Raw genomic sequence first — 55,980 nt, forward strand, 5'->3', positions numbered from 1 at the left:
CTCGCCTGGTGCGTGGCCCCCCTGGCCGCCACGGTGTACTTCGCGGTCGCGGTGGCCCGCACCGACCCCGCCACGAGGCCCCGCACCGGCCTGTCCGCGATCGGACTCGGCCCGCTGCGCCTGATGGTCCTTTCGGCGACGACGACGGCCCTGTCCTGCGTCCTTGGCTCGATGGTGGCTCTGCTGGTCTTCCTGCACCTGCGCGGCGACCTGACGGGCATGCCGTTCGACGGCGCGGCCGCCGAGTCCCTCGCGGCGGACCGGCCGCTGCCGCTGCCCGGAGCCCTGACGCTGCTCACGCTCGTGCCCGCAGCGGCGTCGGTGGCGGTGGCCCTGGCGCTGCGGCCGAGGGAGGCGGGTCCGGCCCCGTCCCGGCCGGCCGGGACGTACGGCCGTTTCGGCACGTACCGGCGCACCGCCACACCTGAGACCTTTGGGGCGTACGGCCGTTTCGGCCGGCAGATCATCCGGCCCACGCACGGTCGTGCCACCGAGCCCTTCGCGGCGGCCGGGGCCGGGCACAGCGCACAGCACGGCGGACCGCCTGGGGCGCGGACGGGCGGGTCCGTCCCGGCATCGGCCTCGGACCCGACCGCGCGGGGCGCCGGGAGCACGGCGGTCGAGGGCCCGGCCGAGCCGTCCGGGCCCCAGGCGGCGGCACAGGGCACCGTGAGAGCCGTGATCCCGGTCGGCACCGCCGCACACGCGGCCGCCGACGCCGCCCGGCGCGCGGCGGCACCCGACGGCGACGACGACGCCGCCGCTCCCACCGCCACCGCTTCCGACGCGGCCCTGCCGGAAACCGCCCTGCCCGACAGCGCCCCCACCGCCGCCCCCTCCGGCCTCCCGTGGGGGATCACCGTCCTGGCCGCGGGCCTCGCCGTGGAGACGTACACGAGCCGCACCTCCCCCACGCCCCCCGACCTCACCTTCTCCGGCGCCTCCCCCGGTGTCCTGGCGGGCTGGGCCCTGGCCGCCGTCGGCCTGGCCCTGGCCGGTCCGGGCCTGACCCATCTGTGCGGACGGCTGCTCCAGTCGGCCCGCCCCGGTGCCCTCCGGCTGCTGGCCGGCCGGATCCTCATGGCGGAGGCCGTCCGGATCGGCCGCCCCCTTGGCGTGGTCTGCGCGGTGCTGGCGGCGGCGTACGCCATGGCGCTGCTGCACGCCCCTGACGGACTGTCGCTCGGGCCGCTCACCACGCTCGGCGTGCTGCTGGTGACCGGCTGCTCCGTGGGGACGCTGCTCACGGCCGCCGTCGAGGCCCGTCAGGCCCGCGCCGACACCACCGCCGCCCTGCTGCGGCTCGGCGCCCCCGCGACGATGCTGCGCGGTGCCGCCGCCCTCCGCGCGGGCGCCCTGTTCGCCCTGTTCGGCCCGCTGACCCTGGCCGTCGCCGAGCTGGCGGCGCTGGCGCTGGCCCGCTGACGCCGGTCCGCTGACGCCGGTCCGCTGAAAATTCGTGCGAAAAAAACTCCGTACGGCGATGAGTTCCGCTCCGGCCCCCGGTCTATCCCCGCGTAACGACACACCCGATGGGAGAGACCTCGCATGTACCAGCAGATGATCTTCGTGAACCTGTGCGTCAGCGACCTGGACGCCTCGAAGAAGTTCTTCACGGAGCTCGGCTACTCGATCAACGAGCAGTTCAGCGACGACACCACCGCCTCGGTCGTGATCAGCGAGACCATCGTGGTGATGGTGCACACCAAGGAGAAGTACGCCCAGTTCACCAAGAAGGAGATCGCGGACGCGAAGAAGACCAGCGAGGTGCTGATCGCGCTCAGCTCCGAGAGCCGCGAGAAGGTCGACGAACTGGTCGAGAAGGCGGTCGCGGCGGGCGGTTCCGTCTCCGGCGAGACGCAGGACCACGGGTTCATGTACGGCCGCGCCTTCGACGACCCGGACGGCCACACCTTCGAGGTCGTGTGGATGGACCCGGCGGCCGTCGAGGGCTGAGGGGCGCTGTGCCAGCATGGGCGCGTGCAGACGATGCCCGCCCATGCGGCCCACCATGACGACCGTGAGATCGAGACGCTGGAGGAGTTCGACGCGACCGTCGCGGCACGCGGCACGCTCGCCGGTCACCGCGTCCAGGCCGTCGATCTGACGGACCGTACGCGCGAACTGCTCGGCACGGACACCGCGGGTGCCGTCTTCCTCGGCTGCGCGATGCGCGAGGAGGCCGCCGCGAAGATCCGCACGGACGGCGCCCTGGTCTTCCCGCCGGTCCCCGACCTGCCCTTCGACCCGTACCGCGGCCATGTCTACACGCCGGACGAGCTCTTCGAGTCGCTGCCGGCCGGCTACGAGGCCACGCCCGACGCCCAGTCCTACGCCTGGTTCCAGCGCACGAAGGCGGACCGGGACGTCTACGCCTCCATGCTGCGCGCGGTCCACGACGACTCCCTCTCGGACGCGCTCGACGAACTCCTGTCCGGCGCCCGGGTCGTGGGCGTGATGGGCGGCCACGCGATGGCCCGTGGCACACAGGAGTACGCGGGGGCGGCGCGGCTAGGCCGGGAGCTGACCCGTGCCGGTCTCACGGTCGCCACGGGCGGCGGTCCGGGCGCGATGGAGGCCGCGAACCTCGGCGCGTACGCCGCCCCGTTCGGCGACGAGATGCTCGCCGAGGCGCTCGAACTGCTCGCCAAGGCACCGCACTTCACGCCGTCGGTCACCCAGTGGGCGGCGGCCGCCTTCGAGATACGCGCGCGCTGGCCGCAGGGCGGGCGTTCCGTGGGGATCCCGACCTGGTTCTACGGCCACGAGCCGCCGAACGCCTTCGCGTCGCACATCGCCAAGTACTTCGCCAACGCCACCCGCGAGGACGGCCTGCTGGCCCGGTCCAACGCGGGTGTGGTGTTCCTGCCGGGGGCCGCCGGGACCGTCCAGGAGATCTTCGACAACGCGACGCCCAACTACTACGAGTCGCGCGGCGAGCCGACGCCGATGGTGCTCGTGAACCGGGCGCACTGGACGGAGAAGCTGCCGACGTGGCCACTGCTCCAGTCGCTGGCCAGGGGCCGTTCGATGGAGGCCCGCATCGCGCTCGTGGAGCGGATCGAGGAGGCACCGGAGGCGTTGAAACGTCTCGGCGGTTAATAAGCTGGCAAAGCAAGTGCTTGCAGTCTGCATATGCGTTGACACTACTTATGCGACGCTTATAGACCTGAGAGCCTCCCGGTAGTGCTGATGCTCAGTCAGCACTGCCTCCACCCCCCGCATTTGCGCATCCTGTAAAGGACAAACGTGGCAGTTCTGTCCGTATCACGCCGTACGGCTTCGCGTCGTACCGTCGCACGTTCCGTGCGGATCCTCGGTGTCGTCTCCGCCTCGGCCGCCCTCGCGCTCGGTGCCGCCGGCAACGCGCTCGCCTGCAACATCAACGAGTTCTCGGCCGAGGCGAAGTGCGATGGCGACAAGGGCGTCATCACCGTCACCGACGTGGACCCCGCCGGTGTCCCGGCGACGATCACCGTGTACCTGGAGAACAACGGCGCCGACGTGAAGAAGGTCGGCGAGCAGGTGGTCAAGGGCACGCGCGAAGGCACCACCATCACCTTCGCCGAGAACTGGAAGCCGAACGCGGAGTACCGCATCCACGTCAAGGCCACTCCGTACGTCGACGAGGACATCAAGCCGAACCTCGTCACCCCGGCCACGGCCTGCAAGAAGGAAGAGGAGAAGCCGCCGGCGACCCCGCCGGCCACGCCGACCCCGTCGGCCTCCCCGTCGAAGCCGGCCGAGGAGACCGACACCCCGGCTCCGTCGCCGTCGGAGAGCGAGAGCACCACGCCGGCGGGCAACGCGCCCGCGCCCGCGGCCGGTGAATCCAACCTCGCCGAGACCGGTGCCGACTCCAACACCGGCATCATCGCCGGCATCGCGGCGGCCCTGGTCGTCGTCGGCGGCGGCGCGGTGTTCTTCGGCATGCGCCGTCGCGGGGCGAACAGCAGCGACAGCTGACGCCTCCGCACGCCATGACGTGGCCCGTCCCGTGATCCATGGGGCGGGCCACGTCCCGTCTCACCCGAACGTCGCCCGCTCCAGCCAGAACTCCAGCAGTTCCCGCTCCCCCAGCACCTCCAACTCCGGTGCGTCCAGCGGCAGCCGACGGTAGAACGCGAGCAGGACGGGCGTGAGCGGCCCGCGCAGGGCGACGGTGGCCTTCTCGTGGCCGCGGCGCCAGGTGACGCCGGCTTCGGTGAGTTCGATGAACCACTCGGCGTTGAGGTCGGCGCCGGTGTCGGTGGCGTGCAGGTGGATGCTGCGGCCCGGGCCGCGCAGTTCCCGCGCCGCGTCGTGCGGTGCCGTCCGCTGGACGAACTCGACGATCTGGAGCCACTCGTCGATCGCGTCGGCGGCCACGTCGGGCGCGACCTCGTAGGGCAGCCCGGCGGCGAGCGTGGCGTCCGCGCGGTGCACGGTGATCTCGTGCGTCATCCGGCGGGCCCAGAAGCCGGAGTTGAGGATCCCCGCCCAGCTCCACACCTTCGTGTCCGGCCCGGCCTCCCGAAGCGCTGCGACGACCTGCTCGCCGCCCTCCGCCAGCCATGCGTCCAGTACGGCGGCGTCACCTCGGATTGCGGGTCCGGCGAAGCCCGGCACCCGCTCCTCGGGCACCTCCTCCTCGGCCCGGGTCCGCACGATGAACTCCACCCAGCGCAGGGCGCCGCCCATGTGCCGGACCAGGTCCTCCAGCGACCAGTCCGGGCAGGTCGGCACCGTGCCGGACAGGTCCGCCCCGGAGGTGACCACGGCCCTCAACAGGGCCACCTGGTGGGCGATTTCGTCGCAGTGGCGGTCGTGCGCGAGTAACGTCATGCCCCGCACCCTAGGCGGCAGCCGATCAGTCGAGCACCACGATTTCGGCCGCGTCGAACTCCACCCCGACCTCGTCCCCGGTCTCCGGCGCCGCCCGCAGCGCGCACGCCGCCTCCAGGCGCGGGGCGTCCTCCGGCTGGAGGTGGACGGCGACATGGGTGCCCTTGAAGGTGCGCGCGGTCACCGTGCAGCGCAGGCCCGTGCCGGCGGGCACCAGACGCACACCGGCGGGCCGTACGAGCAGGGTCCGCGTGCCCTGCGGGGCGCCCTCCGGCACCGGGACCTTGCCCCACGGCGTGTCCGCGGCCTCCGCCCCGACCGTCGCCTCGACGACGTTCTGGAAGCCGAGGAAGCGGGCCACGAAGGCGTCGGCCGGCCGCTGCCACACCTCAAGAGGCGTACCGGACTGGGCGATCCGCCCGTCCCGCATCACCACGACCCGGTCGGCCAGTGCGAAGGCCTCCCCCTGGTCGTGCGTCACCGCGAGCACGGTCGTGCCCAACCGGCCGAAGAGTTCCTTCAGTTCGACGACCAGCCGCTCCCTGAGCGACCGGTCGAGCTGCCCCAGTGGCTCGTCCAGCATCAGCAGCCGGGGGCTCGGCGCCAGGGCCCGGGCCAGCGCCACCCGCTGCTGCTCCCCGCCGGACAGCGCCGCGACGGCCCGGCGGGACGCGCCCGGCAGACCGACCAGGTCCAGCAACTCCTGTACCCGATCGGCCTGTTGCCGCTTCGACGCCCCGTGCATACGCAGCCCGAAGGCGACGTTGCCGCCCACGTCCCGCTGCGGGAACAGCTGGTGGTCCTGGAACATCAGCCCGACCCCGCGCCGGTGTGCGGGCACGCCCGCCTGGTCGCGCCCGTCGAGCACGACCCGCCCGGAGCCGAGGGGTTGAAGCCCCGCCACGACCCGCAACAGCGTCGACTTGCCGCTGCCACTGGGCCCGAGCACGCACACGACCTCGTGCTCGGCGACCTCCAGATCGACGGCGTCCAGCACGGCACGCCCGCCGAAACGGACCGTCGCGCCCTCCAGGGCCAGCAGCATCAGAACTCCCCGCTCCGGTCCGTGCGAAGCCTCTCCAGCACCAGCAGGGCCACGGCGCACACCACCATCAGAATCGTCGAGAGGGCCATCGCCTGGCCGTAGTTCAGCTCGCCGGGCCGCCCCAGCAGCCGCGCCACCGCCACCGGCAGCGTCGGGTTGTCGGGCCGCGCGATGAACACCGTCGCCCCGAACTCCCCGAGCGACACCGCGAAGGCGAACCCGGCCGCGATCAGCAGCGCCCGCCGCACCATCGGCAGATCCACCTCACGCCACACCCGCCAGGGCGAGGCCCCCAGCACCGAGGCGGCCTCCCGCAGCCGCACGTCCACCGCCCGCAGCACGGGCAGCATCGTCCGCACGACGAACGGCACCCCGACCAGCGCCTGCGCGAGCGGCACCAGGATCCAGGTGGACCTCAGATCCAGCGGCGGCTCGTCCAGGGAGATCAGGAACCCGAAGCCGACGGTCACCGCGGACACCCCGAGCGGCAGCATCAGCAGCGCGTCGAAGCCGCGCACGAACCGCCCGGCGTCCCGGCGGGTGAGCGCGACGGCGGCGAGACCGCCGATCACCACGGCGATGGCGGTCGCGGCAACGGCGTACTCCAGTGAGTTGCCGATCGCCTCGATCGGCGCCACCAGGAACACTCCGCCGTCGTCCCTGGTCAGCGCCCGGTAGTAGCCGAAGCCGGGCGCGTCCAGGGACCGCTGCACCAGCACGGCGAGCGGCAGCACGAGCAGCACGACGACGGTGACGAGCACTCCGCCCAGCAGCGCCCACTGCCCGGTGCCGCGCGGGCGGCGCGCGGTCACGGACGGGTCGACCAGCCGCAGCGCGGTCTCCCGCCGCCGTACGGTCCAGGCGTGCAGGGCGAGGATCGCGCCCACCGCGACGAACTGGATCGATGTCAGCACGGCCGCCGTGGACAGGTCGAAGATCTCCGACGTCTGCCGGTAGATCTCCACCTCCAGCGTCGAGAAGGTGGGCCCGCCGAGGATCTGGACGACACCGAAGGAGGTGAAGGTGAACAGGAAGACCATGAGCGCGGCGGCGGCCACGGCGGGCGCCAGCGCCGGCAGCGTGACCTGCCGCCAGGCCCGCAGTGGCGACGCCCCGAGCATCCGCGCGGCCTCCTCCTGCCGCGGGTCGAGCTGCGCCCAGAGCCCTCCGACGGTCCGTACGACGACCGCGTAGTTGAAGAAGACGTGCGCGAGCAGGATCGCCCACACGGTGGTGTCCAGCCGCACGCCCCCCATTTCGTCGAGCAGCCCACCACGCCCGACCAGCGCCAGGAACGCCGTACCGACGACGACCGTCGGCAGCACGAACGGCACGGTCACGACCGCCCGCAGGACCTGCTTGCCCGGGAAGTCGAAGCGCGCGAAGACATACGCGCCGGGCAGCGCGACCAGCAGCGTGAGCACCGTCGAGACGATCGCCTGCCAGGTGGTGAACCACAGGACGTGCCGGACGTCGGACTGCGCCAGCACCTCGCCGATCCGCCCGAACTGCCAGACCCCGTCGACCTTCAGGCCCCGCGCGACGATCGCGGCGACGGGGTAGGCGAAGAAGACCGCGAAGAACGCGACGGGCAGGGCGATGAGCCCGAGCCGCGCCGCGCTCCCGCGCCGGTCCCTGCGGACGGCCGCGTCGGTCGCACCGGTTACTTCAGTACGAGCGAGGTCCACGACTTGACCCACTGATCACGGTTGTCGGCGATCTTCGCCGGGTCCATGGTCTCCGGGTCCTTGGCCTGCGGCCCGTACTTCACGAACTCCGGCGGCACCTGGGCGCCCTCGCGCACCGGGTACACGTACATGTTGAGCGGCATGTCCTCCTGGAACCGCTCGCTGATCAGGAAGTCGAGGAGCGCCTTGCCGCCCTTGGCGTTCTTGGCGTTGCTCAGCAGCCCGGCGTACTCGACCTGCCGGAAGCAGGTGCCCTGCGCGACCCCGGTCGGTGCCGCGGCGGGCTTCGGGTCGGCGTAGACGACCTCGACGGGCGGCGAGGAGGCGTACGACACGACGAGCGGCCGGTCGCCCTTGGCCTTCTTGCCGCCGGCCGAGCCGGAGAACTCCTCGTTGTAGGCCTGCTCCCAGCCGTCGACGACCTTCACGCCGTTGGCCTTGAGCTTCTTCCAGTACCCCTCCCAGCCCCCGTCGCCGTACTTCGCGGCGGTGCCGAGCAGGAAGCCGAGCCCGGGCGAGGAGGTGGAGGCGTTCTCGGTGACCAGGAGGTTCTTGTACTCGGGCTTGACCAGGTCGCCGAAGCTGCGCGGCGGGTCGAGCTTGTGGTCGGCGAAGTACTTCTTGTCGTAGTTGACGCAGATGTCGCCGGTGTCGATCGGTGTGACCCGGTGCTTGTCCTGGTCGGCCCGGTACTCCGGCGCGATCCGGTCCGAGCCCTTCGCCTCGTACGGCTGGAACAGGCCGTTGTCGAGGGCGCGGGACAGCAGTGTGTTGTCGACGCCGAAGAAGACGTCGCCCTGCGGGTTGTCCTTGGTCAGGATGGCCTTGTTCACGGCCTGCCCGGCGTCGCCGTCCTTGAGGACGTTGACCTTGTAGCCGGACTGCTTCTCGAAGGCCGCGATGACGTCCTTCGAGGCGGCCCACGAGTCGTGGCTGACGAGCGTCACGGTCTTGGAGTCGCCGGACCCCTGGCCGCCGTCGGACGACCCGCACGCGGCGAGCGTGGCGGCCATGCCGAGCCCGACGGCCACCGCCGTCAGCCGCTTGATGGTGTTGCTCACTGGATTCCTCCTGGAGGACCAGGAGAAGACGCGGCCCTGCCCGGGACCTCTGGGAGTCCCGGGCAGGGCGCAACAGCTCGAGTGATGACCGATCTCCCTACCCAGAATGACCTGGGCCAGGTTCGGAGGGTCTGCGGCCGTGTGCCGCACTCTCAGCGCTGTGGCGCTCCCCTGTCGGAATATGAAGGTGTCGGAAAACACGGTTGTGCTTACGCCGGTCAGACTACCGTTCGGTGGCGGCGAGCTGACCACACGCCCCGTCGATCTCCTGACCACGGGTGTCCCGGATCGTCACCGGCACACCATGCGCGGCGATGGCCTCCACGAACGCCTTCTCGTCCTCCGGCCGGGAAGCCGTCCACTTCGACCCGGGCGTCGGGTTGAGCGGGATCAGGTTCACGTGCACGGGCCTGCCCTTGAGCATCCGCCCGAGCCGGTCACCGCGCCAGGCCTGGTCGTTGATGTCCCGGATCAGCGCGTACTCGATGGACAGCCGGCGCCCGGACTTGGCGCTGTACTCGAAGCCGGCGTCCAGCACCTCGCGGACCTTCCACCGCGTGTTCACGGGGACGAGGGTGTCGCGCAGCTCGTCGTCGGGGGCGTGCAGCGAGATGGCGAGCCGGCACTTGAGGCCCTCGTCGGCGAGCCGGTGGATGGCCGGGACGAGACCGACCGTCGAGACGGTGATCCCGCGCTGCGAGAGCCCCAGCCCGTCGGGCTCGGGGTCGGTGAGCCGCCGGATGGCGCCGAGGACCCGGTTGTAGTTGGCGAGCGGCTCACCCATACCCATGAACACGATGTTGCTGAGCCGCGCCGGCCCGCCCGGCACCTCCCCGTCCCTGAGCGCCCGCATACCATCCACGATCTGGTGCACGATCTCGGCGGTGGACAGATTCCGGTCGAGCCCCGCCTGCCCGGTCGCACAGAACGGGCAGTTCATCCCGCACCCGGCCTGCGAGCTGATGCACATGGTCACCCGGTCCGGGTAACGCATCAGCACGGACTCGACCAGCGTCCCGTCGAACAACCGCCACAGTGTCTTGCGCGTGGTGCCCTGGTCGGTCGACAGATGCCGTACGACGGTCATCAGCTCGGGAAGCAGCGCCTCCTGGAGCCGACCACGGGAGCCGGCCGGAATATCGGTCCACTGCTCCGGATCGTGCGCGTACCGCGCGAAGTAGTGCTGCGAGAGCTGCTTGGCACGAAACGGCTTCTCCCCGACAGCGGCAACGGCCTCCTTGCGCTCGGCAGGAGTGAGGTCGGCGAGATGCCGCGGCGGCTTCTTGGCTCCGCGCGGGGCGACGAAAGTGAGTTCTCCGGGTGCAGGCATAACCCGTCCAGTGTGGCAGATCGACTCCGGTGGCCCAGGCCGGAGCGGGGTGGGGGCGGTCACCCGTGATCGCCGTCTGTCATCGTCGATCGGCCTCGCACGTCCCAGGGACGGCCCGGAGGGCGCGCCACTGGGGGTGGGATGATCTCTCCGGAGGGGTGCGGGTGGACATGCTTGAACTGATGGAGTGGCTGGCCGAGCGCGGAGTCACGACCGTCTTCAAGGTCGACGGTGACCGCATGGCCGAGCGACGGGCGGCGTGGATGGTCATCGTCAGCGGTGGGCCGCTTGGCGAGGACTCGTTCTTCCGTGCCGACCTGGCCACGGCAGACGCATGCGTTGACTCGTTGCTCGCCCACCTCGAGGGCAAGGGTCTGTCGCCCTTCGCATGATCAGCGTTCCCGCTGGATCGCCTTCGGCTGGTGGAACCAGCTCGACCCGCCCCTACTGGCCCGTGTGCTCCAGAAGGTCCTTGAGGAGCTGCTCGTTGCGCGGCAGTTCCTTGCGGACCTGGGGGCGTACGACGAGCGGGACGAGGACCTTGCCGACGCCGTGGCCCTCGAAGTCGACCTCGATCGTCACGTGGGAGCGGCGCCCCTCGTCGAACGGCTCGACCTCGCCGTGCACGCGCGCCCGGACGGGGCCGTCGACACCCCGCATGCTCCAGCTGTGCGGCGGGTCGTACTCCGTGACCTCCATGGTCATCGGCATGACCCGGCGGCCGACGTGCCGGGTGACCCGCATCCGGGAGCCGACACCGACCGGCCCCTCATCAAGGCGCTCTGCGGACACGGCGCTCAGCTGCCACTCCGGCAGCCGCTGGGCGTCCGTGACGTAGTCGTAGACGTCCTTGGGACGCCGGTCGACATCGATGGTCTGTCGAATGCTGGACATGATGTCCCCCTTCGCGGCGTACACCTGAATCGTCCCACTTGGAGACGTCGCAGGCACCTCCGCACAACGACAGCGAGCCCCCGCCGGTCACCCGAGGGGAGCTCGCTGCACAGCCGTATCGCCTCAGCCGGACCCGACGAAGAGCACGAGCAACAGCCACACCACCGGAGCCGTGGGCAGCAGCGAGTCCAGCCGGTCCATGATGCCGCCGTGCCCCGGCAGCAGCGTGCCCATGTCCTTGATGCCGAGGTCCCGCTTGATCATGGACTCGCCGAGGTCGCCCAGCGTGGCGCTGACCGCGACCGCGAGGCCGAGCACCAGGCCCTGCCACCAGGCACCGTCGTCGATGAGGAACTGCATGCACAGCGCGCCCGCCACCATCGCGAAGGAGATCGCGCCGAGCAGACCCTCGCGGGTCTTACCTGGGCTGATGCGCGGGGCGAGCTTGTGCCGGCCGAAGCGCCAGCCGACCGCGTAGGCACCGGTGTCGCTGACCACCGTGAGCAGCAGGAACGTGAGCACCCGCTGCGCCCCGTCGTCCGCTGTCAGCATCATCGCGACGAACGTCGCCAGGAACGGCACGTAGAACGCCGCGAAGACGCCCGCCGTGACGTCCCTGAGGTAGTTCTCGGGCGGTTCCGTCATGCGCCACACCAGCACGGCCAGTGCCGTGAGCCCCATGGCGACCCAGGCGCCCTCGGCGCCCCGGACGTACCCGGTGACGACCATCGCCGCACCGCCGAGCGCGAGCGGCACGAGGGGCGCCCGGATGCCCTTGCGTTCGTCCAGCCGCTTGGTCAGCTCCCACAGGCCCACCACGACGGCGACCGCGATCACGCCGACGAACACGGCCTTGACGACGAACAGCGACGCGACGATCACCGCGCCGAGCCCGACCCCGACCCCTATCGCGGCACTCAGGTCGCGACCCGCGCTCTTCTTCTGCGGCTTGGGTGCCGGCTCTGCGGCGTCGGGCATGGGCTCCGGATTCGTCTCGTTTCGGACCGGAGAGCCGCTCAGCCGAGCAGCCCCCCGGTCGTCATCCTGGTTTCCGCCGTATGCGGCTACGTCGGGCACGATGGGCACGGGGCGGGTCTGAGGCGCTTCATGCGCATCGTATGCGGGACCCGCCGGAGCGGCTCCCTGGACGTGCCCCTGGCCAGGGGTGTGGGCATGCCCATGGCCAGGGTGGGCGCGCCCTCGGCCATGCCCTTGGTCGGTGGGCCCCCAGTACCCGGCCTGTGGCGGCGCCCCCCAGGAAGAGTCGTTCATCAGACCTCGAGCAGCTCCGCTTCCTTGTGCTTCAGGAGCTCGTCCACCTGCGCCACGTACTTGTGGGTGGTGTCGTCGAGCTCCTTCTCCGCACGGCGGCCCTCGTCCTCGCCGATCTCGCCGTCCTTGATCAGCTTGTCGATGGCGTCCTTGGCCTTGCGGCGCACGGAGCGGATGGAGACCTTGGCGTCCTCACCCTTGCTCTTGGCGACCTTGATGTACTCGCGGCGGCGCTCCTCGGTCAGCTCGGGGAACACCACTCGGATGATGTTGCCGTCGTTGCTCGGGTTGACGCCCAGGTCGGAGTCGCGGATCGCCTGCTCGATGTTGCGCAGCGCGCTCTTGTCGAACGGGGTCACCACGGCCATACGCGGCTCGGGCACCGAGAACGAGGCCAGCTGGTTGATCGGGGTCGGCGCGCCGTAGTAGTCGGCCACGATCTTGTTGAACATCGCCGGGTGCGCACGGCCGGTGCGGATCGCGGCGAAGTCCTCCTTGGCGACCACGACGGCCTTCTCCATCTTCTCCTCGGCCTCGAGGAGGGTCTCTTCGATCACCACTTGCTCCTGCGTGTCTTGAGTAGGCCCGGCTGCGGTTCCATGTGGGGCGGCGGCCGGCTGCGTCGCGTCTTCTTCCTGCACGGTTCCCGACCGGTGGACCATTGTCCATCCCCCGGCCCGGCTCCGTCCCGTCCATCCCCCGGACGGGGTTGTTCTCGGGTCTCAGTCCCGGCTGCCGGGGTCCCCCACCAGCGTGCCGATCTTCTCACCCTTGACGGCACGTCCGATGTTGCCCTCCGCCAGCAGCTCGAAGACCACGATCGGGAGCTTGTTGTCGCGGCACAGCGTCACGGCCGTGGCGTCGGCGACCTTCAGGTCACGGGTGATGACCTCGCCGTAGCCGAGGTGGTCGAACTTCACCGCGTCCGGGTTGGTCTTCGGGTCGGAGTCGTAGACCCCGTCCACGCCGTTCTTGCCCATCAGCAGCGCCTCCGCGTCGATCTCCAGGGCGCGCTGGGCGGCGGTGGTGTCGGTGGAGAAGTACGGCATGCCCATACCGGCACCGAAGATGACCACACGGCCCTTCTCCAGATGCCGCACGGCGCGCAGCGGGATGTACGGCTCGGCCACCTGGCCCATGGTGATGGCGGTCTGCACCCGGCAGTCCACTCCCACCTTCTCCAGGAAGTCCTGGAGGGCCAGGCAGTTCATGACCGTGCCGAGCATGCCCATGTAGTCGGAGCGGGCCCGGTCCATGCCGCGCTGCTGGAGCTCGGCACCGCGAAAGAAGTTGCCGCCGCCGATGACGACCGCGATCTGCGCACCGTCGCGTACGACGGCCGCGATCTCGCGGGCGATCTTGTGCACCACGTCGGGGTCGACGCCCAGGCCCCCACCGCCGGAGAAGGCCTCTCCGGACAGCTTCAGCAGAAACCGGCCGCGCACTTTGCCGTCGTCGCTCTTCTGGGCCTTGGTGGTCATGGGGGATCCCGCCTCTTTCACGTGTTGCACATACGAAGAAGGCCATTGCCGGTGGGGCGTGGTTCGCATCCCATACGGCAATGGCCTCCTCGTCAGATCTGCTGTCGTCCGCCACCCCTGTGACGGCGTACCGGGACGACTGCTGCCGACCCTATCGGGGCCGGGCGTCGATCGCGGTACGGACTCAGATGCCGACCTTGATGCGCGAGAAGCGCTTCAGGGTGACACCGGCCTCGTCCAGGACCTTCTGGACGGACTTCTTGTTGTCGAGCGCGTAGGGCTGGCCGAGCAGCGTGGCGTCCTTGAAGAAGCCGTTGAGGCGACCCTCGACGATCTTCGGCAGGGCGGCCTCGGGCTTGCCCTCGGCGCGGGTGGTCTCCTCGGCGACGCGGCGCTCGGACTCGACGACCTCGGCCGGCACGTCCTCCTTGGAGAGGTATTTCGGCGCGAAGGCGGCGATGTGCTGGGCGACGCCCTTGGCGATCTCCGCGTTCGGCTTGTCCAGCTCGACGAGGACACCGATCTGCGGGGGCAGGTCGGGCATCGTGCGGTGCATGTACGCCGTCACGTAACCGTCGGCGAACTGGGCGAAGCGGTCCAGGACGATCTTCTCGCCCAGGTTGGCGTTGGCCTCGTCCACGAACGCCTGGACGGTCTTGCCGGCCTCGATCTCGGAGGCGAGCAGGGCCTCGAGGTCGGCCGGGGAGGTCTTGGCGACGTGCTCGGCGATGGCCGTGGCCACGGCCTGGAACTTCTCGCCCTTGGCGACGAAGTCCGTCTCGCACTTCAGCTCGACGATGACACCGGAGGAGTTGTCGTCGGCGATGATCGAGACGACGGCACCGTTCTCGGCGGAACGGCCCTCGCGCTTGGCGACGCCCTTCTGGCCCTTGATGCGAAGCGCCTCGACGGCCTTCTCGACGTTGCCCTCGGCCTCGTCCAGCGCCTTCTTGCAGTCCATCATGCCGGCGCCCGTGAGCTCACGGAGCTTCTTGACGTCGGCGGCGGTGTAGTTCGCCATGAGTCTGTGAATCTCTCTCGAAGTCTGGAAGATCGAAGATCTGCGGATGCGCTCCATGGAGCCGGAGCGCACTGTCCTGCCGCTGACCTACGGGTGAACGGCGGGAGCGGACTTCACACCGCGCCGACGGCGCTGGTGATGCAGTACCGCTCCCGCCGTCACCCCGGACTGACGGGTCAGGCCTGCTCGGCCTCGGCCGGCTTCTCGGCCTCGGGGGTGGCCTCGGCGGCGGGGGCGGCCTCGGCGGCCGGAGCAGCCTCAGCGGCCGGAGCAGCCTCGGCGGCCGGGGCGGCCTCAGCGGCGGGGGCAGCCTCGTCGGCCTTCTTCTCGCCCTCGAGCAGGTCGCGCTCCCACTCGGCCAGCGGCTCGCCCGCGGCCTTCTCGCCCTTGCCCTCGGTGGCGACACCGCTGCGGGCGATGAGGCCCTCGGCGACGGCGTCGGCGATGACGCGGGTGAGCAGGGTGACGGAGCGGATCGCGTCGTCGTTGCCCGGGATCTTGTAGTCGACCTCGTCGGGGTCGCAGTTGGTGTCGAGGATCGCGACGACCGGGATGTTCAGCTTCCGGGCCTCACCAACGGCGATGTGCTCCTTCTTGGTGTCCACGATCCAGACGGCGCTGGGCACCTTCTGCATCTCGCGGATACCGCCGAGGGTCTTCTCCAGCTTGGCCTTCTCGCGCGAGAGCACGAGAAGCTCCTTCTTGGTCAGCCCGGACGCGGCGACGTCCTCGAAGTCGATCTGCTCGAGCTCCTTGAGGCGCTGCAGACGCTTGTAGACGGTCGAGAAGTTGGTGAGCATGCCGCCCAGCCAGCGCTGGTTGACGTAGGGCATGCCGACGCGGGTGGCCTGCTCGGCGATGGCCTCCTGCGCCTGCTTCTTCGTGCCGACGAACATGACCGTGCCGCCGTGGGCGACGGTCTCCTTGACGAACTCGTAGGCGCGGTCGATGTACGACAGCGACTGGAGCAGGTCGATGATGTAGATGCCGTTGCGCTCCGTGAAGATGAAGCGCTTCATCTTCGGGTTCCAACGACGGGTCTGGTGACCGAAGTGGACGCCGCTCTCCAGCAGCTCCCGCATCGTGACGACGGCCATGGCCGTATCTCCTTGTGCTTCTCGGTTGTGCCGCGGATGCCGGATGGCCTCCGCGCCTGACGCCCGCTGCGCGCCGTGCCACGAGGGACCGAGGGGCGCTGATACGGCCCGTTGCCGGGGTGCGTATCGGGGCGTGCGAAGTCGACCCGGTGACCCGGATCGCCACCAGAAGTGTACGGGACCCGCGGGGCACCGGGTGACGCCGTTGTCCACAACCGGACGGCGGTCCACAGCCGGGGCCGGTGACGGGCGGCGGTCCGGGAGGCTTTCGGCATGCGAGCGAAACGATGTGTGCGTGTGGGGACGCGGCTGATCCTGCTGCTGGTCGTGACGGTGACGGCCCTGCTGGCCCCACCGCCGCCCCTGTTCGCGGCCGGCGCCGCGCCGCCCGTCCCGGACGCCACCGTCCCGGCGGTGGGACGTGCGTGGCCCGTGGGGTTACGGCCCCGGGTCCTGCGCGGCTGGGAACCCCCGGCGTCGGCCTACGGCCCCGGCCATCGAGGCGTGGACCTGGCGGCAGCCCCCGGGACGCCGGTACGGGCGGTGGCGGCGGGCCGGGTGGCGTTCGCCGGCAGGGTGGCCGGCAAGGAAGTGGTCTCGGTGGATCTCACGGGTACGGGCGACCCGCCCCTGCGCACGACCTACGAGCCGGTGACGGCGACGGTACAGGAGGGCGAGGAGGTCGAACCGGGCGAGGTGATCGGCACGGTGGACGCGACGGGCTCCCACTGCACGACCACGTGCGTGCACTGGGGCCTGCGCAGAGGTGACACCTACGTCAACCCGCTGGCGCTGCTGCCTCCGTGGCTCCTGCACAGGGGCCCGTCGAGACTCCTGCCGGTCTCTTGAGTGAGCTGCGGGCAGTCGCGCCGCTCCGCCGGCACCGCGCGGCTCAGCCGCGCACACCCCGCACAGCCATACTCACCGCCGCGTCCGCGATGGCGCCCGGCTCCTCCGCGGCCCCCAGCTCGATCCGCCGCACCGCCGCGTCCACGACTCCCTGCACCAGCATCGCCGCCAGGCGGGGCTGCTCATGCCCCATCTCACCCAGCGCCTCGACGATCAGCGCGACGAGCCCGCCATGCGCCGCCCGGATCTTCTCCCGGGCCCCGGCGTCCAGCTCACTCGCCGAGATCGCGACCACGGCCCGGTGCCGCCGGTCCCCCACCAGCTCCAGCTGCCGCCGCACATACGCCTCGACCTTGGCCTCGGCCGTCCCCGCCCGCTCCATCGCCGCCGACACGTCCGCCGCCCAGACGGGAAAGTCGACCTCGCACAGCTCCTCGACCACGGCCGCCCGGGACCGGAAGTACTCGTAGACGGACGACCGCGCGAGCCCCGTCCGCTCGGCGAGGGCCGGGAAGGTCAGCGCCTCCGTACCGCCCTCGGACAACAAGGCGCGAGCCGCGTCCAGCAGGGCGGCTCGCTGCATCGACCGGTGCTCGGCCACGGAGGCCGCTCGAATCCTTGGCACGTCGACCACTGTACGGACGCGCCGGGCCCGACGGGAGTGGCTCCCGCCGCATCGTCGCCGTACGGCCTGGTCAGCGGCCGAAGCTCGCCAGTTTCGCTCTCAGCTGGAGCACCGACTTGGTATGGATCTGGCTGACCCGGCTCTCGGTCACGCCCAGCACGTTCCCGATCTCGGCCAGGGTGAGCCCCTCGTAGTAGTACAGCGTGACCACGGTCTTCTCACGCTCGGGCAGCGTGTTGATCGCCCGCGCGAGGAGCCTGCGGAGCTCCCGGTCCTCGGCGACCTCGACCGGGTTGTCGGCGGCGGTGTCCTCCAGGGTGTCCATGACGCTCAGGCCGTCGCCGCCCTCGGCCCCGCCGTGCAGCAGCTCCTCCAGGGCCACCACGTTGGCCAGCGACAACTGGCTGAACACCGCGTGGAGTTCCTCCACCGCGATGCCCATCTCGGCGGCCACCTCGCCCTCGGTCGGCGTGCGCCGCAGCCGTGCCTCCAGCGTGGCGTACGCGCGCTCCACGTTGCGCGCCTTCTGCCGCACCGACCGGGGGATCCAGTCCAGGGCCCGCAGTTCGTCGATCATCGCGCCCCGGATCCGGGTGATCGCGTAGGTCTCGAACTTGATCTCGCGGTCGATGTCGAACTTCTCGATGGCGTCGATCAGCCCGAACACCCCGGACGAGACGAAGTCCGCCTGCTCGACGTTGGACGGCAGGCCCACACTGACCCGGCCGGCGACGTACTTCACGAGGGGCGAGTAGTGCAGGATCAGCTGCTCCCGCAGCCGCTCGTCTCCCGTCGCCTTGTACGACCGCCACAGCTCGTCGAGCGTCGAGGGAGCGGGCGGCCGCACGCTGCCACCGTCACGGGCGGCTGGGGGGATCGCCGCCCGGTCGGACCCGGAGGTGTGCTGGGGCATTCGTCGCCTTGTGCCGTTCTGCTGCGGAGTGGTGCTGCTGGGGTGGGCTGTCTGTCGGATGTCGAGTTGCCTGTCCCTGTCGGGACCCTCGTGAGCGTAGCGTGACTGGGGTGTCGCGGTGCGCGAAGGACGGAGGTCAAGAAGGGCGCAGATACGTTCCTCAGGGCGTCCGACCGGGTCGGCGAGCTCGGTCGGTGTGATCACCGGAGAACCCCAACTGAGGGAATTTCCAAGGGATGTCGGGGTTCCCCCGGACGGCCGAACCGGCGCGGTCAGCAGGGCCCCGGACCGCCGCGGACCGACATCATCGCCTGGCGTGTCAACTTCCAGCCGTCGCCGTGTCGTTCGACGTAACCGAGTGCCCGCAGTTCGTACAGTCTCGCGACCGCGTCGTCGTGTGCGGTCTGTGCGCGGCGCGCGATCTCGTCCGGCCGGGCGGCCCGGCCGGAGGGCAGCGCGGCGAGCACCTGGCGGGTGGCCGGTGCCAGCAGGTCGCGGGGCAGGACGGGGCCGCGCCGGTCGGGGGCCAGCTGTCCGATGTCGCCGACCAGTTCGATCACGTCCGCGGCGTCGGTGACCAGGGCCGCCTCGCCGCGCAGCAGCTCGTGCACCCCTGCGGACAGTCCGCTGGTGGCCGGGCCGGGTACGCCCATGGTGTACCGGCCGAGGCGCTGTGCCGCCCGTGCCGTGACCAGGGAGCCGCTGCGGTGGGCGGCCTCGACGATCACGGTGCCGCGGGTGAGTGCCGCGATCACCCGGTTGCGCAGGATGAACCGGCTCGGAGTCGGGTGATCGCCGGGCGGCAACTCTCCGACGACCAGTCCCTGCCCGGCGATTCTGCTGATCAGCTGGGTGTGTCCGCGCGGGTAGGGGCGGTCGACGCCGCAGGCGAGGACGGCGACGGTGGCGCCGTCCGCGCCGAGGGCGCCTCGGTGGGCGGCGCCGTCGACTCCGTAGGCGCCGCCGGACACCACGACCCAGCCCTGCTCGGCGAGGCCGGCGGCGAGGGTGGCTGCCATGTGCGCCCCGTACTCGGTGCAGGCGCGGGCGCCGACGACGGCCACCGACCTCAGCGCCCACATCCGCAGACTGGCCCGCCCACGCACCCACAGCCCCAGCGGCCGGGCATCCCCGAGATCGTCGAGCTGCCCCGGCCACTCCACGTCCCCGGGGGCGACGAACCGCACCCCGGCCTCCCGGGCGACGGCGAGGTCCGCACGCGGTCGGGCCACCTCGGCCCTGGCCAGCAGCCCCTTCCACCGCTTCCCGCTCATCCCGGTCAGGGGCCGCCCGCCCTCCGCGAGCCGCCGGGCCACCTCTCGCGCCCCGGACTCCCGCACCCACCGCCCAGCGATCTCGTCACCGGGTTCGATGACGCGGGTGAGAAAGACCCGGGCGAGCAGCTCGTCGTCCGGTTCGCCGGCGACGCTCATGTCAGCGCTCCGATGGCCATGGGCACGCCCCTCGGGACACCGGTGCGCAACTGGAGCGCGAGGGCGACGTCCGTCGCGTCGGGCCGGTCGTGGCCGACGAGATCGGCGACGGTCCAGGCCACGCGCAGTACGCGGTCGAGGCCGCGGGCCGTCAGGACGCCCCGCTCCAGGCTCCGCTCGGCCTCGTCCATCGCCCCGGACACGGCGTACCAGCGGCTGCGCAGCTCACGGCCGGGGACCTCGCTGTTCGTGCGCCACGGAGTGCCGGCGAGGCGCTCCGTAGCGCGCTCCCGCGCCGCCCGTACGCGGTCGGCGACCGTCGCGGTGGACTCGCCCCGCGCGCCGGAGGACGTCAGCTCGGTGCGGGTGACGCGGTCGACCTCCACGCGCAGGTCGACCCGGTCGAGCAGCGGGCCGGAGAGCCTGGCCTGGTAGCGGCGGATCGCGGAGGGCGGGCATTCGCACAGGTCGTCCCGCTGCGAGAACCGGCCGCAGGGGCAGGGGTTGGCCGCCAGCACCATCAGGAACTTCGCCGGGAAGCGCACCACTCCCGCGCTGCGCGCGATGACGACATGCCCCGCTTCCAGCGGCTGGCGCAGCGCGTCCAGGGCGTGGCTGCTGAACTCGGGTGTCTCGTCCAGGAAGAGGACTCCCCGGTGGGACAGCGACACCGCGCCGGGCCGCGCGACGCCCGGGCCGCCGCCGACGAGCGCCTGCATGGTGGCCGAGTGGTGCGGGGCGCAGTAGGGGGCGACGTCGATCAGGGGTTTGCCCGGGGGCAGCAGGCCCGCCACCGAGTGGACTGCGGTGACCTCCAGTGACTCCTGCCGGCCGAGCCGGGGCAGGATGGCAGGCAGCCGCTCCGCGAGCATCGTCTTGCCGGCGCCGGGAGGCCCTTCCAGGAACAGGTGGTGCCCGCCCGCCGCGGCCACCTCCACCGCCGTGCGCGCCGAGATCTGCCCGACGACGTCCGCCAAGTCGTGGCCGGACTCGTGCTGGGCCGCTCCGACGCTGTGCATGCCCGTGGCGGCGCCCGTGCCCGGCATGCGCAGGCCTGCGAGGAGCGGATCCGGGCGGCCCTGCTCGTCCGGATCCTCGTCGGGCACGGGTTCGTCGGCCAGGATGGCGATCAGCTGGCGCAGGCTCCGCACGCCCAGTACGGAGATGCCGGGCACGAGGGACGCCTCGGCGGCGGCGCACTCGGGCACGACCACCTGCTCATAGCCCGCGTTCGCCGCCGCCAGCACCGCGGGCAGGACCCCCCGCACCGGCCGTACCCGCCCGTCCAGCCCCAGTTCGCCGATCATCACGATGTCGGCGAGGACCCGGGGGTCGATGCGCTCGGCCGCGCCGAGAACGGCCGCGGCGACGGCCAGGTCGAAGCCGCTGCCGGACTTGGGGACGGAGGCCGGACTGAGGCCGACCGTGAGTTTCTTCTGGGGCCAGGCCGTGCCCGAGTTGACGACCGCGGCTCGCACCCGGTCCCGGCTCTCCGTGAGGCTCTTGTCGGGCAGTCCGACCAGCGTGAACGCCGCGACACCCGGCTCGAGGTCGGCCTGGACCTCGACGACCACGCCCTCGACGCCCACCAGCGCCACCGAACACGTGCGGGCGAATGCCATCAGGCCACCCCCCGCACATGCTCGACCACGGCCGCGCCGCGGGCCGGCAGCAGCACCCCGACCACGTCGATGCGGACCCCGCCGGGCGGCGCGCCCCCGTGCGACTGGATCCACCGCTCGGCGAGGTCCCGCAGCCGCTCCGCCTTCTGCGGGGTCACGGCGGCCATCGGATGCTCGAAGGGACCCTCCCTGCGGGTCTTCACCTCGCAGACGACCAGGACGTCCCCGTCCCTGGCCACGATGTCGATCTCTCCGGCCCGGCCCGAGCGCCAGTTGCGCTCCAGGACCGTCAGTCCGCTCTCCGCCAGCCGCCGGGCCGCCAGAGTCTCTCCGTACCTGCCCATCGCACTGCGTGCGTTCATGTCGGCACCACCTCCGGCGCCAACGATCACGCACCCGCCCCCACGAAGTGGATCTTGGTGGACAGCTCAGCGGCTGTGGAAAAGTCAGTCACCCGTGTGGGTGAGCATCCCCCTCAGGGAGCGTCATCCGCTCGGCAGTTCGAGATCGCTCTTGTTCAGCTCCTCGATGTTCACGTCCTTGAACGTGAGGACACGGACCTGCTTCACGAACCGCGCCGGCCGGTACATGTCCCACACCCAGGCGTCCGCCATGGACACCTCGAAGAACACCTCGCCCTGGACCGAGTGCACCTGCATCTCGTAGTCGTTGGTCAGGTAGAAGCGCCGCTCGGTCTCGATCACGTATTTGAACAGACCGACGACATCGCGGTACTCCCGGTAGAGCTTCAGCTCCATCTCGGTCTCGTACTTCTCGAGGTCCTCGGCGCTCATGGCATGTTCCCCTTCAGCCGTGCGATCCCACCATTGTGCGCCAGTCCCGTGCGCCCCTAGACGATTTCCGGGTCAAGGATCACGGGCCTGGCCGGGGGACCTTCGTCGAGCAGCGTGCGCAGCAGCCCGGCGAGTCTGGTCGGATACACCGTCTCATGTGCCCGGGAAAGATCCGGACACGTCCACCAGCGCGCTCCGGCGACACTGCGCCGCTCCAGCTCGGTCAGCCCCGCGGCCCGGACCGCCGTACGGTCCGTTCGAGCCAGGTAGTACCACTCGTCCTGGTCCCAGCGGCGGCCCGCGAACGGGAAGGAGCACATCCGCCGCCACAGCACCGGACCCAGCTCGACCTCGGTGATGCCCGTCTCCTCGGCGAGTTCCCGCAGGGCTGCCTCCTCACGGGTCTCCTCGCCCTCCACACCGCCGCCGGGGGTGAACCACCAGTAGTCGGCCGGATCGTCCGGCTCGTGCCCGTGCAGCAGCAGGATGCGGTCCTGCGGGTCGAGCAGCACGACCCGGGCGACCTTGCGCAGCCCGCCCGCGTAGCCGTCCTGGCCCGCCCCCAGGGCCTCAGCGGACACCGGCGGGCTCCGCGCTCGCCCGCTGGGCCCGGGACGCGCCCGTGCGCTTGGCGACGGGGCCGTAGGCGCCCCCGCCCAGGACGAGCACGGCGCCGGCGATCACCAGGGCGGTGATCGTCCGCAGCGGTCCGGGCGAGGACAGGGTGCCGAGCGCCTCGAAGCCGGTGGGCCGCTCCAGCATGCCCTTCATGGGCCAGACCACGGAGTCGACGCGGGCGTCCACGGCGGAACGGGCCACCGTGCCGCTGGCGGCGTCGGTGAGGTGGGCGGTGGAGTCCACGGAATTGCCCCGCTCGTCACCGAGGAGGAAGAGACGGCCCTTGGGGACGGTCACCGTCGGAAAGTTGCTCATCTCCGCCGGTGTGCCCTTGGGCAGGTACGTCTCGTCGATCTCCTTGCCGTTGACCTTGAGCTTGCCGTCCTGGCAGCAGGCGACCGTGTCGCCGCCGACGGCGACCACGCGCTTGACCATCGGCGCGTTGGCCCAGGTGGCGTCCTTGAAGACGACGACGTCACCGCGGCGCACCTCGCCGCCGTCGACGCGCTGCGCGAGGATCCGGTCGCCGGCGTCGATCGTCGGCGTCATCGAACTGGTGGGCACCGTGTACGGCCGGTAGACCACCGCACCCCAGGCGAAACCCCCGAGGAACAGCACAAGGCCCAGTGCGACGGCCAGCCCGGACAACCGCTGTCCGGTCCGGCTGCCCACCGGGCCCGGGCCTGTGCCACCGCTGCGCGGGGCCGTGTGCGTCATGCTCTCGCCACCCATGGGTCCGCACCCTACCCGGGGGTACCGACCGGGGTCAGCCCACTGCCGGGATCACTGCTTCCTGCGGCGCCACAGCACCACCGGCACCACACCCAGCAGCGCCGCCGCCTGCGGTGCCACCGCCGGACCGACTGCGGCCGGCTGGGCGCTCAGACCGGGCTGGTCGAAGGTGTCCGGCACCGGCAGGTTGTCCCAGCGGTTGATCGGCCAGGCGACGACGATGGCCCGGCCCACGACGTCCTTCACCGGGACCATGCCGTGGTGCTTGTCCGCCTGGTTGTAGCGGGAGTCCCGGGAGTTCTGCCGGTGGTCGCCCATGACCCAGACGTAGCCCTTGGGAACCTTTACCTTGAACTGACCGCCCTGGTCGTCGACGCTGCACGGCGTGTTGCCCGCGTAGACGTACGACCGCTCGTCCAGCGCCTTGCCGTTGACCGTGAGCGGGCCGGTGGCCTTGCACTCGACCGTGTCACCGCCGACGCCGATGACCCGCTTGATGAGGTCCTTCTCCTCCGCGGACGGCATGAGGCCGATCCAGCTGAGGAACGTCTGCAAGGCGTTCGGATCCGCCGTCGGCTCGCCCGCCAGCCAGTTGTCCGGGTCGTGGAAGACGACGACCTCGCCGCGCTCGGGCTCGGAGCCGAACCAGGGGGTCAGCTTGTCGACCAGGACGCGGTCGCCCTGTTGGAGGGTGTTCTGCATCGAGTCGGAGGGGATGGAGAACGCCTGCACCAGGAACGTCTTGATCAGCAGCGCGAGCACCAGCGCGATGCCGATCAGAATGGGCAGCTCCTTCCAGAAGGAGCGCTGCTTCTTCGGTGTCCTGGCCGTGCCTCCCGGCCCCTCGCCCTCGGTTGTGCCGTACTCGTCTGTCACCCTGTCGCCCTCGGCTGCCCCGGAGTCATTCCCGGAGGTCACGGCGCTGTCCGCGGCCGGGACGGTGGATTCCGCGGGGCGTCCGCGGTGCTCCTCGCCGTCGTGTCCGGACCGTGCGCCAACCGCCACATCCCCCACGCCAACTCCTCACTCTGTGCCGCTGCCTGCCCCACACACGACGCAGGCCCACCACTCCCATAACGAGCGGGAGTTCCGCAGGGGTCGGGAGCTGGATCGTTCCGTTCGAATCGTCGGAGGCAACCCTATGCGACAGTTCGGCAGCGGCGGTCGACCCGGTGGCCGAGTCGGACACGGAGGCGTATGTGTTCGGTTCCTCCAGGGTGGTCCAGTGCCCGAAGGGCCAGGCGATGACCATGGCGCGGCCGACGACCTCTTCCTCGGAGACCGTGCCGCCGTAGTCGGTGTCCTGGTGGGCGCGGGAGTCCGCGGAGTTGTTCCGGTGGTCGCCCATCACCCACAGCCGGCCCGGGGGGACCGTGATCTCGAACGGCGTGTCGGAGGGGGCGTTGCCGGGGTACAGGTAGTCCTCGTTCAGCGGGATGCCGTTGACGGTCACGCGTCCTTGCGTGTCGCAGCACTTGACGCGGTCTCCGCCGACGCCGACGACCCGCTTGATGAGGTCCTTCTCGTTGTCGGACGGCAGCAGGCCGATGAAGGTGAGCCCTTCCTTGACCTGCTTGACGACGACGGGGTCGTCCTTCGGAAGGGTGGTCTGCTCGTCCTGGAGCCAGCCGCCGGGGTCCTTGAAGACGACGACGTCCCCGCGCTGCGGCTTGGAGCCGAACCACGGGGTGAGCTTGTCGACCAGGACGCGGTCGCCGATCTGGATCGTCTGCTCCATGGAGCCGGACGGGATGACGAAGGCCTGGACGAGGAACGTCTTCAGCACGAGCGCTATCAGGACGGCGACGCCGACGAGGAGCGGTATCTCCTTGACGGCACCGCGCCTGCGGCGCCGCTTGACCTTCTTCTGGAGCTTGCGCCGCTCGGCGCGCGTCCTGCCACCGGACGGGCCGGAGGCGCGACGGGCGCCGGTGGGCAACAGGTTTTCGGCGGGGCTGGCGGGGACGCCGCGCGGTTTGCCGCGGTTACCCATGGGCGCCCGCCCTTCCGGCGGCGGCAGCGGGCACGCGCGCGTAGGCGTCGGGGCGGTGCAGCCGGGTGGCGTGGCCGAAGGGCCAGACGATCCAGTCGGCGCGGCCGATCACCTCGTCGACCGGGATCATGCCGCCGCCGGGCGAGCCGAGGTGGTCGCGGGAGTCGCTGGAGTCGCCACGGTGGTCGCCGAGGAGGAACAGGGCGCCGACGGGCACGACGACGTCGAAGCGCACGGTGGACGGGCTGTCGCCGGGGTACAGGAAGCCCGACTCGTCGACCGACCGGCCGTTCACCTGGATCCTCCCCTCCTCGTCGCAGCAGACCACGTGGTCTCCCCCTACGCCGACAACGCGTTTGATGTAGTCCGCGTGCCCGAAGTACCCGGTCCCGTCGAACACGACGATGTCTCCCCGCTGCGGCTCGGCTCCGAAACGGTACGCCAACCTATTTACGAGAACCCGGTCCCCGATCCTCAATCCCTCTTCCATGGATCCGCTGGGGATCTGGAACGGCCGCAGCACGAACGTGCTGAGCAGCAGCAGGAAGAGCAGGCAGGCCAGCAGCGTCAGAGTGATCCGGCCGCCCGGGACCCACTCGGTGACACGCGACAACGCGAAACGCGACCGATCCTCCGGCCCTGCGGGATCCGAGGTGTTCTCGGAGTCGGAAGGGCGGGAGGAGCGGTCGCGTTTCGTCGGCTGAGCTTCGGTGTCCATCGGAGCCAGATGCTATCCGGCCCCGATGTGAACTCCTCAGAGCGCTCAGTTCTCGCGCTTCTCCTTGATCTTCGCGGCCTTGCCGCGCAGCTCGCGCAGGTAGTACAGCTTGGCGCGGCGGACGTCACCCTTGGTGACGAGCTCGATCTTCTCCACGATCGGGGTGTGCACCGGGAAGGTGCGCTCGACGCCGACGGAGAAGGAGACCTTGCGGACCGTGAAGGTCTCGCGGACGCCGGCACCCTGGCGGCGGATCACCACACCCTTGAACTGCTGCACACGGGAGCGGTTGCCCTCGATGACGCGGACGTGCACGTTGACCGTGTCGCCCGGGCGGAAGGCGGGGACGTCGCTGCGCAGCGACGCGGAGTCGACGGTGTCGAGCAGGTGAGACATTTCGTCTGCTTTCCTCGCTGATGCCACAGGTCATCAACGGAAACTAGGTGTTTCGGATTCAGGGCTGTGCGGGTCGGAGCGGGCGTCGTCTCCCCCTGTGGCAGGGGCGCGCGCCGGACGGACGCACAACAGCTGGCTATTCTTCCACGCCGCCGGTCCTGCGCCAAAATCGACCGTACGGCTCCCCCTCGGGGTCCGGTTCCCAGCCCAGGATGGACAGCATCTCGCGGTCCTTCTTGTCGAAGGCCTTGGGGTCGCACCGCTCGATGAGGTCGGGCCGGTGGGCCGTGGTGCGCTTCAGGGCCTCGTCCCGCCGCCAGCGGGCGATCTTCCCGTGGTGGCCGCTGAGCAGCACGTCGGGGATGTCCCGGCCGCGCCACTCGGGCGGCTTGGTGTAGACGGGTCCCTCCAGCAGGCTCGCCATGGCGCCGGGCGCGAAGGAGTCGTCCCGGTGGGACTCGGCGTTGCCCAGGACGCCGGGCAGCAGCCGCGCCACCGCCTCCGTGACGACGAGGACGGCCGCCTCGCCGCCGGCCAGGACGTAGTCGCCGATGGACACCTCGTACACCGGCATCCGCGTCGCGTACTCGTCCACGACACGGCGGTCGATGCCCTCGTAGCGGGCCGGCGTGAAGATCAGCCAGGGGCGCTCGGAGAGGTGGACGGCCAGCTCCTGGGTGAAGGGGCGGCCGCTGGGCGTGGGCACGATGAGGGCCGGCGCGTGGGAGCCCGTCTCGTAGCCGTCGGCCAGGACGGAGTCCAGCGCCTCTCCCCAGGGCCCGGTCTTCATGACCATGCCGGGGCCACCGCCGTAGGGCGTGTCGTCGACGGTGCTGTGGCGGTCGTAGGTCCACGAGCGCAGGTCGTGGACGTGCACGTTCAGCTGTCCACGCGCGCGTGCCTTGCCCACGAGGGAGACGTTCAGCGGTTCCAGGTACTCGGGGAAGATCGTGACGACGTCGAGGCGCATTACGACTCGTCCCCGCGGGCGGTCTCTTCCCCGTCGGCCGCCTTTTCCCCACCGGCGGCCTCTTCCCGGCTGGACGCGATCTCCGCGCGGTCGTCGATCAGGCCCGGCGGCGGAGTGATGACGGCCTTCTGCTCCTCCAGGTCGATCTCGGCGACGATCTCCTCGACGAAGGGGATCATCACCTCGCTGCCGTCGGGGCGCTCCACGATGAACAGGTCCTGGGTGGGCAGGTGCGAGATCTCCGTGATCCGGCCGACCTCCGTGCCGTCCGCGGTGACCACGTCGAGGTCGATCAGCTGGTGGTCGTAGTACTCGTCCTCGCCCTCGGGCAGTTCCTCCGGGTCGATCTCGGCGATCAGGAGGGTGTTGCGCAGGGCCTCGGCGCCCGTGCGGTCGCTGACGCCCTCGAAGCGCAGCAGGAGACGCCCGCTGTGGACGCGGCCCGTCTCGATGGTGAGGGGTCCCGCGGCGGCGGGATCGGTGGCGAGTACGGCGCCGGGGGCGAGCCTCAGCTCAGGCTCGTCGGTCCGTACCTCGACGGTGACCTCGCCCTTGATGCCATGGGCGCGGCCGATCCGTGCGACTACCAACTGCACGTGTCCAGTCTCCTGTCATACGACTGCGGGCCGGGGACGGCCCTCAGGCCATCCCCGGCCCGAGCCGGTTGCGATAAGCGTCAGCGGACGTGGTCCACGTCGACGAGGTCGACGCGGACACCGCGACCGCCGATGGCGCCCACGACGGTACGCAGGGCGCGTGCGGTGCGGCCGTTGCGGCCGATCACCTTGCCGAGGTCGTCCGGGTGGACCCGGACCTCGAGCACCCGCCCGCGGCGCAGGTTGCGCGAGGCGACCTGCACATCGTCAGGGTTGTCGACGATGCCCTTCACGAGGTGCTCGAGAGCCTCCTCGAGCATGCTCAGGCCTCGGTCGAAGCGGACTCGGCGCCGGCCTCGTCCTTCTTCTCAGCCTTCTTCTTCTGGGTGATCGCCTCACCCTTGCCCTCGTCGTCACCGGCGAGAGCCTCGAACGACGGGCGCCCGGCCTTCTCGGGCGCCGTCAGCAGCGGAGCCGGGGCGGGCTCGCCCTTGAACTTCTGCCAGTCGCCGGTCTTCTTGAGGATGGCCATCACGGGCTCGGTCGGCTGCGCGCCGACACCGAGCCAGTACGCCACACGCTCGGCGTCGACCTCGATCACCGACGGGTTGTACGTCGGGTGGTACTTGCCGATCTCCTCGATCGCACGACCGTCACGACGGGTACGGGAGTCGGCGACGACGATGCGGTAGTGAGGCGAACGGATCTTGCCCAGACGCTTCAGCTTGATCTTGACTGCCACGGGAGTGGGTTCTCCTGGATTTGACGTGGTTGGGCACGGCGAGAGAAGCCGCGTGGGGTTGCGGTACCCGAGTGCCCGATGGACGCGTCAGCCGGAGGAGAGAGGGGTCCTGTGCGGCTGTCGAGTACAGCTAGCCATTGTGCCACACCCTGCCGGGCGGCTTGACCGCGGGGTTCGCCGCCGCTCGGGCAGGCCGAAGGGGCACCCGGCGTGGAGGTGAAGTACGTCGGGTGCCCTGCCCCGCAGTGGCGGATGCTGTCCCGACCGGCAGCCACGAGATGCCGGTGTGGACGTCAGCCGGCCACCGCTCCCACCACGTCCGGGATCCGGAAAGGCTTGCCGCACCCGCCGCAGACGATCGGCGCCTGGGCGAGGACCGACGGCACGACGCGTACGTTGCGGCCGCAGTCGCAGACCGCCTTGACGCGGACGCCGCCGCCGGAGGAGCCGTGCCGGGCGGCCGGGCCCCGGAAGGTGCGGGAGGTGTCGGAGGAGGTCGCGGCCGTGTGGGCCTTGAGAGCGCGCTGGAGGCGCTCCATCGTCGGGCGGTAGCGGCGCTTCGCCTCGGGGGTGAGCGTGACCAGGGAGAAGCCGCTGCTGGGATGCGGTTCCTCGGGGTGGTCCAGGCCCAGCTCCTCGGCGATCGCGAGGAATCTGCGGTTGTGGTAGCGGCCGGCACGGGAGGTGTCGCGGACGCCGCGGGCGGCGGCGATGCCATGGACTGCCTCATGGAGCAGTCGCTCGAAGGAGAGCTCGTGCCCGCACGCGGACGACGACTCCCCGATCAGGGACTCTGGCGCGGCAAGGTCGGGCAGCTCGGGGTGGTACCGCTGAATATCGGCCCACGCCTGTGCCAGCTCTGCGGCGAGAACAGGTGGTGTCTGTGTCGTGCTCACGTAATGAGAACGAGCCTGGGTGCCCCAGTGTTCCGATTCCGGGGCAACCCAAATAATTTGCACGTACCCGTCAGTTGCCTCTGATGCGTCCCGACGAGGGCGGGTGCGCTGATCTGGGGAGAAGCCTCACAGCTCACCACAAGGTGGTGCGTAGTCCCGCGTACGCCCCCCGTCTCCCGCCACCACCCTCAACCGAGGCCCTTCGGGTCGCCCTGCTCGATCGGCGCGTGGATGACGTCCACGCGCCGGGGATGCGCGGTCCGCGGTGACGCAAGAGGCTTTTCGGTCGCCTTGCGCCCCAACTCAGTACTCAGTAAGCGCGCGCGACGACCGCGACGTTACCGGGTGCGTCGTCGGCGTCCGGCACCGACCCGTCCTCGGCGACCAGACACCGTACGGTCACCGCGTGATCGGCCAGCTTGGCTTCGCCCTCCTCACCGAGCACCGCCCACGGGATGCGCGCCCAGCCGCCGGCGCCCGCGACCTCGACCGCATCGTCGATCGTCGAGACCTCGCTGGTGCGGGACTCGCGGCGCTCCCGGGACTGATGCAGCAGCAGGGCCTGGTCCTCTTCGAGGACCTGCGGCAGCAGCGACACCAGGGCGTCCAGGGAGACCGGCTCCTTGCCGCCCGGGATGCGGCGGGCCAGCATCGCGGTGCCGTTCTCCAGGTCGCGCGGGCCGATCTCGATCCGGACCGGCACGCCCTTGAGCTCCCAGTCGACGGCGCGGCGGCCGAAGGGGGTGTCGGTGCGGTCGTCGACGTGGACGCGGATCCCGGCCGCCTTCAGCCGGTCGCCGAGCTCACGAACCTTGGCCAGAACCGCCTCGTCGCCCTTGATCGCGAGCACTACCGCCTGGGTCTGCGCCAGCCGCGGCGGGACGCGCAGGCCGTTGTCGTCGCCGTGCATCATCACCAGGGCGCCGATCATGCGGGTGGTGGAACCCCAGGAGGTCTGCCAGACCAGCTCCTGCCGGCCGTCCTTCGACAGGTACTGCGTGTTGAAGGCCTTGGCGAAGTTCTGGCCCAGTTCGTGGCTGGTGGCCATCTGGAGCGCCTTGCCGTCGCCCATCATGCCTTCGAGCGTGAGGGTGTTGATGGCGCCGGCGAACCGCTCCTTGACGGTCTTGCGGCCGGGGACGACGTCCATGGCGAGGACGTTCACCATGAAGTCCTCATAGACCCGCCGGTGAATGTGCGCGGCGAAATCGCGTGCCTCCTCGTAGGTGGCGTGCGCGGTGTGGCCCTCCTGCCAGAGGAACTCGGTGGTGCGCAGGAACAGGCGGGGCCGCAGCTCCCAGCGCACGACATTCGCCCACTGGTTGATGAGCAGCGGCAGGTCGCGGTAGCTCTGCACCCACTTCGAGAAGTAGTCGTTGATGATCATCTCGGAGGTGGGGCGGACGACGGCGGGCTCTTCGAGTTCCTTGCCGCCGCCGTGCGTGACCACGGCCAGCTCGGGCGCGAAGCCCTCGACGTGGTCCGCCTCGCGCGTGAGGTACGACTGCGGGATCAGAAGCGGGAAGTACGCGTTCTGGGTGCCCGTCTCCTTGATGCGGGCATCCATCTCGCCCTGCATCCGCTCCCACAGCCCGTATCCGTACGGTCGGATGACCATGGTGCCGCGCACCGGACCGTTGTCGGCGAGCTCCGCCTTGGTGATCAAGTCCTGGTACCAGCGCGGGAAATCGTCCGCCTGGGGGGTAAGTACGGGTGCCTTGGCCATGGCGAGATCGTACGGCCCCACGTTGCCGGAATGTGAAATCTCGCCATAGGCACATGACAACTCATATGCCGTGCCGCTTTCCACTGGACGACAGGTCGAGGGGGGAGTTTCCTGGCATACGGGGGTAGTGCGAGCGCACTGTCACGGGGGCCATGGAATCGGGCAAGAGGCAACTCTCGGCGGATTGGGGCGCTTACTTATGACACCTACGCTCGTGCGGCAGCACCTGCCTCACGCGGGGTCCGCACCCCGCGTGGACCTGCGTGCACGCGCGCGTGACTGGTCCGAGATCCAGGAGCGGATGCTCGTACCGCTCTACGAGGCCGTCTACGAGCGACTGGACGTGGGTCCCGCGACGCGGCTGCTCGGCCTCGGCTGCGGTTCCGGACTCGCCCTGCTGATGGCCGCCGCCCGGGGAGCGGCGGTCACCGGTGTCGACGCTTCCCCCGAAAGAATGGCCCTCGCACGGGAGCGACTGCTGCCCGAGGGCGGGGCCAGGCGCGCGCGTGAAGGCAACCGGCTGGTCGACGGCTCACCCCGGGACACGGCGGAGCCGGGCGCTCCGGCGTACACCCTGGTGACCGCCTTCGAGCCGATCGGGTGCCTGGCGGGCGACTCGGAGGGGCTGGGCGGGCTGCTCGCGGAGGCGACGCCGCTGGCGGGGCGCGGAGCGGCCGTGGTGCTGGCCGGCTGGGGTCCGCCGGAGCGGTGCGCCACGACGTCCGTGCTGCGGGTCGCCACCAAGCTGGCGGAGCCGCTGCGCAGCGCGGGCAGCTGGCGCCCCGCCCTCCGCGACGACCTGGAGGACGTCGCCCAGCGGGCCGGTCTCAGGCCGGACGGGTCGGGGCGGGTGGCGTGCCCGTTCGGGTACGCCGATGTGGACAGCGCGGTGCGCGGACTGAAGTCGACGGGGCTGTTCGACGCGGCGATCACGGCGACGGACCAGGTGCAGGTGGACAAGGAGCTGACCGAGGCTCTGCATCCGCACCGGCGGCCGGACGGGACGGTGTGGATGCCGAACGTGTTCCGGTATCTGATCGCCCGGACGCCGTGACGTGATCACCCGGACTCCATAGCGAACAAATCTTGAGTGCAGGTGTGAATGGTGTGAAGAAGGCACCGTGGCATGCTTCTGGTTTCACCAAATGGATCATGAACGCTTAATGTGATCCACCGCTCGGGGGACCTACACATCTGCATACAGGAGCTGTTCGTGCCGCACCACAAGACCACGCTGCGTCTCGTCGCGCCCGTCGCCGTTCTCGCTCTGGCGCTCACCGCCTGCGGTGGCGGCGGCGACAAGGCCGACGCGAAGAGCCCGGACACCGAGAAGGCCAGGGTCTTCCCTTCGCCGGAGCCGGCTTCCGGCGGTGACATGGACACCGGCGAGAGCGCCACGGGCAAGGTCGCGGAGGACCCGGGCGAGGTCACCTACGAGGTCGTGGCGCAGAAGGTCGACGTGGGCACCGAGGCAGAGGCGGCCAAGGCCGTCTCGGAGCCGGACAAGGTCAAGGGCAAGGTGCTGGCCACCGCGTACGTGAAGTACACGCACAAGAGCGGGCCCGCCCTCACCGACGGCTCCGACGTGCACGACGGCACCACGGTCTTCGCCGACGGCCGGCGCGGCACCGTCCTCATCGGGGCGTCCGAGGACGCGACGGGCTGCGAGGACCCGTATGACGTCGAGAGCTGGAAGAAGGGCGAGAGCCACGTCTTCTGCGAGACCTACGTGGTCCCGGCGAACGCCAAGAACGTCGAGGTCCACTGGTCCGAGGAGGACGGCGAGCCCTACATCTGGACGTTCCCGAACGCCTGACCGGCAGGCCATCGGCAGACCACCGAGGGCGCCCCCTTTTTCGAAAAAGGGGGCGCCCTCGGTGTCGTGCGGTACGGGCCGTCAGCCCATGAACTTCTTGAACTCGTCGGGGAGTTCGAAGTCCTTGGCGCCCTGCTGGGGCAGCCCGAAGGCGTTGCCGCCCTCGGCGGCGGCCGCGCGCCGGGCGGCGGCCTCCTGCTCCTGCTGCTTGCGCTTCATCGGGTTGCCGGAGCGCTGCTTGCCCTTGGCCTGCTTCTGCTTCTTCTTGGTCCGGCCGGGTCCGCCGCCCATGCCCGGCATCCCGGGCATCCCGGGCATGCCGCCGCCCTGGGCCATGCGGGACATCATCTTGCGGGCCTCGAAGAACCGCTCGACCAGGTTCTTCACCGCGCTGACGTCGACACCGGAACCCCGCGCGATACGGGCGCGGCGCGAGCCGTTGATGATCGTCGGCTCCTGGCGCTCGGCCGGGGTCATCGACTTGATGATGGCGGCCGTGCGGTCGACGTCCCGCTCGTCCAGGTTGTTGATCTGGTCCTTCATCTGGCCCATGCCCGGGAGCATGCCGAGCAGCTTGGAGATGGAGCCCATCTTCCTGACCTGCTCCATCTGGGCCAGGAAGTCGTCGAGAGTGAAGTCCTGGCCCTTCTTGGAGGCCAGCTTCTCGGCCATCTTCTGGGCTTCGGCCTGGTCGAAGGTCTTCTCCGCCTGCTCGATCAGGGTGAGCAGGTCACCCATGTCGAGGATGCGGGAGGCCATCCGGTCCGGGTGGAAGGCGTCGAAGTCGTCGAGCTTCTCGCCGTTCGACGCGAACATGATCGGCTTGCCGGTGATCTGCCGGATCGACAGGGCCGCACCACCGCGGGCGTCACCGTCGAGCTTGGAGAGCACCACGCCGTCGAAGCCGACGCCGTCGCGGAAGGCCTCGGCGGTGTTGACGGCGTCCTGACCGATCATCGCGTCGACGACGAACAGGATCTCGTCGGGGCCGACCGCGTCCCGGATGTCCGCGGCCTGCTGCATCATCTCCTGGTCGATGCCCAGGCGGCCGGCGGTGTCCACGATCACGATGTCGTGGACCTTGGACTTGGCGAACTCGATGGAGTCCTTGGCGACCTTGACCGGGTCACCGACGCCGTTGCCCGGCTCCGGCGCGTAGACGCTGACGCCCGCGCGTTCGGCGACGACGCTGAGCTGGTTCACGGCGTTCGGGCGCTGGAGGTCACAGGCGACCAGCAGCGGCGAGTGGCCCTGCTCCTTCAGCCAGCGGCCGAGCTTGCCCGCGAGGGTGGTCTTACCGGCACCCTGCAGACCCGCCAGCATGATCACGGTGGGCGGCTGCTTGGCGAATCGCAGACGCCTGGTCTCGCCGCCGAGGATGGTGACCAGTTCGTCGTTGACGATCTTGAGAACCTGCTGGGCAGGGTTCAGCGCCCGCGAGACCTCGGCGCCGAGCGCACGCTCCTTGACGTTCTTGATGAACGTACGGACGACCGGCAGGGCCACATCCGCCTCGAGGAGCGCGATCCGGATCTCGCGCGCCGTGGCGTCGATGTCCGCCTCGGAGAGCCGTCCCTTGCCGCGCAGGTTCTTGAAGGTCGCTGAGAGGCGATCGGAAAGAGTATCGAACACGGCGCTCGCGGTCCTCGGGGTCGGAGACAGACTGGGGAATCGCCCTCCAGGGTATCCCGGCGTGACAAGTCGCCGGGTCGCCCTCACCCACGCAGTGTCTCCTCCAGCTTCCGCGCCACCGACTCGGCCTCGTCATCGGGCAGCGGCGCGCCCTTCGGACCGGTCACGTAGAAGGCGTCGACGGCGTTGGCACCGAGCGTCGAGACGTGCGCGCTGCGCACCAGTACGCTCGCGTCCTCCAGGGCGCGGCCGATGCGGAACAGCAGGCCCGGGGCGTCCTGGGAGCGGACCTCGATGACGGTGGCCAGCCGGGAGGCGGCCGGGTGGACCGACACCCGGGGCGGCGGGGCCACCACGCCCCGGCGGCGCGGATAGGCCGCGTCCCGCTCGGCGAGACGGCCTGCGATGTCCAGGGAGCCGTCCAGCGCCCGCACGAGGTCGGCGCGCAGGCGGGCGGCCTGCGGCAGGGAGCCGTACTCGGCGGCGACCCGCCAGTCCAGCAGCAGGACGGAGCCGTCGACGCCGTCCGGAAGGGTCAGGGACCGCAGCTCCGCCGTCCGTACGGTCAGCCGGTGCATGGCGAGGACACCGGCCACCGCGGGCAGCACACCCGGCTGGTCGGGGACGGCGATGAGCAGCTCCACGCCGAGCGGCTCGGGGTCGCCGGAGGGCTCCTGTCCGGCGGGCGGTTCGGTCTGGGCCCGCAGGGAGAGGACCGGGCTGCCCGTCGCGACCGCCTCGATGGCGAGCCGCTCCTGCTCGGCCGTCGGCGCGGCGTCCTCGGGATCGTCCGGGGCGTCCCCGGCGAGCACCGCCGAGACCCGCTCGACCAGGTCGGCGACGAGCGAGCCGCGCCAGGACGACCAGGCGGCCGGGCCGGTGGCCAGGGCGTCGGCCTCGGTGAGCGCGTGCAGCAGTTCCAGGGTGCTCTGGGAGCCGACGGCCTCGGCGACCGAGCGCACGGTGGCCGGGTCCTCCAGGTCGCGCCGGGTGGCCGTCTCGACGAGCAGCAGGTGATGGCGGACGAGGGTGGCGACGACCGTCACGTCGTGGCGGTCGAAGCCGATGCGGGCGGCCACGTCCTTGGCGATGATCTCGCCGGCCACCGAGTGGTCGCCGGGCCAGCCCTTGCCGATGTCGTGCAGCAGCGCGGCGACCAGCAGCAGGTCGGGGCGGCTGACACGGCGGGTGAACTCGGAGGCGCGCACGGCGGTCTCGATGAGATGCCGGTCGACGGTCCACAGGTGCACGGCATTGCGCTGCGGGCGGCACCGCACCCGCTCCCAGTCGGGCAGCAGCCGGGTGATCAGCCCCTCGGCCTCCAGCGCCTCCCAGACCTCGATGGTCGGGCGGCCGGAGCCGAGCAGGGTGACGAGCTGTTCGCGTGCCTCGGCGGGCCAGGGCGTGGGCACCGGGCGCACGGTGGCCGCCATGCGCCGCACGGCGTGCAGGGAGAGCGGGAGTCCGGCCTGGGCGGCTGCTGCCGCGGCCCGCAGCGGCAGCACGGGGTCACGCTCGGGGCGTGCGGCGCGGGCGAGCACCACCTCGCCGTCCTGTTCCACGACGCCTTCGGCCAGCGGAGAACGCTCGGCGGTCGGCTTTCCGCCGCCCAGCATGGCGCGCAGCCGGGGCCGCACGGCGCGCGACCGCAGTACGCGCCCCACCTCGCGCCAGGTGACGTCACTGGCGTACGAGATCAGCCGCGCCGCCTCGTACACCTGCCGCAGCAGCGTGTCCGCGTCGAGCAGGCCGAGCTCGGCGGCCACCTGGTCCTGCTCCTGGAGGGCGAGCCGGTCGGTGGCCCGCCCGGTGGCCAGGTGCAGGGCGTCCCGTACGTCGAGGAGCCGGCGCCGGGCGTCGGCGAGGCCCTCGCGCGGGGCGTCGGCGAGCCAGGAGGCGGCGACGGCGCGCAGCGCGGTGGCGTCGCGCAGCCCGCCGCGGGCCTCCTTCAGATCGGGTTCCAGGAGGTACTGCAGCTCGCCCTGGCGCTCGGCGCGTTCGGCGCACAGTTCCTGGAGTTCGGGCAGGCGCTTGGGCGCCTGGTTGCGCCAGTCGGCCAGCACGGCCGTGCGCAGTCCGGCGGTGAGGCCGAGGTCACCGGCGATGTGCCGGGCGTCCAGCAGGCCGAGCTGGACCTTGAGGTCCTCGCCCGCGGTCTTGCGGGCCTCGGCGGGCGTGCGGACGGAGTGGTCGAGGGCCAGGCCCAGGTCCCACACCGGGTACCAGAGCCGGTCGGCGAGGGCGGCGACCGCCTTGGCGTCGCCGCCGTCGTGCAGCAGGAGCAGATCGAGGTCGCTGCGCGGGGAGAGCTCGCCGCGGCCGTAGCCGCCGACGGCGACCAGGGAGACCCCGCGCAGCCCTTCCGCACCCGCGGCGAACAGGCCGGTGAGCCAGTCGTCCGTGAGGTCGGCCAGGGCCGCACGGCGCGGCGGCCCGGACCGCGCCTCCTCGGTGAGGAGACGCAGCCGGGCCGCCGCGTAGCCGCTGGGTCCCGAATCCTCTGCTTCCTTCTGCACGTCCGTACCCGTCACCCAGCGACTCCTGTTCTGTTTGCCTGCCTCAGAGCGCGTCGGGGCCGCGCTCGCCGGTCCGGACCCGTACGGCCGTGTCGACCGGGATGGACCAGACCTTGCCGTCACCGATCTTGCCGGTGCGGGCCGCCTTGACCACGACATCGATCAGCTGCTCGGCGTCGTCGTCCTCGACCAGGACCTCGATGCGGATCTTGGGGACCAGGTCGACCGTGTACTCGGCACCGCGGTAGACCTCGGTGTGGCCCCGCTGACGACCGTAGCCGCTGGCCTCGGTGACCGTCAGGCCGTGCACTCCGAAGGCCTGGAGGGCTTCCTTGATCTCGTCGAGCCGGTGCGGCTTCACGACGGCGGTGATGAGCTTCATGCGTCCACCTTCTTGCTCTCGGCGCCGGCCACGGCGGCCGCGGCGGCTCCGGTCTTGGCGGCACCGCCACCGGCGCCGCTGAAGTCGTATGCGGTCTCGGCGTGCTCGGCCTGGTCGATGCCGGCGATCTCGTCGTCCTCGGGGACCCGCATACCGATGGTCTTGTCGAGGATGAAGGCGAGGATCGCGGAGACGATCAGCGAGTAGGCGAGCACGGCGAAGACACCGGCGCACTGCTTCCAGAACTGGGTCAGGCCGCCGCCGTAGAAGAGGCCCGCGACGTCGGACTGGCCGTGGCCGCTGGCGAAGAAGCCGATCAGCAGGGAGCCGACGACACCGCCGACCAGGTGGACGCCGACGACGTCGAGCGAGTCGTCGTAGCCGAACTTGTACTTCAGGCCGACGGCCATGGCGCACAGCACGCCGGCGATGACGCCGACGGCGATCGCGCCGAGCGGGCTGACCGCACCACCGGACGGGGTGATGGCGACCAGACCGGCGACCGCGCCGGAGGCGGCGCCCAGCGTGGTGAACGCGCCGTGGCGGATCTTCTCGTAGGCGAGCCAGGCCAGCATGGCGGCGGCGGTGGCGATCTGCGTGTTGACGAACATCAGCGCGCCGACGCCGTCGTCGTTGCCGAGCCACGAGCCGGCGTTGAAGCCGAACCAGCCGAACCACAGCAGACCGGCGCCGAGCATGACCAGCGGCAGGCTGTGCGGACGCATCGGGTCCCTCTTGAAGCCGACGCGCTTGCCGATGACGAGGATCACGCCGAGCGCGGCGGCACCGGCGTTGATGTGGACCGCCGTACCACCGGCGAAGTCGATCACACCCAGCTCGAAGGCCCAGCCGCCGGCGCCCCAGACCCAGTGCGCGACCGGGAAGTAGACGACCGTGGCCCACAGGGTGATGAACAGCGCCCACGCGCTGAACTTCACGCGGTCGGCGAGGGCACCGCTGATGAGGGCGGGCGTGATGATGGCGAACATCAGCTGGAAGACCATGAACACGAAGATCGGGATGGTGTAGCCGTCCCACAGCTGGGTCAGGCCGATGTTGCTGAGGCCGAGCCAGTCGGAGTTCCAGCCGATGAGGCTGCCGGAATCGGTGCCGAACGCCATGGAGAAGCCGTACAGCACCCACAGGATGGTGACGATCCCGAGACTGATGAAGCTCATCATCAGCATGTTCAAGGTGCTCTTGACGCGGACCATGCCTCCGTAGAAGAAGGCCAGGCCCGGGGTCATGAGCATCACCAGGGCGGAACAGATGAGCATGAACCCTGTGTTGGCGGCAGACAGCTTGGGTGCTTCTGCGGCAAGGGTGATGGCTGGTGCCATCGGCGTCTCCTCGTCGTTGGTACGGCCCCGTGCGGGCGAAGCCTCGAGCGGAATGAGGGGTGGGCCGGTTATGCGCCACGAGATTGGCGCAGCGCGGTTTCGGTGGAAGCCCCTCGTTGTTTCGCCGCCGTGACGAAGGCGCTCTGTGTGTTACGCCTCGATGAACTGCCGGATCCTGGGCGCGTCGATCGTTATCGTGACGCAATCTTCCGCGAGGAAGCAGGTCCGGCCGCGGTTGGCCTTCCGATGACCTGGCATGGGGGAGCCGAGTCGGGCAGTTCGGGAGGACCGGCCGCGGCCGGGGTTCAGGGGATGGGCGGATTCTCGGAGGACGGCAGCTCAGACCGCCTCTGCCGTCTCAGGCAGCTCGGCGGCGAGCCGCTCGGTGAGGTCGACGACCTCGCCCAGGCCGCCGAAGTCACGTGCGGCCGTGTCGACCGTCTTTCGGATACGAGTGTTGACCCGCTCGGAGCGGACCTTCTTGGCGACCTGCATGGCCTGGGACGCGTACACCGTGCACTGCTCGGGCTCGCGCTGCAGGAGGTTCACCGTGGCCATGCCGATCAGGTTCAGCGCGTACGACCGCTGGTGCTCGCCGTCCTCGGCGAAGAGCTCCACGGCCCGCTTCATCAGGGGCTCGGCCAGCGAGGCGTACGTCGGGCTGCGGCCGGCGACATAGGCCAGGTCGCGGTACGAGTGCGAGTTCTCGCCGTACAGCTCGGCCTCGGAGAAGAAGCGGATCCAGTCGGGGTCGGGCTCGTCCCACTCGTCGGCGTCGGCGAAGGTGTCCTCGGCCATCCGGACCGCCCGCTTGCACCTGCCGGGCTGGCCCATGTTGGCGTAGGCGCGGGCCTCCATCGCATACAGCATCGACTGCGTGCGCGGGCTCGCGCAGTCCCGGCTGCCGTACTGCGCGAGGTGGATCAGCTCCAGCGCGTCGTCGGGCCGACCGAGGTGGATCATCTGCCGGCTCATGCTGGACAGTACATACGAACCGAGGGGCCGGTCACCGGCCTCCTTGGCGGCGTGCAGCGCGAGGACGAAGTACTTCTGGGCGGTCGGCTGGAGCCCGATGTCGTACGACATCCAGCCGGCCAGCTCGGCGAGCTCGGCGGCGACCTTGAACAGGCGCCGGGTGGTGGCCTCGGGCTGGGGCTCCTGGAGGAGGTCCGTCACCTCGTGGAGCTGGCCGACGACCGCCTTGCGGCGCAGACCGCCGCCGCACTGGGCGTCCCACTGCCGGAACATCACCGTCGTGGACTCCAGGAGGTCCAGTTCCGGCTTGGAGAGCCGGCCGCGGGCCCGCCCGGAGGTGCCGGCCGCGGGCTCCGGCTCGGAACGCGGGGCCGGCGGCGAGGGGACGAGCCAGCGCTGCATGGGCTCGATGAGGGCCGGGCCCGCAGACAGCACCAGCGAGCTCCCGAGGAAGCCGCGCCGCGCCAGCATCAGGTCGCTGCGCGAGAACTCGCTGAGCAGGGCCACGGTCTGCGGGCCCGTCCACGGCAGGTCGACGCCGGTCACAGAGGGTGACTGGCGCGCGGTGCGCAGCCCCAGGTCCTCGACGGAGACGACGACGCCGAAGCGCTCCGAGAACAGCTCGGACAGGATCTTGGGGATCGGCTCGCGCGGATTCTCGCCGTCGAGCCAGCGGCGCACGCGCGAGGTGTCCGTGGAGATGTGGTTGGCGCCCAGCTGGCGGGCCCGGCGGTTCACCTGGCGGGCGAGTTCGCCCTTGGACCAGCCGCTGCGCACGAACCAGGAGGTGAGCAGCTCGTTCGGGCGCTTGTCAGCGTGTGCAGCGTTTGTCCCGCTTCCGCCGTTGCCGCTCACTGGAACGCCCCCATCCCTGAGACCACTTGTCGCCGAGTGCGCCAAGCCCTATCAGCATGCCGGTTCGTACGGCCGCCCGTCCGGTCCTTGTCACCCTTCGAACGGAATACCGACTTGCCTCCGGCATACCCACGAGCGCATGTGCCCCCAGGACTCGTGCACACAAAGTAATCCTACGATCACCCGTCCAGCCACGTCTCACACGGAAACGCCACCATTCGCCACCCCATCGAATGAACTCACGTGCGCGCGACCGCGATTCACTTGACACAGCACAACCAGGAGCGGGCGCAGCGATGCACTCGGGGGCGCGTGTCGCCGGGCACACCACCCTGAGTACCTCCGGGCGCGGCGTGAACCGGTCGCCGCCGGGAAGGCGGAAACAGAGAGTCACGCACCGCGTCCGCAGCGTAACTGCCGGTGCGTCGGACCCGTTGGAGGGGGCATGGGCTTCACGATCGGCATCAGCCGGGGCATGCGCGACATCCGGTCCGGCTCACGCCGCCGCGGTCGCACGTCGGACGGCACGGCCGTGGCCGAGTACACCGGGTTGTGGGGCTGGGACGTGGTGCCTGGCGCCCGGGCCGCCGCGGGCGCCTGCTCCTGCGGCCGCCGCGACTGCCCGGCGCCGGGCGCGCATCCGCTGGACTTCGCGCCGGTGATCCCCGCCGGAGCGACGCTGGACGACGTGACCGAGACCTGGGGCGAGTTCCCCGGCGCCTCGGTGATGCTGCCGGTCGGCCGGGCGTTCGACGTCATCGAGGTGGCCGAACCCGCGGGCTGCCGCGCCCTCGCCCGGCTGGAGCGCATGGGTCTGCCCGTCGGCCCGGTCGCGGCGACGCCGGAGGGCCGCGCCCACTTCTTCGTCGCCCCCGGCGCCGCCGCCGACCTGCCCGGCCTGCTCTACCGCATGGGCTGGGACGACCCGGCCGCCCTCGACCTGCACGGCCTCGGCCCCGGCGCGCACATCACGGCGCCGCCCTCCGACCGCGGTGGTCTCGGCCCGGTGCGCTGGCTGCGCTCCCCCGCCCTGGACTCGGCCTGCCGGCCGCCGGAGGCCCGGCTGGTGCTGGGCACGCTGGCGTACGTGGCGCACCGGTCACGGGCATAGCCGGCAAGCATCCGTACACAACGAAGCGCCCGTCCCGACTGCGTATCGGGACGGGCGCTTCGCGACCGCATCACATACAGACTTCCGTAGGTGACTCCTCGGCAGTGGCCGCAGCTCACTCTCCGATAAGAGCGTCAACGAACGCCTCCGGCTCGAACGGCGCCAGGTCGTCCGCGCCCTCTCCGAGCCCGACCAGCTTCACCGGGACACCCAGCTCGCGCTGGACCGCGACCACGATGCCGCCCTTGGCCGTGCCGTCCAGCTTGGTGAGGACGATGCCGGTGATGTCGACGACCTCGGCGAAGACCCGGGCCTGGACCAGGCCGTTCTGCCCGGTGGTGGCGTCGAGCACGAGCAGCACCTCGTCCACCGGGGCCTGCTTCTCCACGACCCGCTTGACCTTGCCGAGCTCGTCCATGAGGCCGGTCTTGGTGTGCAACCGGCCGGCGGTGTCGATGAGCACGACGTTCGCGCCCATCTCCTTGCCCTCCTTGACCGCGTCGAAGGCGACGGAGGCCGGGTCGCCGCCCTCCGGTCCGCGCACGGTGTGGGCGCCGACGCGCTCGCCCCAGGTCTGGAGCTGGTCGGCGGCGGCGGCCCGGAAGGTGTCGGCGGCGCCGAGCACGACGCTCTGGCCGTCGGCCACCAGGACACGCGCGAGCTTGCCTGTGGTGGTGGTCTTGCCGGTGCCGTTGACGCCGACGACCATCACGATGCCGGGCTTGCGGTCCTCCGGCTCGGTCTTGACCGCGCGGTCCATGTCCGGGCCGACCAGCGTGATCAGTTCCTCGCGCAGCAGGGTGCGCAGTTCGTCGGGGGTGCGGGTGCCGAGCACCTTCACGCGCTCGCGCAGGCGCTCGACCAGTTCCTGGGTGGGCTGCACGCCGACGTCTGCGGTGAGCAGCGTGTCCTCGATCTCCTCCCAGGTGTCCTCGTCGAGGTGCTCGCGCGACAGCAGGGTCAGCAGGCCCTTGCCGAGAGCGTTCTGCGAGCGGGAGAGCCGGGCCCGCAGCCGGACCAGGCGGCCCGCGGTGGGCTCCGGGATCTCGATCTCGGGAGCCTCGGCGGGCGGCTCCTCGACGACGACCGGAGCCGAGCCGTCCGGGAGATCCACCTCCTCTATCGTGCGCCGCGGTTCCTCCCGCGGCGTCTCGGCCTCGTCGCCGACGTGCGGCTCGGCCGGTGGGGCGGTGATGTCGGGCGCTGCGGGCGGGGGCGGGGGCAGCTGCTTCTTGCGCCGGCTGCCGACGATGAGCCCGCCGAGCGCGCCGAGCACGACCACGGCGATGACTACAGCAAGGATGACGATGTCCATAACGCGTCCAGTATCAGTCATGGGGCCCCGGGTCACGCGGCTTGTGCCACCCTCCCGGCGCCAGGGCCGCCGGATCTCCACACCCCTGGATGTCTGACGCACCGTCAGCTAACGTCCTCCGGACACCCGCCCGGTGAAGGGGGACGTCCCATGCCCGTCTCGGTCGTACGCTTCAACCTCGTCGCTCCCGGGGCCGCCCCCGCCGAGCTCGGCGCCCGTTACCGGGCGGCCCTGGAGATGGCCTCGTACGCCGACGACCGGGGCGTGACCACCGTGCAGACCGAGGAGCACCACGGGGCCGGCAACAACTGGCTGCCGTCGCCGTTCGCCTTCGCGGGGGCCGTCTTCGGCGCGACCCGGCGTGTCGCGGTCACGGTCTCGGCGGTCATCGGCCCGCTGCACGACCCGCTGCGGCTCGCCGAGGAGATCGCCGTGCTGGACCTGCTGAGCGGCGGCCGGCTGGTGACGGTCGCCGGAATCGGGTACCGGCCCGAGGAGTACGACCTGTTCGGCGTGGACTTCGCCCGGCGCGGGCGGCTCCAGGACGAGCTCCTGGAGACACTGCTGAAGGCGTGGACGGGCGAGCCCTTCGCCTTCCGGGGCCGCACGGTCCGCATCACCCCGCGTCCGTACACCGAACCGCACCCCCTGCTCCTGGTCGGCGGTTCCTCCAAGGCAGCCGCCCGCCGGGCCGCCCGGCTCGGCCTGCCCTTCTTCCCCAGCGCGCATCTGCCGGAGCTGGAGGCGTACTACAAGGAGCGCCTCACCGAGTACGGCACCGACGGCTGGGTGATGATGCCCGCCGCCGAGACACCGCTGCTGCATGTCGCCGAGGACCCGGACCGGGCCTGGGCTCAGTACGGGGAGCACTTCCTGCACGAGGCACGGACGTACGCCTCCTGGCAGTCGGGCGCAGTGCGGTCCGCGGTGAAGTCGGCCGCGGCGACGGTTCAGGAGCTGCGTGCCGAGGGCGTGTACCGGATCCTCACGCCGGATGCCTGTGTGGCGCTGGGCCTGGACTCCTACGTGCTGCATCCGCTCGCGGGCGGGATGCCGGTGGACGAGGGATGGCGCAGTCTGCACCTGTTCTGCGAGCAGGTGCTGCCCCGGCTGGCGGCATGAGACCGCCGCCCCGGCTCGGGCAGTGGCCGAACCGGGGCGGCGGCGGGTTACGGGGAGAGGGGCAGCGGGGACTTTGGCCCTCCTCCCCGAGTGTGCGGGACGGACTCAGCCCATCTCCTCCAGAGCCTTGCCCTTCGTCTCCTTGACGAACTTCAGGACGAACGGGATGGAGAGCGCGGCGAAGACCGTGTAGATCACGTAGGTCGCGGAGAGGTTCCAGTCGGCCAGCGACGGGAAGCTCGCGGTGATCGCCCAGTTGGCGATCCACTGCGCGGCCGCGGCCACGCCCAGGGCGGCGGCACGGATCTTGTTGGGGAACATCTCGCCGAGGAAGACCCAGACGACCACACCCCAGGACAGGGCGAAGAAGAGGACGAAGATGTGCGCGGCGATCAGGGCGATCCAGCCCTGCGTGGCGGGCAGCTTGCCGTCGACCAGGTGGTACGAGAACGCCCAGGCCTCCAGCGCCAGGCCGACGACCATGCCGACCGAGCCGATGATCGCGAGCGGCCGGCGGCCGATGCGGTCGACGAAGATCATCGCGATGACGGTGCCGACGATGTTGATGATCGACGTGGTGAAGGAGTAGAAGAACGAGTCCGTCGGGTCGACGCCGACCGACTGCCACAGCGTCGAGGAGTAGTAGAACGCGACGTTGATGCCGACGAACTGCTGGAAGACCGAAAGGCCGATGCCGACCCAGACGATCGGCTTGAAGAGGAAGCCGCCGCCGAGCAGGTCCTTGAAGCTGGACTTGTGCTCGCTCTTCATGGCGTGCTCGATCTCGGTGACACGGGCGTCCAGGTCGACGCCCGTGCCCTCGACCTCGGTGAGGATCTCCCGGGCGCGCTCGTGCTTGCCGACGGAGATGAGGAAGCGCGGGGACTCCGGGATGACGAAGGAGAGCAGCCCATAGAGGACGGCCGGGACGACCATGACGCCGAGCATGACCTGCCAGGCCTCCAGGCCCATCAGCTTGCCGCGTTGGTCGCCGTCGGCGGCGTTCAGCACACCCCAGTTGACCAGCTGCGACACGGCGATGCCGATGACGATCGCGGCCTGCTGGAAGGAGCCGAGCCGGCCGCGGTAGGCGGGCGGGGCGACCTCGGCGATGTAGGCCGGGCCGATCACGGAGGCCATACCGATGGCGAAGCCGCCGACGACGCGCCAGAAGGCGAGGTCGTACAGCGCGAAGGGCAGGGCCGAGCCGACGGCGCTGACCGTGAAGAGGACGGCGGCGATCTGCATGCACCGTATGCGGCCGATGCGGTCGGCGATGCGGCCGGCGGTCGCGGCGCCTATGGCGCAGCCGATGAGGGCGATGGCGATGACCTGGGCGAGGGCTGCGGAGCCGACGTCGTAGCGGTCCCGGATGGCCTCGACGGCGCCGTTGATCACGGAACTGTCGTAGCCGAAGAGGAAACCACCCATCGCGGCCGCCGCCGCGATGAAGATGACATGCCCGAGATGCTCGGGATGAGCCGCCCTGGCTCCGGACTTGGGTGCCTGCGCTGTGCTGGTCACGTGTACTCCTCGGGCCACCGGCAACGCTGCCGGAGCGAATCAGCCTTCGAGGTGCCACCTGAAGGTACCTGAAGGTAAAAGGAACGTTGCCGAGACTATGCCTTCAAGTTTCGAAGTCAATAGGTCAACAGCCATGAATCTGAGGCAGGAGTGTGACGGTGGCGTGTTCAAGTATTGAAGCCATTAAGAGCCGCAGGTGGGATAGGTGTAGAGCACACCCATCTAGCGGAGACGCTGGCTGATGACCTTCGACACACCGTCGCCCTGCATGGAGACGCCGTACAGCGCGTCGGCGACCTCCATCGTGCGCTTCTGGTGGGTGATGACGATCAGCTGGGAGGCTTCCTGGAGCTCCTGCATGATCCGGATGAGCCGCTGGAGGTTGGTGTCGTCGAGGGCGGCCTCGACCTCGTCCATGACGTAGAACGGGCTGGGCCGGGCCTTGAAGATCGACACCAGCAGCGCCACGGCGGTCAGCGACCGCTCCCCTCCGGAGAGCAGCGACAGCCGCTTGACCTTCTTGCCCGGCGGCCGGGCCTCGACGTCGACGCCCGTGGTGAGCATGTTGTCGGGGTCGGTCAGGATCAGCCGCCCCTCACCCCCCGGGAACAGCCGGCTGAAGACGCCCTCGAACTCCCGGGCCGTGTCCCGGTAGGCCTCGGTGAAGACCTGCTCGACACGCTCGTCGACCTCCTTCACCACCTGGAGGAGATCCGCCCGCGTCTTCTTGAGGTCCTCCAGCTGCTCGCTGAGGAACTGGTGGCGTTCCTCCAGCGCCGCGAACTCCTCCAGGGCGAGCGGGTTCACCTTGCCGAGCTGCTGGTAGGCGCGCTCGGCCGACTTCAGGCGCTTCTCCTGCTCGGCCCGGACGAACTGCTTCGGCCTGTTGCGCGGGTGCTCCGGGTCCTCCGGCAGCTCCTCGCCCTCGGCGGGGGGCGAGGGCGGCACGAGCTGGTGCGGTCCGTACTCCGCCACCAGCCCCGCCGGTTCGACACCCAGCTCCTCCAGCGCCTTGGTCTCCAGCTGCTCGATCCGCAGCCGCTTCTCGGCGCCGAGTACCTCGCCGCGGTGGACCGAATCCGTCAACTTGTCGAGTTCGGCCTTGAGATCGCGTCCCTCGGTGCGGGCGCGGGCGAGTTCCTGTTCACGGCGGGCCTTGGCGGCCTCGGCGGCGGTGCGTTCCTCGTCGGCGCGTGCGAGGGAGACCTCGACGTGCGCGAGCAGCTGCCGGGCGCCCGAGCCGACGGCCTCGGCGACGGCCGCCTCGTGCCGCAGACGGGCCCGCCGCTGCTCGGCACGCGCGCGTGCCTCGCGCTCCGCGCGTGCGGCCCGGTCCAGGGAGTCGGCCCGTCCGGCCAGTCCCTTGACCCGTTCCTCGTGCGTACGGACCTGGAGGCGGGCCTCCATCTCCGTCTGCCGCGCGTTGGCACCGTCGGCGGCGAGCCGGTCCCGTACGGAGGTGTCGGGCTCCTCCTCGATCGGCATCTCCTCGGCGACGGCGAGCCGCTCGGCGAGTTCCTCGACCTCCTGCAGCGCCTTGTCGAGGGCCTCCTGGGCCCGGGCCGCGGCGGCGGTGGAGCGCTCGGCCTCTCCCGCCGCGCCTCGTGCCTGCCCGGCGAGCCGGCCGAGCTGCTGGGCCACGGCGGACTTCTCCCGGTCGGCGGCCCGGCGCCGCTCCCCCAGCTCCTCGACCAGCGCGGCGCACTCCCTGCGGCGTTCCACCGCCGCCTGCTGGGCCTCGGTCAGCGCCTCGCAGCGGACGGCCAGCTCTTCCAGCTCTGCGGCTGCCTCGTCCACCGAGGCTTGTACTTCGAGGAGGCTGGGGGCGCCCGCGGAGCCGCCGTGGGCGAAGTGGGCGCCGAGGAGGTCGCCCTCGGACGTGACGGCGGTGAGGTCGGGGTGGGCGTAGACGAGGTCTTCGGCGTCCTCCAGGGTGCTCACGACGACGATCCCCTGCAGGAGGCGGCGTACGGCGGGCATGAGGTCGGAGGGGCCGCGGACCAAGTCGGCGGCGAAGGTGTGCCGAGCGTCCGCGGGTTCGTCGGGGCTGGTCGCGCAGTACCCCGCGCCCCCAGGGCGGGGATCTCCTGCCAGGAGCAGAGTCGCCCGGCCTCCGTCCTGTTTGCGGAGGAGTCTGATCGCCTCTGCCGCCGAGGTCGGCGTCGTGACCGCGATCGCGTCCGCCGCCGCCCCGAACGCAGCGGCGACAGCGACCTCGTGGCCGGGGGTCACCGTCAGGAGTTCCGCCGCCGGGCCGAGGAGGCCTGAGAGGCGGTCTTTCGCCGCGAGCAGTATCCCCGTGCCGTCCTTGCGGCGCAGGCCGAGTGCCAGGGCCTCGTGGCGGGCCTGGGTCGCGGCGCGCTTGCGTTCCGCCGCCGTGGTCGCCTCGCGGGCCGCCGTGAGGGCTGCCTCGGCCTCGGCGAGCCGTTGTTTCGCGGCCTCGTGCTGCTCGGCGAGTTCCGCGTCGCCGGCGTCCAGGCCGTCGACCTCGGCCTTGAGGGCCTCGTATTCCTCCTGGGCGGCGACGGCACGTTCCTGCGCCTCGTCGCGGGCGGCGGCCAGGCGTTCGATCTCGGCCTGGGCGGAGGCGGCGCGGGAGCGGGCCGCGTTGACCTGGCCGCTGAGCCGGGCCAGGCCCTCGCGCCGGTCGGCGATGGCGCGGGCGGCATCCTTCAGGCGCCGTTCCTCCTGGGCCAGGGCGCTCTCCAGCTCGGCGCGGTGGGCGACCGTGTCTTCGAGGGCGCGTTCGGCCGCTTCCAGGGCCGCTTCCAGCTCGGCCTCCTGCTCACGGATGCGGGCGGCCTCGCGCTCCATGTCCTCCGGGTCGCGGCCGCGCCGTTCCTCGGGAGGTGCGGAGGTGGCGCTCTTCACGCGGGCGTCGGCCAGCGAGATCGTGCCGCGCACCCGCTCGGCCAGCTGGGAGAGCTCGTACCAGGTCTGCTGAGTGCGCTGCAGGCGCGGCGTGAGCTGCCGTACCTCGTCCTCCAGGAGCGCCTCACGCTGGAGCGCCTTGCGCAGCTCCTGCTCCGCGGCCTCCTTGCGTTCCTTCAGCGCGGCCTCGTCGGCGACCTCGGCCTTGAGGGCTTCCCGGAGCCGTACGAGGTCGTCGGCCAGCAGGCGCAGCCGGGCGTCGCGCAGGTCGGCCTGGATGACGGCGGCCCGGCGCGCGACGGCGGCCTGGCGGCCGAGGGGCTTGAGCTGCCGTCGGAGCTCGTCGGTGAGGTCCTGCACGCGCGCGAGGTTGGCCTGCATCGCGTCCAGCTTGCGCAGCGCCTTCTCCTTGCGCTTGCGGTGCTTGAGGACGCCGGCGGCCTCCTCGATGAAGGCCCGGCGGCCCATCGGGTCGGCGTGCAGCACGGAGTCGAGCTGGCCCTGCCCGACGATGACGTGCATCTCGCGGCCGATGCCGGAGTCGGAGAGGAGCTCCTGGATGTCGAGGAGGCGGCACGTGTCGCCGTTGATCTGGTACTCGCTGCCGCCGTTACGGAACATGATCCGCGTGATGGTGACCTCGGCGTACTCGATGGGCAGGGCCCCGTCGGAGTTGTCGATGGTCAGGGACACCTCGGCCCGGCCCAGCGGGGGGCGGCCGGTGGTGCCGGCGAAGATGACGTCCTCCATCTTGCCGCCGCGCAGCGACTTGGCGCCCTGCTCGCCCATGACCCAGCTGAGCGCGTCGACGACGTTGGACTTGCCCGAGCCGTTCGGTCCGACGACGCAGGTGATGCCCGGCTCGAACCGGAGTGTGGTCGCCGATGCGAACGACTTGAACCCGCGGAGGGTCAGGGCCTTGAGGTGCACGCCGCCGGACTCTACCGCCCGGGTTCGTCTCACTCCATGAACCCGCGGTTTCGCCGCTGAACGCACAGGGCACACCAGACGTTAAAGACGGTGAAAGGATGCGGGGGCAAGAAAGAAGGGACGCCTACGGCGTCCCTTGCACTTCTGACAACTCAGCGGTTGTGACGGGCGGCCCAACCACTGCGGTGCTGTTGTGGAGCGGTGCAGTGATCAGGTGAGCGCAGGCTCCGCCTGGTGTGCGTCAACGCTCTCCATGATCCTGTCGTGAGAAGCGGCAGCCGTCAGCGCTTCGTTCTCGGCCTGGATCCGTACGAGTTCGGATTCCAGGTCCTGGACACGCTGCTGGAGCCGTCGCATCTCGGCGAGGAGTCGAGGGTCGGAGCCGCCGACGTAACCGAGAAGCGCCTTTGCCATGATGGATGGTCCTCCACAATGAGTGACCGACCGATGCGGTGTGGGTCGTGAGGGATTCCGCACCCGCAGCTTGGCAGGGCCTGGAGTTGTGCTGCCGTTCAGCCATGCCAAACAGCTAGGTGCGCGGGGTGCTTTCAGCGTCTCACCAAAAAGTTTGACGGTCAACACGATCACGCCCCGTATTGGCGGCGACCCGGGCGCGCACGGCCTGGAACGGCGATGCTGCGGCTACTGCGGGGCCTTCGGGGCGTGGCGATCATCCTTGCGTGTCCGACCTGCCGAGGCAAGTGATTCTCGGCAATCACCAGCAAGTTTCCGTTCGGGGAGACCCTCGGCGGCCGGTCCGCGGGCGGCCCCGGGGACCGCCCGGCGGCGAGGGGTCAGCGGATGGCGAAGCCCTCGTAGCCTCCGCGAGGTGTGTCCCAGATCTCGGTGACCCCGTCCACGCGGCCGGGCGTGTCGTCACCCTGGAGCCACTCCAGCAGGCCTTCGCAACCCTCGCGCGCGCCCTCCGCGACCACTTGGACGCGTCCGTCGCCCAAATTGAGAGCAAAACCACTCAGGCCGCCGATCTCCAGGGCCTTGGCTCGCGTGAACCAGCGGAAACCCACACCTTGGACGCGTCCACGCACCCAGGCGACCAGTCGCACATCCTCGCTCATGACTGCAACCTAACCGCCCGAACTCGCTCCGGGCACTTCCTCCACTTGCGCCATGCGGTACCGTCCCCACCCAACGAATCTCATATGAAACTCACACGATCGAGTGAGTTTGGTGTTGATCTCGAGGACGAGTCGACCGCCAGGACGAGGAAGGCCAGGACATGGGACGCCACCGACGCTCCGCCGCCGGCCGCGCCGCCACGGGCCGCGCCGAGGCGATCACGCAGGCCGACGGCTCCGCGGCAGGCCACGGCCCGCTGCACTCCCCCGCGGGAGACGACCGGGCGATGGGCATCGCGCCCTACCTGAACCCCGAGGCGTACGCCGGCACCTACGCGAAGAGCGAGGCCTACCTGTTCGACACGGGCGCCTCCGAGCAGGGTGGCGGCTACGACGCCCGGAGCGCCGACACGGCCGTCTTCGCCGCCGACGGCTTCACGCCCGACGGCGGTGCCCGGCGCCCCGGCTCGCACCGCCGCCGGAAGAAGCCCGCACGGCCGATGCGCACCGGGCTGCTCGGCGTGTCCGCGGCGGTCGCGCTCGGCACGGTCGCGGTGGCGACGGGCGCGGTGCCCGGCCTCGAGAACTACCAGCTCGGTGGTGGCGGCGCCGACAAGGTGCAGGCCGGGGACACCCCGACCAACAGCCCGATCGAGCAGGGCGGCACCACCGGCAGCGCCGACGACCGGGACGGCGCGCCCACGAGCCGCGACGCCGAGCGCTCCCTGTCGCCGTCGCCGTCCGCCTCGAAGTCGTCGGCCGCGCCGACGAAGTCGCCGGAGAAGACGAAGACGCCGGAGAAGCCGGAGAAGACGCAGGAGAAGACCCCGGAGAAGAAGCAGCCGGCGGCCACCCCCCGCGAGAAGCCGGACACCACCCCCTCCCGTACGGCCACGAAGGCGCCGCAGCCCCCCAGCGCGTCCGCCGCCCTCTCGGGGGAGTCCGCCGCCGCGGCCCAGGTGCTCAAGCTGGTGAACGAGGAGCGGGCCAAGGTGGGGTGCAGTGCGGTCGCGGCGAACAGCGCGCTGACCGAGCTGGCGCAGAACTACAGCGAGAGCATGGCCGAGCGGGGCTTCTTCGACCACACCGACCCGGACGGCAGGACGCCGTGGGACCGGGCCGAGAAGGCCGGGATATCCAACCTCGGCGGGGAGAACATAGCCCGCGGCCAGGCCGACGCCGCAGCCGTGATGGACGCCTGGATGAACAGCCCCGGCCACCGCGCCAACATCCTGAACTGCGACTTCAAGACGCTGGGCGTCGGTGTCGAGTTCGGGTCGGGCGGCCCGTGGTGGACCCAGAACTTCGGATACTGAGCCTGCCGGATGACGCTAACCAACAGTTAGCGCCACCTGTTGGTTAGCGCTGTGCTGGCGTAGGCTGGGCATATGACCACCACCCAGGAGCCCGCGGCGGGGCCGGACGACCTCCCGTACAACGTGTTCGCCAAGGCCTGCCCCTCGCGCGGCACGCTGGAGCACGTCACGGGCCGCTGGGGCGCACTGACGCTGGGCGCCCTGTACGAGGGTTCGCTCCGCTTCAACGAGCTGCGTCGCCGCGTCGACGGCGTCAGCGAGAAGATGCTCTCCCAGACGCTGCACGCGCTGGAGCGCGACGGCCTGGTGCACCGCGAGGCGCAGCCGACCAACCCGCCCCGCGTGGACTACGAACTGACGCCGCTGGGGCGCGGCGTGGCCGAGCGGCTGCTCGCCCTGATCCACTTCGTGGAGGGCAGCATGGACGAGGTCATCGCCGCGCGCGGGCGGTACGACTCCGCTAGGGCGTGATGCGGGGCGGCCGCTGGCACTTCGGGCAGTAGTAGCTCGACCGGTTCATCCAGGGCCGCCGGCGTATCGGGGTGCCGCAGCGCCGGCAGGGCAGGCCCTCGCGGCCGTAGGCGTCGAGGGACCGGTCGAAGTAGCCCGACTCGCCGTTGACGTTGACGTACAGGCTGTCGAAGCTGGTGCCCCCCACCGCGAGGGCCGCGTTCATCACGTCCCGCACATGGCCCAGGAGCAGCAGGCTCCGTGGGCGGGTGAAGGTCGCGGTCGGGCGCTCGTAGTGGATGCGGGCCCGCCACAGGGCCTCGTCCGCGTAGATGTTGCCGACGCCGCTGATCAGCGACTGGTCGAGCAGGGCCCGCTTGATCGTGGACCGCTTGCGGCGCAGCGCCCGGTGGAAGGCCTCGTCGTCGAAGAGCGGGTCGAGCGGGTCGCGGGCGATGTGCGCGATGACGTCGGGCAGGCCGTCGGGGGTGTTGTCGTGCAGTGACAGGCCGCCGAAGGTGCGCTGGTCGACGAAGCGGAGTTCGGTGCCCAGCGCGTCGGTGAAGCGGACGCGGATGCGCAGGTGCTTCTCGTCCGGGGCCGTGTGCGGCTGGACCAGCAGCTGGCCGCTCATGCCGAGGTGGGCCAGGATCGACTGGTCCGTGTCCTCCAGAGGCAGCCACAGGTACTTGCCGCGGCGGCTCGGGACGCCGATGCGGTGGCCCTTCAGGCAGTGCGCGAAGTCGTCGGCGCCCGCGAGGTGGCGGCGCACCGCGCGCGGGTGCAGCACCTCGGCCTCGCCGACGGTCCGGTGGGCGACCCACCGCTCCAGACCGCGCCGTACGACCTCGACCTCGGGCAACTCGGGCATGGGGTCCCCCGTCACAAACCTGGATGCCCGAGCGCCCGCCCCGGGCAGGGGCGGGCGCTCGGGTCGCGCTGTGCTGTACCGGCCGCCCGGCTGAGGTGCCGGGCGGTGGCTGTCAGCCCTCGACGCTGCCGTCGACGGCCGCGTGGGCGGCCTGAGCCGCCGCCGTCTGCGTCGCCTCGGCGGCCTTGGCCGCCTTGGCGCGCTCGTCCGCCGCGGCCCGGATGGACCGCCAGGCTGACTCGGCGGCCTGCTGCTCCGCCTCCTTCTTGCTGCGGCCGGTGCCGGTGCCGTACGAGACGCCTCCGACGCGGGCGGCAGCAGTGAAGGTCTTCTCGTGGTCGGGGCCGGTCTCCGTGACCAGGTACTCGGGCACGCCGAGCCCCTCGGTCGCGGTGAGCTCCTGGAGACTGGTCTTCCAGTCCAGGCCGGCTCCGAGGTTCGAGGATTTCTCGATCAGGGGGTCGAACAGGCGGTGCACCAGCTCCGCCGCCGAGTCCAGCCCTTGGTCGAGATAGACCGCGCCGATCACCGCTTCGAGGGTGTCGGCGAGGATGGACGCCTTGTCCCGGCCGCCCGTGCCCTCTTCACCCCGGCCGAGCCGGATGAAGGAGCCCAGGTCGAGCCCGCGGCCCACCTCGGCGAGCGCACGCGAGTTCACCACCGCTGCCCGCAGCTTGGCCAGCTGGCCTTCTGGCAGGTCGGGGTGGGTGCGGTACAGCGTGTCCGTGACGACCAGGCCGAGCACGGAGTCCCCGAGGAACTCCAGACGCTCGTTGGTCGGCAGACCGCCGTTCTCGTATGCGTACGACCGGTGGGTCAGTGCTCGCACCAGAAGGGCGGACTCGACCTTGTAGCCGAGCCGCCCTTCCAGAAGCGTGTGGGACGAGGCCTGGTTGTCCGCCGTTGCGCTCCCGCTCACGCGGGAAGACTTGTTCTTAGGCGTGGACACAGTGCCTCTCACCAGCCGCTCAGACCTCGAGGACCTGGCGCTTGTTGTAAGTGCCGCACGAGGGGCACGCGATGTGCTGCTGCTTGGGCTCGTGGCAGCGCTCGCACGCAACCAGGGTGGGGACCGCAGCCTTCCACTGCGACCGGCGGTGGCGCGTGTTGCTGCGCGACATCTTCCGCTTCGGAACAGCCACGGCTACTTCTCCTGCTTCTCGTCGACGCCCGGTTCGGCGCCGCTCATCTCGTCCTTCTCGCCGTCCGACATGGTGTCGGCGAGTCCCTGCAATGCCGCCCAACGGATGTCGACGGCGTCATGGTGGTGGTCCGGGTCGTCCGCCAGCCGTGCGCCGCACTCGGCACACAGACCAGGGCAGTCTTCCTGGCACACCGGCTGCATCGGCAGTGCGAGCACCACCGCATCACGCAGCACGGGCTCGAGGTCGAACAGGCCGTCCTCGAGGAAGAGCCTGTCCTCGTCGTCCTCGGCGTCGTCGCCCGGTTCCGCGATCACGCGGCCCCGGTCGTCGGCGTCAGGGTACGAGAACATCTCCTGGAACTCCGCTTCGACGTCGAGCTGAAGCGGCTCCAGACACCTTACGCACTCCCCCTCGGCGGCGGCACGGGCGGTGCCCGTGACGAGCACCCCTTCCATGACCGACTCCAGGCGGAGTTCGAGCTCCACCGGGGCGCCTTGCGGCACTCCGATGACTCCCTTGATACCGAGGTCCTGGGGAGCGTCGACCGTGCGGGTCAGGCGCTGCAGCGCACCAGGCCGCCGGCCCAGCTCGTGTGTGTCGAACACGAGGGGGTTGCGGTGGTCGAGGCGGGCGTTCAGGGCCATTCCTGCTTTCGGTCTGCTGAGCTGAGGGGGACGCCGCCCTTCGGTGTTCCCGGGCAGCGGTGATCGCGGACGTACGCGCGACCGAAGAGCCAGGATACTGGACCTTTGCCCGTCGGCCCAATCCGGTGCTCAGCCGTTGCCGCGGCCCTGCTCGTAGGCCCGGAGCTGCTCGGCGCTGATCATGCCGGTGTCGAACAGGCTGGTCTCGTCCAGGGCGTATCCCTGGTGGCCCTGCTGCCCGGGCTGTGGCTGCTGCCCTTGCTGGGCCTGCTGGGCCTGGTTCGGGTCGTACGCGGCCTGCTGGGGGTCGTAGCCCTGGTAGGCGTAGGGATCGGCCTGCTGGTAGCCGTACGGGTCCTGCTGGGCCGCGTACGGCTGCTGCGGGTAGCCGCCGTAGGAGTCGGGCTGCTGCCGGTAGCCGTAGGCCGGCTGCGGCTGCCCGTAGTCCTGCTGCTGGGCGGGCTGCTCGGCCGGGGGCTTCTCGTCCGCGAGGGCGGCCAGGCCGGCGAGGTAGTCGGCGTCGCTGGAGTGCTGGACGGTGCTGGTGTCGTCGGCGAGTGAGCCGAGGTCGTCGGTGGCGATCCGGCCGTGCAGCTTCTGCCGGCCGCGACCGACGGCGTCCAGCGTCTTGGCGAGAACCGCCTCGAAGGCGCCGAGCTTGACGTCGACGTACTCGTCGGCGCTGCGGCGCTGGGTCTCCGGGTCCTGGCTGCGCTCGGGGGCGTCCTCGTCCTCGTAGCCCTGCTCGTCGGT

56 protein-coding genes and 1 riboswitch (2 of these 57 running past the window's edge) are annotated in these 55,980 nt (G+C 70.8%); of the genes, 12 read left to right on the top strand and 44 right to left on the bottom strand.

The window, feature by feature from the left end:
* The 4 genes from AC07F0_RS21945 to AC07F0_RS21960 form a co-directional block, all read left to right on the top strand.
* On the top strand, positions 1–1,425 hold the 3' portion of the coding sequence (locus AC07F0_RS21945) for a hypothetical protein (protein ID WP_478981159.1). It extends 156 nt beyond the left edge of the window; the window shows 1,425 of its 1,581 coding nt (coding positions 157–1,581); its start codon lies beyond the left edge, outside the window; it ends in the stop codon at positions 1,423–1,425.
* Between the two features lie 123 nt (positions 1,426–1,548).
* Positions 1,549–1,956 carry a VOC family protein gene (locus AC07F0_RS21950; RefSeq protein ID WP_436726370.1) on the top strand — a complete coding sequence of 136 codons (408 nt, stop codon included), beginning with the start codon at positions 1,549–1,551 and terminating at the stop codon, positions 1,954–1,956.
* Between the two features lie 24 nt (positions 1,957–1,980).
* Entirely contained in the window at positions 1,981–3,102 is a 1,122-nt protein-coding gene (locus AC07F0_RS21955; RefSeq protein ID WP_478981161.1) for an LOG family protein, read from the top strand.
* Positions 3,103–3,306: 204 nt separating this feature from the next.
* Entirely contained in the window at positions 3,307–3,966 is a 660-nt protein-coding gene (locus AC07F0_RS21960) for an LAETG motif-containing sortase-dependent surface protein (RefSeq protein WP_478981163.1), read from the top strand.
* A 60-nt stretch (positions 3,967–4,026) separates the two neighbouring features.
* Here AC07F0_RS21960 and AC07F0_RS21965 read toward each other — a convergent pair whose 3' ends face one another.
* The 5 genes from AC07F0_RS21965 to rlmN form a co-directional block, all read right to left on the bottom strand.
* Positions 4,027–4,824: a maleylpyruvate isomerase family mycothiol-dependent enzyme gene (locus AC07F0_RS21965; protein ID WP_478981165.1), complete on the bottom strand. Its 798-nt coding sequence runs from the start codon at positions 4,822–4,824 to the stop codon at positions 4,027–4,029.
* A gap of 25 nt (positions 4,825–4,849) precedes the next feature.
* The gene (locus AC07F0_RS21970) at positions 4,850–5,869 is read right to left on the bottom strand and encodes an ABC transporter ATP-binding protein (protein WP_478981167.1); all 1,020 of its coding nucleotides are present in this window, start codon (positions 5,867–5,869) and stop codon (positions 4,850–4,852) included.
* Positions 5,869–7,557, bottom strand: coding sequence for an ABC transporter permease (locus tag AC07F0_RS21975; protein ID WP_478981169.1), 1,689 nt, complete (start codon positions 7,555–7,557; stop codon positions 5,869–5,871). The genes AC07F0_RS21970 and AC07F0_RS21975 overlap by 1 nt, the downstream gene beginning before the upstream one ends.
* Entirely contained in the window at positions 7,533–8,570 is a 1,038-nt protein-coding gene (locus AC07F0_RS21980; protein WP_478981417.1) for a thiamine ABC transporter substrate-binding protein, read from the bottom strand. The genes AC07F0_RS21975 and AC07F0_RS21980 overlap by 25 nt, the downstream gene beginning before the upstream one ends.
* Before the next feature lie 124 nt (positions 8,571–8,694).
* Positions 8,695–8,801, bottom strand: a riboswitch (TPP riboswitch).
* A 40-nt stretch (positions 8,802–8,841) separates the two neighbouring features.
* Positions 8,842–9,948 (bottom strand): dual-specificity RNA methyltransferase RlmN, encoded by a 1,107-nt coding sequence (gene rlmN, locus AC07F0_RS21985; RefSeq protein ID WP_436726376.1) that lies wholly within the window; start codon positions 9,946–9,948, stop codon positions 8,842–8,844.
* A 170-nt stretch (positions 9,949–10,118) separates the two neighbouring features.
* On the opposite strand from rlmN, the gene AC07F0_RS21990 reads away from it, so the two are divergent.
* Positions 10,119–10,340 carry a hypothetical protein gene (locus AC07F0_RS21990; protein ID WP_478981171.1) on the top strand — a complete coding sequence of 74 codons (222 nt, stop codon included), beginning with the start codon at positions 10,119–10,121 and terminating at the stop codon, positions 10,338–10,340.
* Positions 10,341–10,392: 52 nt separating this feature from the next.
* Here the strand turns inward: AC07F0_RS21990 and AC07F0_RS21995 are convergent, their stop codons facing one another.
* The 6 genes from AC07F0_RS21995 to rpsB all read right to left on the bottom strand — a co-directional run bounded on the left by AC07F0_RS21995 (position 10,393) and on the right by rpsB (position 15,713).
* Positions 10,393–10,842 (bottom strand): SRPBCC family protein, encoded by a 450-nt coding sequence (locus AC07F0_RS21995; protein WP_478981173.1) that lies wholly within the window; start codon positions 10,840–10,842, stop codon positions 10,393–10,395.
* Positions 10,843–10,965: 123 nt separating this feature from the next.
* Complete coding sequence (locus AC07F0_RS22000; protein WP_478981175.1) at positions 10,966–12,114, bottom strand: phosphatidate cytidylyltransferase; 1,149 nt, start codon at positions 12,112–12,114, stop codon at positions 10,966–10,968.
* Complete coding sequence (gene frr / locus AC07F0_RS22005) at positions 12,114–12,671, bottom strand: ribosome recycling factor (RefSeq protein ID WP_059422066.1); 558 nt, start codon at positions 12,669–12,671, stop codon at positions 12,114–12,116. The genes AC07F0_RS22000 and frr overlap by 1 nt, the downstream gene beginning before the upstream one ends.
* A gap of 165 nt (positions 12,672–12,836) precedes the next feature.
* On the bottom strand, positions 12,837–13,595 hold the full coding sequence (gene pyrH / locus AC07F0_RS22010) for a UMP kinase (RefSeq protein WP_010044452.1): 759 nt from the start codon (positions 13,593–13,595) through the stop codon (positions 12,837–12,839).
* Between the two features lie 184 nt (positions 13,596–13,779).
* The gene (gene tsf / locus AC07F0_RS22015) at positions 13,780–14,616 is read right to left on the bottom strand and encodes a translation elongation factor Ts (protein ID WP_020272900.1); all 837 of its coding nucleotides are present in this window, start codon (positions 14,614–14,616) and stop codon (positions 13,780–13,782) included.
* A 176-nt stretch (positions 14,617–14,792) separates the two neighbouring features.
* Positions 14,793–15,713, bottom strand: a complete 921-nt coding sequence (gene rpsB, locus AC07F0_RS22020) for a 30S ribosomal protein S2 (RefSeq protein WP_478981177.1) — start codon at positions 15,711–15,713, stop codon at positions 14,793–14,795.
* Positions 15,714–15,986: 273 nt separating this feature from the next.
* On the opposite strand from rpsB, the gene AC07F0_RS22025 reads away from it, so the two are divergent.
* A complete protein-coding gene (locus AC07F0_RS22025; protein ID WP_478981179.1) occupies positions 15,987–16,562 on the top strand; it encodes a peptidoglycan DD-metalloendopeptidase family protein in 576 nt (191 codons plus the stop codon).
* 43 nt (positions 16,563–16,605) lie between these two features.
* Here the strand turns inward: AC07F0_RS22025 and AC07F0_RS22030 are convergent, their stop codons facing one another.
* From AC07F0_RS22030 to proS, 18 genes are all read right to left on the bottom strand, one after another.
* A complete protein-coding gene (locus tag AC07F0_RS22030) occupies positions 16,606–17,163 on the bottom strand; it encodes a TetR/AcrR family transcriptional regulator (protein WP_478981418.1) in 558 nt (185 codons plus the stop codon).
* A 94-nt stretch (positions 17,164–17,257) separates the two neighbouring features.
* Entirely contained in the window at positions 17,258–18,100 is an 843-nt protein-coding gene (gene whiG / locus AC07F0_RS22035; protein WP_478981181.1) for an RNA polymerase sigma factor WhiG, read from the bottom strand.
* A 272-nt stretch (positions 18,101–18,372) separates the two neighbouring features.
* Positions 18,373–19,533: a DNA-processing protein DprA gene (gene dprA / locus AC07F0_RS22040; protein ID WP_478981183.1), complete on the bottom strand. Its 1,161-nt coding sequence runs from the start codon at positions 19,531–19,533 to the stop codon at positions 18,373–18,375.
* Positions 19,530–21,155: a YifB family Mg chelatase-like AAA ATPase gene (locus AC07F0_RS22045; RefSeq protein ID WP_478981185.1), complete on the bottom strand. Its 1,626-nt coding sequence runs from the start codon at positions 21,153–21,155 to the stop codon at positions 19,530–19,532. Before AC07F0_RS22045 ends, dprA begins: the two co-directional genes overlap by 4 nt.
* Complete coding sequence (locus AC07F0_RS22050; protein ID WP_436726384.1) at positions 21,155–21,547, bottom strand: YraN family protein; 393 nt, start codon at positions 21,545–21,547, stop codon at positions 21,155–21,157. The genes AC07F0_RS22045 and AC07F0_RS22050 overlap by 1 nt, the downstream gene beginning before the upstream one ends.
* A gap of 93 nt (positions 21,548–21,640) precedes the next feature.
* On the bottom strand, positions 21,641–21,949 hold the full coding sequence (locus tag AC07F0_RS22055; protein WP_003993268.1) for a DUF2469 domain-containing protein: 309 nt from the start codon (positions 21,947–21,949) through the stop codon (positions 21,641–21,643).
* Positions 21,950–22,005: 56 nt separating this feature from the next.
* Positions 22,006–22,530 carry an NUDIX hydrolase gene (locus AC07F0_RS22060; RefSeq protein WP_478981187.1) on the bottom strand — a complete coding sequence of 175 codons (525 nt, stop codon included), beginning with the start codon at positions 22,528–22,530 and terminating at the stop codon, positions 22,006–22,008.
* Complete coding sequence (lepB, locus tag AC07F0_RS22065; RefSeq protein ID WP_478981189.1) at positions 22,520–23,299, bottom strand: signal peptidase I; 780 nt, start codon at positions 23,297–23,299, stop codon at positions 22,520–22,522. The genes AC07F0_RS22060 and lepB (AC07F0_RS22065) overlap by 11 nt, the downstream gene beginning before the upstream one ends.
* A gap of 51 nt (positions 23,300–23,350) precedes the next feature.
* Positions 23,351–24,313 carry a signal peptidase I gene (gene lepB / locus AC07F0_RS22070; RefSeq protein WP_478981191.1) on the bottom strand — a complete coding sequence of 321 codons (963 nt, stop codon included), beginning with the start codon at positions 24,311–24,313 and terminating at the stop codon, positions 23,351–23,353.
* Entirely contained in the window at positions 24,201–25,292 is a 1,092-nt protein-coding gene (gene lepB / locus AC07F0_RS22075) for a signal peptidase I (protein WP_478981193.1), read from the bottom strand. Before lepB (AC07F0_RS22075) ends, lepB (AC07F0_RS22070) begins: the two co-directional genes overlap by 113 nt.
* Entirely contained in the window at positions 25,285–26,010 is a 726-nt protein-coding gene (gene lepB / locus AC07F0_RS22080; RefSeq protein WP_478981195.1) for a signal peptidase I, read from the bottom strand. Before lepB (AC07F0_RS22080) ends, lepB (AC07F0_RS22075) begins: the two co-directional genes overlap by 8 nt.
* A 45-nt stretch (positions 26,011–26,055) precedes the next feature.
* Complete coding sequence (gene rplS, locus AC07F0_RS22085) at positions 26,056–26,406, bottom strand: 50S ribosomal protein L19 (RefSeq protein ID WP_010044485.1); 351 nt, start codon at positions 26,404–26,406, stop codon at positions 26,056–26,058.
* A gap of 136 nt (positions 26,407–26,542) precedes the next feature.
* Positions 26,543–27,376: a tRNA (guanosine(37)-N1)-methyltransferase TrmD gene (gene trmD, locus AC07F0_RS22090; protein WP_478981197.1), complete on the bottom strand. Its 834-nt coding sequence runs from the start codon at positions 27,374–27,376 to the stop codon at positions 26,543–26,545.
* On the bottom strand, positions 27,376–27,972 hold the full coding sequence (gene rimM / locus AC07F0_RS22095; protein ID WP_478981199.1) for a ribosome maturation factor RimM: 597 nt from the start codon (positions 27,970–27,972) through the stop codon (positions 27,376–27,378). Before rimM ends, trmD begins: the two co-directional genes overlap by 1 nt.
* 80 nt (positions 27,973–28,052) lie before the next feature.
* Positions 28,053–28,292, bottom strand: coding sequence for an RNA-binding protein (locus AC07F0_RS22100; protein ID WP_003973401.1), 240 nt, complete (start codon positions 28,290–28,292; stop codon positions 28,053–28,055).
* Between the two features lie 2 nt (positions 28,293–28,294).
* Positions 28,295–28,714, bottom strand: coding sequence for a 30S ribosomal protein S16 (gene rpsP / locus AC07F0_RS22105; RefSeq protein ID WP_478981201.1), 420 nt, complete (start codon positions 28,712–28,714; stop codon positions 28,295–28,297).
* Between the two features lie 293 nt (positions 28,715–29,007).
* Entirely contained in the window at positions 29,008–29,610 is a 603-nt protein-coding gene (locus AC07F0_RS22110) for a hypothetical protein (RefSeq protein ID WP_020270731.1), read from the bottom strand.
* A 310-nt stretch (positions 29,611–29,920) separates the two neighbouring features.
* Positions 29,921–31,336 (bottom strand): proline--tRNA ligase, encoded by a 1,416-nt coding sequence (proS, locus tag AC07F0_RS22115; RefSeq protein WP_478981203.1) that lies wholly within the window; start codon positions 31,334–31,336, stop codon positions 29,921–29,923.
* A gap of 199 nt (positions 31,337–31,535) precedes the next feature.
* Between proS and AC07F0_RS22120 the strand changes: the two genes are divergently transcribed.
* Entirely contained in the window at positions 31,536–32,390 is an 855-nt protein-coding gene (locus AC07F0_RS22120; protein ID WP_478981205.1) for a methyltransferase domain-containing protein, read from the top strand.
* A gap of 159 nt (positions 32,391–32,549) precedes the next feature.
* The gene (locus AC07F0_RS22125; RefSeq protein ID WP_478981207.1) at positions 32,550–33,152 is read left to right on the top strand and encodes a hypothetical protein; all 603 of its coding nucleotides are present in this window, start codon (positions 32,550–32,552) and stop codon (positions 33,150–33,152) included.
* A gap of 81 nt (positions 33,153–33,233) precedes the next feature.
* Here the strand turns inward: AC07F0_RS22125 and ffh are convergent, their stop codons facing one another.
* The 5 genes from ffh to nsdA form a co-directional block, all read right to left on the bottom strand.
* The gene (gene ffh / locus AC07F0_RS22130; protein ID WP_436726396.1) at positions 33,234–34,784 is read right to left on the bottom strand and encodes a signal recognition particle protein; all 1,551 of its coding nucleotides are present in this window, start codon (positions 34,782–34,784) and stop codon (positions 33,234–33,236) included.
* An 83-nt stretch (positions 34,785–34,867) separates the two neighbouring features.
* Positions 34,868–37,315, bottom strand: a complete 2,448-nt coding sequence (locus AC07F0_RS22135) for a [protein-PII] uridylyltransferase (protein WP_436726397.1) — start codon at positions 37,313–37,315, stop codon at positions 34,868–34,870.
* Positions 37,316–37,343: 28 nt separating this feature from the next.
* Entirely contained in the window at positions 37,344–37,682 is a 339-nt protein-coding gene (locus AC07F0_RS22140; protein WP_003993253.1) for a P-II family nitrogen regulator, read from the bottom strand.
* Positions 37,679–39,022 carry an ammonium transporter gene (locus AC07F0_RS22145; protein ID WP_436726398.1) on the bottom strand — a complete coding sequence of 448 codons (1,344 nt, stop codon included), beginning with the start codon at positions 39,020–39,022 and terminating at the stop codon, positions 37,679–37,681. Before AC07F0_RS22145 ends, AC07F0_RS22140 begins: the two co-directional genes overlap by 4 nt.
* Before the next feature lie 339 nt (positions 39,023–39,361).
* Positions 39,362–40,852: a transcriptional repressor NsdA gene (gene nsdA / locus AC07F0_RS22150; protein ID WP_478981209.1), complete on the bottom strand. Its 1,491-nt coding sequence runs from the start codon at positions 40,850–40,852 to the stop codon at positions 39,362–39,364.
* A gap of 445 nt (positions 40,853–41,297) precedes the next feature.
* Between nsdA and AC07F0_RS22155 the strand changes: the two genes are divergently transcribed.
* The gene (locus tag AC07F0_RS22155; RefSeq protein ID WP_478981211.1) at positions 41,298–41,963 is read left to right on the top strand and encodes a bifunctional DNA primase/polymerase; all 666 of its coding nucleotides are present in this window, start codon (positions 41,298–41,300) and stop codon (positions 41,961–41,963) included.
* Between the two features lie 115 nt (positions 41,964–42,078).
* On the opposite strand, the gene ftsY is transcribed toward AC07F0_RS22155, so the two are convergent.
* Positions 42,079–43,278, bottom strand: coding sequence for a signal recognition particle-docking protein FtsY (ftsY, locus tag AC07F0_RS22160; RefSeq protein WP_391088922.1), 1,200 nt, complete (start codon positions 43,276–43,278; stop codon positions 42,079–42,081).
* Positions 43,279–43,428: 150 nt separating this feature from the next.
* Between ftsY and AC07F0_RS22165 the strand changes: the two genes are divergently transcribed.
* Positions 43,429–44,400, top strand: coding sequence for an LLM class flavin-dependent oxidoreductase (locus AC07F0_RS22165; RefSeq protein WP_478981212.1), 972 nt, complete (start codon positions 43,429–43,431; stop codon positions 44,398–44,400).
* Positions 44,401–44,505: 105 nt separating this feature from the next.
* On the opposite strand, the gene AC07F0_RS22170 is transcribed toward AC07F0_RS22165, so the two are convergent.
* From AC07F0_RS22170 to AC07F0_RS22185, 4 genes are all read right to left on the bottom strand, one after another.
* Positions 44,506–45,924: a sugar porter family MFS transporter gene (locus AC07F0_RS22170; protein ID WP_478981214.1), complete on the bottom strand. Its 1,419-nt coding sequence runs from the start codon at positions 45,922–45,924 to the stop codon at positions 44,506–44,508.
* Positions 45,925–46,146: 222 nt separating this feature from the next.
* Positions 46,147–49,725, bottom strand: a complete 3,579-nt coding sequence (gene smc, locus AC07F0_RS22175) for a chromosome segregation protein SMC (RefSeq protein ID WP_478981216.1) — start codon at positions 49,723–49,725, stop codon at positions 46,147–46,149.
* A 210-nt stretch (positions 49,726–49,935) separates the two neighbouring features.
* Positions 49,936–50,139 carry a hypothetical protein gene (locus AC07F0_RS22180; RefSeq protein ID WP_003993245.1) on the bottom strand — a complete coding sequence of 68 codons (204 nt, stop codon included), beginning with the start codon at positions 50,137–50,139 and terminating at the stop codon, positions 49,936–49,938.
* A 380-nt stretch (positions 50,140–50,519) separates the two neighbouring features.
* Positions 50,520–50,801: an acylphosphatase gene (locus AC07F0_RS22185; protein WP_086840414.1), complete on the bottom strand. Its 282-nt coding sequence runs from the start codon at positions 50,799–50,801 to the stop codon at positions 50,520–50,522.
* Positions 50,802–50,962: 161 nt separating this feature from the next.
* Between AC07F0_RS22185 and AC07F0_RS22190 the strand changes: the two genes are divergently transcribed.
* Complete coding sequence (locus tag AC07F0_RS22190) at positions 50,963–52,117, top strand: CAP domain-containing protein (RefSeq protein ID WP_478981218.1); 1,155 nt, start codon at positions 50,963–50,965, stop codon at positions 52,115–52,117.
* A 72-nt stretch (positions 52,118–52,189) separates the two neighbouring features.
* Positions 52,190–52,588, top strand: a complete 399-nt coding sequence (locus tag AC07F0_RS22195) for a winged helix-turn-helix transcriptional regulator (RefSeq protein WP_478981220.1) — start codon at positions 52,190–52,192, stop codon at positions 52,586–52,588.
* Here the strand turns inward: AC07F0_RS22195 and mutM are convergent.
* The 5 genes from mutM to AC07F0_RS22220 form a co-directional block, all read right to left on the bottom strand.
* Positions 52,578–53,438, bottom strand: coding sequence for a bifunctional DNA-formamidopyrimidine glycosylase/DNA-(apurinic or apyrimidinic site) lyase (gene mutM / locus AC07F0_RS22200; protein ID WP_478981222.1), 861 nt, complete (start codon positions 53,436–53,438; stop codon positions 52,578–52,580). The genes AC07F0_RS22195 and mutM overlap by 11 nt on opposite strands.
* Before the next feature lie 112 nt (positions 53,439–53,550).
* Positions 53,551–54,387, bottom strand: coding sequence for a ribonuclease III (gene rnc, locus AC07F0_RS22205; protein WP_436726408.1), 837 nt, complete (start codon positions 54,385–54,387; stop codon positions 53,551–53,553).
* Positions 54,388–54,406: 19 nt separating this feature from the next.
* Positions 54,407–54,580, bottom strand: a complete 174-nt coding sequence (gene rpmF, locus AC07F0_RS22210) for a 50S ribosomal protein L32 (protein WP_003951102.1) — start codon at positions 54,578–54,580, stop codon at positions 54,407–54,409.
* A gap of 2 nt (positions 54,581–54,582) precedes the next feature.
* Positions 54,583–55,227: a YceD family protein gene (locus tag AC07F0_RS22215; RefSeq protein ID WP_436726409.1), complete on the bottom strand. Its 645-nt coding sequence runs from the start codon at positions 55,225–55,227 to the stop codon at positions 54,583–54,585.
* Between the two features lie 129 nt (positions 55,228–55,356).
* Positions 55,357–55,980, bottom strand: the 3' portion of a protein-coding gene (locus AC07F0_RS22220) for an ATP synthase F0 subunit B (RefSeq protein WP_478981224.1). 450 nt of this gene lie beyond the right edge of the window; only the last 624 of its 1,074 coding nucleotides appear in the window; the start codon falls outside the window, past its right edge — the gene reads right to left on this strand; it ends in the stop codon at positions 55,357–55,359.

The sequence above is a fragment of the Streptomyces sp. NPDC045955 genome (assembly GCF_056430805.1).

What these genes read in the sequence shown, in the direction of transcription:
- lepB (WP_478981193.1), bottom strand. Translation starts at nt 25,292, where the DNA reads ATGGGTAACCGCGGCAAACCGCGCGGCGTCCCCGCCAGCCCCGCCGAA.
- AC07F0_RS22000 (WP_478981175.1), bottom strand. Translation starts at nt 12,114, where the DNA reads ATGAACGACTCTTCCTGGGGGGCGCCGCCACAGGCCGGGTACTGGGGG.
- trmD (WP_478981197.1), bottom strand. Translation starts at nt 27,376, where the DNA reads ATGCGCCTCGACGTCGTCACGATCTTCCCCGAGTACCTGGAACCGCTG.
- AC07F0_RS22195 (WP_478981220.1), top strand. Translation starts at nt 52,190, where the DNA reads ATGACCACCACCCAGGAGCCCGCGGCGGGGCCGGACGACCTCCCGTAC.
- AC07F0_RS22025 (WP_478981179.1), top strand. Translation starts at nt 15,987, where the DNA reads ATGCGAGCGAAACGATGTGTGCGTGTGGGGACGCGGCTGATCCTGCTG.
- ftsY (WP_391088922.1), bottom strand. Translation starts at nt 43,278, where the DNA reads ATGGACATCGTCATCCTTGCTGTAGTCATCGCCGTGGTCGTGCTCGGC.
- AC07F0_RS22120 (WP_478981205.1), top strand. Translation starts at nt 31,536, where the DNA reads ATGACACCTACGCTCGTGCGGCAGCACCTGCCTCACGCGGGGTCCGCA.
- AC07F0_RS21995 (WP_478981173.1), bottom strand. Translation starts at nt 10,842, where the DNA reads ATGTCCAGCATTCGACAGACCATCGATGTCGACCGGCGTCCCAAGGAC.
- tsf (WP_020272900.1), bottom strand. Translation starts at nt 14,616, where the DNA reads ATGGCGAACTACACCGCCGCCGACGTCAAGAAGCTCCGTGAGCTCACG.
- rlmN (WP_436726376.1), bottom strand. Translation starts at nt 9,948, where the DNA reads ATGCCTGCACCCGGAGAACTCACTTTCGTCGCCCCGCGCGGAGCCAAG.
- AC07F0_RS21990 (WP_478981171.1), top strand. Translation starts at nt 10,119, where the DNA reads ATGCTTGAACTGATGGAGTGGCTGGCCGAGCGCGGAGTCACGACCGTC.
- AC07F0_RS21980 (WP_478981417.1), bottom strand. Translation starts at nt 8,570, where the DNA reads ATGGCCGCCACGCTCGCCGCGTGCGGGTCGTCCGACGGCGGCCAGGGG.
- dprA (WP_478981183.1), bottom strand. Translation starts at nt 19,533, where the DNA reads ATGAGCGTCGCCGGCGAACCGGACGACGAGCTGCTCGCCCGGGTCTTT.
- pyrH (WP_010044452.1), bottom strand. Translation starts at nt 13,595, where the DNA reads ATGACCACCAAGGCCCAGAAGAGCGACGACGGCAAAGTGCGCGGCCGG.
- rpsB (WP_478981177.1), bottom strand. Translation starts at nt 15,713, where the DNA reads ATGGCCGTCGTCACGATGCGGGAGCTGCTGGAGAGCGGCGTCCACTTC.
- AC07F0_RS21965 (WP_478981165.1), bottom strand. Translation starts at nt 4,824, where the DNA reads ATGACGTTACTCGCGCACGACCGCCACTGCGACGAAATCGCCCACCAG.
- AC07F0_RS22185 (WP_086840414.1), bottom strand. Translation starts at nt 50,801, where the DNA reads ATGAGCGAGGATGTGCGACTGGTCGCCTGGGTGCGTGGACGCGTCCAA.
- AC07F0_RS22145 (WP_436726398.1), bottom strand. Translation starts at nt 39,022, where the DNA reads ATGGCACCAGCCATCACCCTTGCCGCAGAAGCACCCAAGCTGTCTGCC.
- AC07F0_RS22045 (WP_478981185.1), bottom strand. Translation starts at nt 21,155, where the DNA reads ATGGCATTCGCCCGCACGTGTTCGGTGGCGCTGGTGGGCGTCGAGGGC.
- AC07F0_RS22190 (WP_478981218.1), top strand. Translation starts at nt 50,963, where the DNA reads ATGGGACGCCACCGACGCTCCGCCGCCGGCCGCGCCGCCACGGGCCGC.
- AC07F0_RS22180 (WP_003993245.1), bottom strand. Translation starts at nt 50,139, where the DNA reads ATGGCAAAGGCGCTTCTCGGTTACGTCGGCGGCTCCGACCCTCGACTC.
- AC07F0_RS22215 (WP_436726409.1), bottom strand. Translation starts at nt 55,227, where the DNA reads ATGGCCCTGAACGCCCGCCTCGACCACCGCAACCCCCTCGTGTTCGAC.
- whiG (WP_478981181.1), bottom strand. Translation starts at nt 18,100, where the DNA reads ATGCCCCAGCACACCTCCGGGTCCGACCGGGCGGCGATCCCCCCAGCC.
- lepB (WP_478981189.1), bottom strand. Translation starts at nt 23,299, where the DNA reads ATGGGTGGCGAGAGCATGACGCACACGGCCCCGCGCAGCGGTGGCACA.
- AC07F0_RS22155 (WP_478981211.1), top strand. Translation starts at nt 41,298, where the DNA reads ATGGGCTTCACGATCGGCATCAGCCGGGGCATGCGCGACATCCGGTCC.
- proS (WP_478981203.1), bottom strand. Translation starts at nt 31,336, where the DNA reads ATGGCCAAGGCACCCGTACTTACCCCCCAGGCGGACGATTTCCCGCGC.
- AC07F0_RS22100 (WP_003973401.1), bottom strand. Translation starts at nt 28,292, where the DNA reads ATGCTCGAGGAGGCTCTCGAGCACCTCGTGAAGGGCATCGTCGACAAC.
- AC07F0_RS21950 (WP_436726370.1), top strand. Translation starts at nt 1,549, where the DNA reads ATGTACCAGCAGATGATCTTCGTGAACCTGTGCGTCAGCGACCTGGAC.
- rplS (WP_010044485.1), bottom strand. Translation starts at nt 26,406, where the DNA reads ATGTCTCACCTGCTCGACACCGTCGACTCCGCGTCGCTGCGCAGCGAC.
- mutM (WP_478981222.1), bottom strand. Translation starts at nt 53,438, where the DNA reads ATGCCCGAGTTGCCCGAGGTCGAGGTCGTACGGCGCGGTCTGGAGCGG.
- lepB (WP_478981195.1), bottom strand. Translation starts at nt 26,010, where the DNA reads ATGGACACCGAAGCTCAGCCGACGAAACGCGACCGCTCCTCCCGCCCT.
- AC07F0_RS22055 (WP_003993268.1), bottom strand. Translation starts at nt 21,949, where the DNA reads ATGAGCGCCGAGGACCTCGAGAAGTACGAGACCGAGATGGAGCTGAAG.
- AC07F0_RS22140 (WP_003993253.1), bottom strand. Translation starts at nt 37,682, where the DNA reads ATGAAGCTCATCACCGCCGTCGTGAAGCCGCACCGGCTCGACGAGATC.
- AC07F0_RS21970 (WP_478981167.1), bottom strand. Translation starts at nt 5,869, where the DNA reads ATGCTGCTGGCCCTGGAGGGCGCGACGGTCCGTTTCGGCGGGCGTGCC.
- AC07F0_RS22165 (WP_478981212.1), top strand. Translation starts at nt 43,429, where the DNA reads ATGCCCGTCTCGGTCGTACGCTTCAACCTCGTCGCTCCCGGGGCCGCC.